Source organism: Blastococcus sp. SYSU DS0828 (genome assembly GCF_054050975.1).
Map to the genome: position 1 here is coordinate 113088 of NZ_JBJHAK010000001.1, position 56386 is coordinate 169473.

53 protein-coding genes and 1 pseudogene (1 of these 54 running past the window's edge) are annotated in these 56386 nt (G+C 74.4%); 28 read left to right on the forward strand and 26 right to left on the reverse strand.

Features of this window, described 5'->3' with window-relative positions; genetic code table 11:
* Positions 1-74: 74 nt before the first annotated feature.
* Positions 75-1199, reverse strand: coding sequence for a sensor histidine kinase (locus tag ACI79Q_RS00550; RefSeq protein WP_456599282.1), 1125 nt, complete (start codon positions 1197-1199; stop codon positions 75-77).
* Entirely contained in the window at positions 1192-1887 is a 696-nt protein-coding gene (locus ACI79Q_RS00555; RefSeq protein ID WP_456587931.1) for a response regulator transcription factor, read from the reverse strand. The genes ACI79Q_RS00550 and ACI79Q_RS00555 overlap by 8 nt, the downstream gene beginning before the upstream one ends.
* A gap of 88 nt (positions 1888-1975) precedes the next feature.
* Between ACI79Q_RS00555 and ACI79Q_RS00560 the strand changes: the two genes are divergently transcribed.
* Both ACI79Q_RS00560 and ACI79Q_RS00565 read left to right on the forward strand, forming a co-directional pair.
* Positions 1976-2692, forward strand: coding sequence for a M15 family metallopeptidase (locus ACI79Q_RS00560; RefSeq protein ID WP_456599281.1), 717 nt, complete (start codon positions 1976-1978; stop codon positions 2690-2692).
* A gap of 144 nt (positions 2693-2836) precedes the next feature.
* A complete protein-coding gene (locus ACI79Q_RS00565) occupies positions 2837-3292 on the forward strand; it encodes a hypothetical protein (RefSeq protein WP_456599280.1) in 456 nt (151 codons plus the stop codon).
* A gap of 63 nt (positions 3293-3355) precedes the next feature.
* On the opposite strand, the gene ptsP is transcribed toward ACI79Q_RS00565, so the two are convergent.
* From ptsP to dhaK, 3 genes are read right to left on the reverse strand one after another with little or no spacing between them, the layout of a single operon-like run.
* Positions 3356-5878 (reverse strand): phosphoenolpyruvate--protein phosphotransferase, encoded by a 2523-nt coding sequence (gene ptsP / locus ACI79Q_RS00570; RefSeq protein WP_456613922.1) that lies wholly within the window; start codon positions 5876-5878, stop codon positions 3356-3358.
* Entirely contained in the window at positions 5875-6561 is a 687-nt protein-coding gene (gene dhaL / locus ACI79Q_RS00575; RefSeq protein WP_456613923.1) for a dihydroxyacetone kinase subunit DhaL, read from the reverse strand. Before dhaL ends, ptsP begins: the two co-directional genes overlap by 4 nt.
* 3 nt (positions 6562-6564) lie before the next feature.
* On the reverse strand, positions 6565-7566 hold the full coding sequence (dhaK, locus tag ACI79Q_RS00580; protein WP_456587936.1) for a dihydroxyacetone kinase subunit DhaK: 1002 nt from the start codon (positions 7564-7566) through the stop codon (positions 6565-6567).
* Between the two features lie 371 nt (positions 7567-7937).
* On the opposite strand from dhaK, the gene ACI79Q_RS00585 reads away from it, so the two are divergent.
* Positions 7938-8693: an IclR family transcriptional regulator gene (locus ACI79Q_RS00585; protein ID WP_456587937.1), complete on the forward strand. Its 756-nt coding sequence runs from the start codon at positions 7938-7940 to the stop codon at positions 8691-8693.
* Between the two features lie 24 nt (positions 8694-8717).
* On the opposite strand, the gene ACI79Q_RS00590 is transcribed toward ACI79Q_RS00585, so the two are convergent.
* Positions 8718-9626: an NAD-dependent epimerase/dehydratase family protein gene (locus tag ACI79Q_RS00590; RefSeq protein ID WP_456612127.1), complete on the reverse strand. Its 909-nt coding sequence runs from the start codon at positions 9624-9626 to the stop codon at positions 8718-8720.
* A gap of 87 nt (positions 9627-9713) precedes the next feature.
* On the opposite strand from ACI79Q_RS00590, the gene glsA reads away from it, so the two are divergent.
* Positions 9714-10667, forward strand: a complete 954-nt coding sequence (gene glsA, locus ACI79Q_RS00595; protein WP_456599278.1) for a glutaminase A — start codon at positions 9714-9716, stop codon at positions 10665-10667.
* Positions 10668-10898: 231 nt separating this feature from the next.
* Here the strand turns inward: glsA and ACI79Q_RS00600 are convergent, their stop codons facing one another.
* Positions 10899-11711 (reverse strand): SRPBCC family protein, encoded by an 813-nt coding sequence (locus ACI79Q_RS00600; protein ID WP_456587941.1) that lies wholly within the window; start codon positions 11709-11711, stop codon positions 10899-10901.
* 207 nt (positions 11712-11918) lie between these two features.
* Here ACI79Q_RS00600 and ACI79Q_RS00605 point away from each other — a divergent pair, with 207 nt between their 5' ends.
* Both ACI79Q_RS00605 and ACI79Q_RS00610 read left to right on the forward strand, forming a co-directional pair.
* The gene (locus ACI79Q_RS00605) at positions 11919-12641 is read left to right on the forward strand and encodes a hypothetical protein (protein WP_456587942.1); all 723 of its coding nucleotides are present in this window, start codon (positions 11919-11921) and stop codon (positions 12639-12641) included.
* A gap of 148 nt (positions 12642-12789) precedes the next feature.
* The gene (locus ACI79Q_RS00610) at positions 12790-13245 is read left to right on the forward strand and encodes a hypothetical protein (RefSeq protein WP_456587943.1); all 456 of its coding nucleotides are present in this window, start codon (positions 12790-12792) and stop codon (positions 13243-13245) included.
* A 400-nt stretch (positions 13246-13645) separates the two neighbouring features.
* On the opposite strand, the gene ACI79Q_RS00615 is transcribed toward ACI79Q_RS00610, so the two are convergent.
* Complete coding sequence (locus ACI79Q_RS00615; protein ID WP_456587944.1) at positions 13646-14578, reverse strand: sugar phosphate isomerase/epimerase family protein; 933 nt, start codon at positions 14576-14578, stop codon at positions 13646-13648.
* A 328-nt stretch (positions 14579-14906) separates the two neighbouring features.
* Here ACI79Q_RS00615 and ACI79Q_RS00620 point away from each other — a divergent pair, with 328 nt between their 5' ends.
* The gene (locus ACI79Q_RS00620) at positions 14907-15629 is read left to right on the forward strand and encodes a spermidine synthase (protein ID WP_456595562.1); all 723 of its coding nucleotides are present in this window, start codon (positions 14907-14909) and stop codon (positions 15627-15629) included.
* Positions 15630-15780: 151 nt separating this feature from the next.
* On the opposite strand, the gene ACI79Q_RS00625 is transcribed toward ACI79Q_RS00620, so the two are convergent.
* The 4 genes from ACI79Q_RS00625 to ACI79Q_RS00640 all read right to left on the reverse strand — a co-directional run bounded on the left by ACI79Q_RS00625 (position 15781) and on the right by ACI79Q_RS00640 (position 19444).
* Entirely contained in the window at positions 15781-16809 is a 1029-nt protein-coding gene (locus tag ACI79Q_RS00625; RefSeq protein ID WP_456588022.1) for a zinc-dependent alcohol dehydrogenase family protein, read from the reverse strand.
* Positions 16810-16908: 99 nt separating this feature from the next.
* Positions 16909-17997, reverse strand: a complete 1089-nt coding sequence (locus tag ACI79Q_RS00630) for a 1-acyl-sn-glycerol-3-phosphate acyltransferase (protein ID WP_456613924.1) — start codon at positions 17995-17997, stop codon at positions 16909-16911.
* A gap of 1 nt (position 17998) precedes the next feature.
* Positions 17999-18877 carry a patatin-like phospholipase family protein gene (locus ACI79Q_RS00635; RefSeq protein ID WP_456613925.1) on the reverse strand — a complete coding sequence of 293 codons (879 nt, stop codon included), beginning with the start codon at positions 18875-18877 and terminating at the stop codon, positions 17999-18001.
* A gap of 105 nt (positions 18878-18982) precedes the next feature.
* Positions 18983-19444: a DUF1905 domain-containing protein gene (locus ACI79Q_RS00640; protein ID WP_456587958.1), complete on the reverse strand. Its 462-nt coding sequence runs from the start codon at positions 19442-19444 to the stop codon at positions 18983-18985.
* 210 nt (positions 19445-19654) lie between these two features.
* Between ACI79Q_RS00640 and ACI79Q_RS00645 the strand changes: the two genes are divergently transcribed.
* Both ACI79Q_RS00645 and ACI79Q_RS00650 read left to right on the forward strand, forming a co-directional pair.
* Positions 19655-20623, forward strand: a complete 969-nt coding sequence (locus ACI79Q_RS00645; protein WP_456613926.1) for an asparaginase — start codon at positions 19655-19657, stop codon at positions 20621-20623.
* 47 nt (positions 20624-20670) lie between these two features.
* A complete protein-coding gene (locus tag ACI79Q_RS00650) occupies positions 20671-21561 on the forward strand; it encodes a polysaccharide deacetylase family protein (RefSeq protein ID WP_456595556.1) in 891 nt (296 codons plus the stop codon).
* A gap of 71 nt (positions 21562-21632) precedes the next feature.
* On the opposite strand, the gene fdhA is transcribed toward ACI79Q_RS00650, so the two are convergent.
* The 4 genes from fdhA to ACI79Q_RS00670 form a co-directional block, all read right to left on the reverse strand.
* Positions 21633-22856 (reverse strand): formaldehyde dehydrogenase, glutathione-independent, encoded by a 1224-nt coding sequence (fdhA, locus tag ACI79Q_RS00655; RefSeq protein WP_456587961.1) that lies wholly within the window; start codon positions 22854-22856, stop codon positions 21633-21635.
* A gap of 401 nt (positions 22857-23257) precedes the next feature.
* A complete protein-coding gene (locus ACI79Q_RS00660) occupies positions 23258-24424 on the reverse strand; it encodes an MFS transporter (protein ID WP_456587962.1) in 1167 nt (388 codons plus the stop codon).
* 56 nt (positions 24425-24480) lie between these two features.
* Positions 24481-24786: a muconolactone Delta-isomerase family protein gene (locus tag ACI79Q_RS00665; RefSeq protein WP_456587963.1), complete on the reverse strand. Its 306-nt coding sequence runs from the start codon at positions 24784-24786 to the stop codon at positions 24481-24483.
* A gap of 213 nt (positions 24787-24999) precedes the next feature.
* On the reverse strand, positions 25000-25314 hold the full coding sequence (locus ACI79Q_RS00670; protein ID WP_456587964.1) for a hypothetical protein: 315 nt from the start codon (positions 25312-25314) through the stop codon (positions 25000-25002).
* Between the two features lie 250 nt (positions 25315-25564).
* Between ACI79Q_RS00670 and ACI79Q_RS00675 the strand changes: the two genes are divergently transcribed.
* Positions 25565-27016, forward strand: a complete 1452-nt coding sequence (locus ACI79Q_RS00675; RefSeq protein WP_456587965.1) for an NAD-dependent succinate-semialdehyde dehydrogenase — start codon at positions 25565-25567, stop codon at positions 27014-27016.
* A gap of 76 nt (positions 27017-27092) precedes the next feature.
* On the opposite strand, the gene ACI79Q_RS00680 is transcribed toward ACI79Q_RS00675, so the two are convergent.
* Complete coding sequence (locus tag ACI79Q_RS00680) at positions 27093-28916, reverse strand: flavin-containing monooxygenase (protein WP_456613927.1); 1824 nt, start codon at positions 28914-28916, stop codon at positions 27093-27095.
* A 116-nt stretch (positions 28917-29032) separates the two neighbouring features.
* Between ACI79Q_RS00680 and ACI79Q_RS00685 the strand changes: the two genes are divergently transcribed.
* From ACI79Q_RS00685 to ACI79Q_RS00695, 3 genes are all read left to right on the forward strand, one after another.
* Positions 29033-30229 carry a GAF domain-containing protein gene (locus ACI79Q_RS00685; RefSeq protein ID WP_456587967.1) on the forward strand — a complete coding sequence of 399 codons (1197 nt, stop codon included), beginning with the start codon at positions 29033-29035 and terminating at the stop codon, positions 30227-30229.
* Between the two features lie 77 nt (positions 30230-30306).
* Entirely contained in the window at positions 30307-31305 is a 999-nt protein-coding gene (locus ACI79Q_RS00690; protein ID WP_456599269.1) for a YihY/virulence factor BrkB family protein, read from the forward strand.
* A gap of 173 nt (positions 31306-31478) precedes the next feature.
* Positions 31479-31829, forward strand: a complete 351-nt coding sequence (locus ACI79Q_RS00695) for a nuclear transport factor 2 family protein (RefSeq protein ID WP_456613928.1) — start codon at positions 31479-31481, stop codon at positions 31827-31829.
* 16 nt (positions 31830-31845) lie between these two features.
* On the opposite strand, the gene ACI79Q_RS00700 is transcribed toward ACI79Q_RS00695, so the two are convergent.
* Both ACI79Q_RS00700 and ACI79Q_RS00705 read right to left on the reverse strand, forming a co-directional pair.
* Positions 31846-32547, reverse strand: a complete 702-nt coding sequence (locus ACI79Q_RS00700; RefSeq protein WP_456613929.1) for a DUF4383 domain-containing protein — start codon at positions 32545-32547, stop codon at positions 31846-31848.
* Between the two features lie 140 nt (positions 32548-32687).
* Positions 32688-34253, reverse strand: coding sequence for a phospholipase D-like domain-containing protein (locus ACI79Q_RS00705; RefSeq protein WP_456613930.1), 1566 nt, complete (start codon positions 34251-34253; stop codon positions 32688-32690).
* A gap of 212 nt (positions 34254-34465) precedes the next feature.
* On the opposite strand from ACI79Q_RS00705, the gene ACI79Q_RS00710 reads away from it, so the two are divergent.
* The 7 genes and pseudogenes from ACI79Q_RS00710 (at position 34466) to ACI79Q_RS00740 (ending at position 39095) form a co-directional block, all read left to right on the forward strand.
* Complete coding sequence (locus ACI79Q_RS00710; protein WP_456613931.1) at positions 34466-34807, forward strand: hypothetical protein; 342 nt, start codon at positions 34466-34468, stop codon at positions 34805-34807.
* The gene (locus ACI79Q_RS00715) at positions 34804-35370 is read left to right on the forward strand and encodes an RNA polymerase sigma factor (RefSeq protein WP_456613932.1); all 567 of its coding nucleotides are present in this window, start codon (positions 34804-34806) and stop codon (positions 35368-35370) included. Before ACI79Q_RS00710 ends, ACI79Q_RS00715 begins: the two co-directional genes overlap by 4 nt.
* Positions 35357-35965, forward strand: coding sequence for a methylated-DNA--[protein]-cysteine S-methyltransferase (locus ACI79Q_RS00720; protein WP_456613933.1), 609 nt, complete (start codon positions 35357-35359; stop codon positions 35963-35965). Before ACI79Q_RS00715 ends, ACI79Q_RS00720 begins: the two co-directional genes overlap by 14 nt.
* A gap of 18 nt (positions 35966-35983) precedes the next feature.
* Positions 35984-36376: pseudogene (locus ACI79Q_RS00725) on the forward strand (SDR family NAD(P)-dependent oxidoreductase); the annotation flags it as partial.
* A complete protein-coding gene (locus tag ACI79Q_RS00730; protein ID WP_456614020.1) occupies positions 36280-36831 on the forward strand; it encodes an SDR family NAD(P)-dependent oxidoreductase in 552 nt (183 codons plus the stop codon). The pseudogene ACI79Q_RS00725 and the gene ACI79Q_RS00730, both read left to right, overlap by 97 nt.
* Positions 36832-36997: 166 nt before the next feature.
* Entirely contained in the window at positions 36998-37882 is an 885-nt protein-coding gene (locus ACI79Q_RS00735; RefSeq protein WP_456613934.1) for an NmrA family NAD(P)-binding protein, read from the forward strand.
* Positions 37883-38000: 118 nt separating this feature from the next.
* The gene (locus tag ACI79Q_RS00740) at positions 38001-39095 is read left to right on the forward strand and encodes an MsnO8 family LLM class oxidoreductase (protein ID WP_456613935.1); all 1095 of its coding nucleotides are present in this window, start codon (positions 38001-38003) and stop codon (positions 39093-39095) included.
* On the opposite strand, the gene ACI79Q_RS00745 is transcribed toward ACI79Q_RS00740, so the two are convergent.
* The 6 genes from ACI79Q_RS00745 to ACI79Q_RS00770 form a co-directional block, all read right to left on the reverse strand.
* Positions 39065-39886, reverse strand: a complete 822-nt coding sequence (locus ACI79Q_RS00745; RefSeq protein ID WP_456613936.1) for a MetQ/NlpA family ABC transporter substrate-binding protein — start codon at positions 39884-39886, stop codon at positions 39065-39067. The genes ACI79Q_RS00740 and ACI79Q_RS00745 overlap by 31 nt on opposite strands.
* Positions 39887-39927: 41 nt before the next feature.
* A complete protein-coding gene (locus ACI79Q_RS00750; RefSeq protein WP_456612108.1) occupies positions 39928-40587 on the reverse strand; it encodes a methionine ABC transporter permease in 660 nt (219 codons plus the stop codon).
* Positions 40584-41675 carry a methionine ABC transporter ATP-binding protein gene (locus ACI79Q_RS00755; RefSeq protein ID WP_456587978.1) on the reverse strand — a complete coding sequence of 364 codons (1092 nt, stop codon included), beginning with the start codon at positions 41673-41675 and terminating at the stop codon, positions 40584-40586. The genes ACI79Q_RS00750 and ACI79Q_RS00755 overlap by 4 nt, the downstream gene beginning before the upstream one ends.
* A 270-nt stretch (positions 41676-41945) precedes the next feature.
* Positions 41946-42254: a hypothetical protein gene (locus ACI79Q_RS00760; RefSeq protein ID WP_456587979.1), complete on the reverse strand. Its 309-nt coding sequence runs from the start codon at positions 42252-42254 to the stop codon at positions 41946-41948.
* A gap of 98 nt (positions 42255-42352) precedes the next feature.
* Entirely contained in the window at positions 42353-43939 is a 1587-nt protein-coding gene (locus ACI79Q_RS00765; protein ID WP_456587980.1) for a sodium:solute symporter family transporter, read from the reverse strand.
* 268 nt (positions 43940-44207) lie between these two features.
* Positions 44208-45230: an LLM class F420-dependent oxidoreductase gene (locus tag ACI79Q_RS00770; RefSeq protein WP_456599262.1), complete on the reverse strand. Its 1023-nt coding sequence runs from the start codon at positions 45228-45230 to the stop codon at positions 44208-44210.
* 178 nt (positions 45231-45408) lie between these two features.
* Here ACI79Q_RS00770 and ACI79Q_RS00775 point away from each other — a divergent pair, with 178 nt between their 5' ends.
* From ACI79Q_RS00775 to ACI79Q_RS00805, 7 genes are read left to right on the forward strand one after another with little or no spacing between them, the layout of a single operon-like run.
* Positions 45409-46554, forward strand: coding sequence for an acyl-CoA dehydrogenase family protein (locus ACI79Q_RS00775; protein WP_456612105.1), 1146 nt, complete (start codon positions 45409-45411; stop codon positions 46552-46554).
* Positions 46551-47357 (forward strand): TIGR03084 family metal-binding protein, encoded by an 807-nt coding sequence (locus ACI79Q_RS00780; RefSeq protein ID WP_456599260.1) that lies wholly within the window; start codon positions 46551-46553, stop codon positions 47355-47357. Before ACI79Q_RS00775 ends, ACI79Q_RS00780 begins: the two co-directional genes overlap by 4 nt.
* A complete protein-coding gene (locus ACI79Q_RS00785; protein ID WP_456613937.1) occupies positions 47354-49129 on the forward strand; it encodes an acyclic terpene utilization AtuA family protein in 1776 nt (591 codons plus the stop codon). Before ACI79Q_RS00780 ends, ACI79Q_RS00785 begins: the two co-directional genes overlap by 4 nt.
* Positions 49126-50706, forward strand: a complete 1581-nt coding sequence (locus tag ACI79Q_RS00790) for an acyl-CoA carboxylase subunit beta (RefSeq protein WP_456613938.1) — start codon at positions 49126-49128, stop codon at positions 50704-50706. Before ACI79Q_RS00785 ends, ACI79Q_RS00790 begins: the two co-directional genes overlap by 4 nt.
* Positions 50703-52751 carry an ATP-binding protein gene (locus tag ACI79Q_RS00795; RefSeq protein WP_456613939.1) on the forward strand — a complete coding sequence of 683 codons (2049 nt, stop codon included), beginning with the start codon at positions 50703-50705 and terminating at the stop codon, positions 52749-52751. Before ACI79Q_RS00790 ends, ACI79Q_RS00795 begins: the two co-directional genes overlap by 4 nt.
* Positions 52741-54342 (forward strand): class I adenylate-forming enzyme family protein, encoded by a 1602-nt coding sequence (locus tag ACI79Q_RS00800; protein ID WP_456587987.1) that lies wholly within the window; start codon positions 52741-52743, stop codon positions 54340-54342. Before ACI79Q_RS00795 ends, ACI79Q_RS00800 begins: the two co-directional genes overlap by 11 nt.
* On the forward strand, positions 54335-55105 hold the full coding sequence (locus tag ACI79Q_RS00805; protein ID WP_456587988.1) for an enoyl-CoA hydratase-related protein: 771 nt from the start codon (positions 54335-54337) through the stop codon (positions 55103-55105). Before ACI79Q_RS00800 ends, ACI79Q_RS00805 begins: the two co-directional genes overlap by 8 nt.
* A 2-nt stretch (positions 55106-55107) precedes the next feature.
* On the opposite strand, the gene ACI79Q_RS00810 is transcribed toward ACI79Q_RS00805, so the two are convergent.
* Positions 55108-55764 (reverse strand): TetR/AcrR family transcriptional regulator, encoded by a 657-nt coding sequence (locus ACI79Q_RS00810; RefSeq protein WP_456587989.1) that lies wholly within the window; start codon positions 55762-55764, stop codon positions 55108-55110.
* Between the two features lie 200 nt (positions 55765-55964).
* Here ACI79Q_RS00810 and ACI79Q_RS00815 point away from each other — a divergent pair, with 200 nt between their 5' ends.
* On the forward strand, positions 55965-56386 hold the 5' portion of the coding sequence (locus ACI79Q_RS00815; protein ID WP_456588024.1) for a D-arabinono-1,4-lactone oxidase. The gene runs 877 nt beyond the window's last position; the window shows 422 of its 1299 coding nt (coding positions 1-422); it begins with the start codon at positions 55965-55967; its stop codon lies beyond the right edge, outside the window.

The following is a 56386-nucleotide window of genomic DNA, read 5'->3' on the forward strand; positions in this document are numbered from 1 at the left end:
GCCGCGGCCACGACCGGCGCCGTGACGTGGGCAGTCGGTCACGAGGCGGTTCGGCCACCGCGCGACCCATGCCCTCAGGGTGGTGGGACGTCTCCCTGTTCGCGGGCCGCAGGCAGCTCCGCCGCGACGCGGAGACCGCCGGCCGGGCGCGCGACGATGGTCAGCGTTCCGCCGTGCGCGCGCACGATGCCCTGGACGATCGCCAGGCCGAGACCCACGCCCGCGTGGTCGGAGCGGATGCGCTCGGTGCCGCGCCGGAACGGCTCGGAGAGCGTCGAGACCAGCTCCGGATCGATCTCCTCGCCGGTGTTCTCCACGGTGAGCACCGCCGTCCCGGAGCGGGCGCCGGTGGTGATCCGCACCGTGCCCCGCTCGGGGAGGTTGTGGACCACGGCGTTGTGCAGGAGGTTCGTCGCCATCTGCAGCAGGAGCGACGGTGATCCGACCGTGGGGGCGGCATCCGCGGAGGTCTCGATCGTGACGCCGTGCTTGTCCGCGAGCGGCAGGAGCGTCTCGGTGGCTTCCTCGGCCACGAGCGAGAGGTCGACGCGTTCCCGGGGGAAGGATCCCCCCTCGGTGCGGCTGAGCAGCAGGAGTGCGTCCGTGAGGTCGATCGCCCGGGCGTTGACGTCGTGGAGGCGGTCGACGAGCTCGGCCGGGTCGCGGTCCGGGTCCTTGCGGGCGACCTCCAGCAGGGTCTGCGTGATGGCCAGCGGGGTGCGCAGCTCGTGAGAGGCGTTGGCCGCGAACCTCTGCTGTTCGGCGACGTGCGCCTCGAGCCGCGCGAGCATCCCGTCGAAGGCGTCGGCGAGCTCCCGGAACTCGTCCTGACGGCCCGGCAGCCGGATGCGGTGGGAAAGCGACCCGGTCGCCGCCATGCGGGTGGCCTCCGTGATGCGGCGCAGCGGGGCGAGCATCCGGCCGGCGAGGAACCACCCTCCCGCGAGACCCAGCACGAGCAGGAACGCCAGCGCAGCGGCCGCGCGCGGGACGAAAGCGCGCACGAGGTCCGACCGGTTCGGGACGAAGAGCCCCGGTTGGCGTCCCGGCCGGCCGGAGGTGACGAGCACGCCGTCGGGCACGTAGCGCAGCAGGAACACCCACACGACCGCCAGGAGCAGCGCCCCCGCGAGCACGAGGAAGCCGGCATAGCTGAGAGTGAGCTTGAGGCGGGCACTCGGACCGGGGGCCCTAGCCATGGTCCCCTCCCCCGGGTGCCGTGCCCGGTGCTGTGTCGATCCGGTACCCGACGCCCGGAACGGTGGCGATGAGCCACGGTTCGCCGAGGCGCTTGCGCAACGCCGAGACGGTGATCCGGACAGCGTTGGTGAAGGGGTCCGCGTTCTCGTCCCACGCGCGCTCCAGCAGCTCCTCGGCGCTGACGACGCCCCCTTCGGCGGCGACGAGGACCTCGAGCACGGCGAACTGCTTCCTGGTCAGCGCGACGTACCGGCCGTCCCGGTAGACCTCGCGCCGGAACGGGTCCAGCCGCAGACCCGCGATCTCCCGCACGGGCGGCCGGTTGTGCGCTCGCCGGCGGTCGAGCGCTCGGAGCCGCAGGACCAGCTCCTTGAGCTGGAACGGCTTGGTGAGGTAGTCGTCGGCGCCGAGCTCGAACCCGGACGCCTTGTCGTCGAGCCGGTCGGCAGCGGTGAGCATCAGGATCGGCATGCCGCTGCCCGACGCGACGATGTGCGCGGCGATCTCGTCACCGGACGGCCCGGGGATGTCGCGGTCGAGGACCGCGATGTCGTAGGCGTTCACGCCCAGCAGTTCGAGCGCGGTCTCGCCGTCCCCGGCGACGTCGGACGCGATCGCTTCCAGACGCAGCCCATCGCGGATGGCTCCTGCCAGCAACGGTTCGTCCTCGACGATCAGCACGCGCACGCTGCCGAGGCTAGAGAACGAGCACGTATCGCCGGCATATCGAGAAACGCGTACGTGGTGGCAACGGAACCCTGCCTTGACTGCAGGCATGTCCCACAGCGACCACGCACGAACGAGAGCCGGCCGGGCCCGATCGACCATCGCAGTCGTCCTGGTACTGCCCATCGCCGCGATCGTCGGAGGGATCCTCGGGTACCAGGGGGTGGCAGCCCCGTCCTCGTCGGCAGCACCCGTCGTCCGGACGGACGGGGAGGAGCGAGCAGTCCCCGACGACGACGTCCGGAGCGGTTCGCCGTCCCCCGACCTGCGTCACAACCCGGATGCGCCCGACCGTCCCCGGCCGCTCGGCGTGACGGTCGACGACGGCGTCGTGCCCGACGGTGTGACGGTCTTCGACGGCGAGTTCCCGGCCGTGGCCAACCTCGATGCCGATCTCCTCGGCGCCCTCCGCAGGGCAGCGGCGGCTGCCGCGGGTGACGGGGTCGGGTTCACCGTCACCAGCGGCTGGCGTTCCCCTGCGTACCAGGAGCAGCTGCTCCGCGAGGCCGTCACCGAGTACGGCTCGGAGGAGGAGGCTGCCCGATGGGTGGCCACGGCGGAGACCTCCGCCCACGTGTCCGGGGACGCGGTCGACGTCGGCCCCTCCGAGGCACGGGCGTGGCTGGCCGAGCACGGGGCGCGGTACGGGCTGTGCCAGACCTACCGTAACGAGCCCTGGCACTACGAGCTGCGCCCCCGGGCCGTCGACGACGGCTGCCCCAGGCCGTACGCCGACCCCACCCACGATCCGCGGATGCAGCAGTGACCGGGGCTCCGCCCGGCTCGGTGACGAGCGCCGACGTCGAGCCGCGGTCGCCGCGCCGGCGGGAAGTCGTCCCTGCCGCTGGTGCTGTCGGCAGCTGCGCCCAACTGCGTTGTTGCGGCCGCTCGCGCGCGAGAGGATGGCCGGGTGAACACGCGGTCCACCTCATCCCGAGCCCTTGCCGCCCTGGTCGGCGGGGCGGCAACCGCCCTGTACTACGCCACGCCGGACTTCATCCCCTCGCGCACGACCCGCGGCTGGGCGAAGGCCGGGCTCACGGCCGTCGCCTTCGCGGCGTCGGTCCCCGACCTGCGGGCGACGCGGCGCACCGCCCCCGCTGGGCAGGAGCCCGACGGCGCGGTCGCCCCGGCGCAGGCACTCCGTTCGCTGCCCGCCCGCAGCAAGGCCGTCATCGCCGGGTCCGTGGCGGCCGCACTCGCCGCGGGGGTCGGCGCGCAGCTGACCGCGGAGCGGTGGATCTTCCGCCGCGGCGAGGCACGGGCGGCGGCCGGGAAGCGACTGCCGCACACCGGCCCGGCCGTGGTGTACGGGGCGCTGTCGAGCGTGCTCTGGTTGTTCCCGTCGCCACCGGACACGCCCTGACGGACGAGCCGTAGTCGACGGGACGACCCCGCGAGCGACGCGCTGCCGGCCCGGGATCCACCCTCACGTGGAACGGACGTACGGCGCCACCGCTCCGGCCGGTCGCAGGGCCTGCGCGCGGTCGGCGAGCAGCTGACGGACCTCCTCGACGGTCCCCACCTCGAGGCACTCCTTCGCCAGCTCGTCGCACGCGCGCAGGGCCAGTGCCCGCACCGCCGCCTTCACGCGCGGCACGGCGGCGCCCGCGACGCTGAGTTCCGTCACACCCAGGCCGAGCAGCAGGGGGACGGCCAGCGGATCAGCTGCCATCTCGCCGCACACAGCGACGGGAGCCCGACCGGCCGCCCGGCTGCCCACCTCGCCGATGAGGCGCAGAACGGCCGGGTGGAGCGGATCGGCCAGCGGCGCCACGGCCGGGTTCCCGCGTTCGACGGCGAGCGCGTACTGCGTGAGGTCGTTCGTCCCGATGCTGACGAAGTCCAGGTACGGCAGGAACGCCTCGACGGTCAGCGCCGCCGCCGGCACCTCCACCATGATCCCGATCCGCAGGGAGCTCGGCAGCCCCTCCGGGCCGGCCGCCCGGTCGAGCAGCTGCCGTGCCGCTATCAGCTCGTCGACGGCCGTCACCATGGGGAACAGGACGTTGACCGGCGCATGGCGCGCGACCTCGCAGATCGCGGTCAACTGCTCGACGAACAGCTCCGGCCGCGCGAGCGAGAGGCGCAGGCCCCGCAGGCCGAGATAGGGGTTCGCCTCGGAGGGCTGCCGGAGGTAGCGCAGCGGCTTGTCGCCGCCGACGTCGAGGGTCCGGATCGTGATGGGATGGCCGTCGAACGCCTCCGCCATCGCGCGGTACTCCCGCTCCTGCTCCGCCACGGACGGCGGGCGGTCCCGATCGACGAAGACCAGCTCGGTCCGGACCAGGCCGGCGCCGTCGGCTCCGGTCGCCGCCGCGGCACGGGCGTCGGCGACGGACGCGAGGTTGGCCGCCACCTCCACCCGGACCCCGTCCGCGGTGATCGCCGGACGGGTCGCCTCGGCCGCCGAACGCTCCGCCTGCTCGGCGAGATGGGCCGCCTCGCGCCGGTACTCCTCGAGGGCCTCGGGGGCCGGATCCACGACCACCCGCCCGGCCGCACCGTCGACGACGACCACCGTGCCCTCGGCCACGTCGAGGACCGCCCGCCCGGCGGCGACGACCGCGGGGATGCCCAACGAGCGCAGCAGGATGCTCGTGTGCGAGGTGGCGCTCCCACCGGCGAGGACGACGCCGCGCACGGTGCGCGGGTCGAGCGCCGCCGCCTGCGCCGGGGTCAGGTCCCGGTCGAGCAGGACGCCGTCCGCCGCGACCGGCACCGCCGCGGTGGCACCGCCCAGCGTGCGCAGCACCTGCTCCCCCACCGCCCGGACGTCCGCTGCGCGACCACGCAGGTAGGGGTCGGGCAGCGCGAGCCAGCTCCGCTCCACCGTCTCGACCGCCGCCTCCCAGGCGGCCGGCGCGGAGGTGCCGGCGTCGATCCGCGACCGCGCCTCCCCCAGCAGCTCCGCGTCGTCGAGCAGCAGCAGGTGGGCCTCGAAGATCCCGGCCGCCGCCGCTCCGGCGCCCTGCAGCGCGCCGTCGCGGAGCCGCTCGACCTCCCGGCGGACGTCGGCCACGGCCTCGGTCAGCCGTCGCCACTCGGCGGCGGGGGGACCGGCTGGTCGGTCGGTGGGCGGCGGCGACCACGTGGGCAGCCGGCGGGCGGGGCCGATCCCGATCCCCGGGCCCGCGGGCAACGGTGTTCCCGGCGCGGGCGGCGCGTCACCGGACGGGGCGGCCTCGCCTGCGTCGTCCACCTCGTCGAAGCGGCGTGCGGCCAGCGCCAGCAGGCGGTCCACCGCGGCGCGCGCCTGCCGTCCGGTCGCCGCCACCTCGACGACGTGCCCCTGGAGCGCGCCCAGCGTCGCCACCCGGCTGAGGCTGGCCGCCGGGACCACCGCTCCGCCCGCCGTGAGGTTGCGCAGCGTCACCGCGGCGTCCAGCCGGCGCACCTCCGCGACCAGCCGGGCCGCGGGCCGGGCGTGGAGCCCGTGAAGGTTCTCGACGGTGAAGGTGGCGGTGACACCGGTCCCGTCCTCCCCGCGGGCCGGGCCTCCGGGTTCGTCGTCGGCACCCAGGTGCCCGGTCTTCGCCAGGAGCGCCGCCCGGGCCTCGGCGGCGACCTCCTGCCGGGATGCGCCACCGGCAGCCGCGACCGCCGCGACCACGAGCCCCTCGACCAGCGGTGCCGGGCAGAGCGTCACGCGGTCCCGGACGACGTCGTCGTCCAGCAGCTCCAGCGCCATCTCCGCGCTGAGCACCGCGCTGCCGAGGTCCATGAGGACCACCACGCCGGCGTCGCCGTCGACGCGCTGGATGGCTGCGGCGATCTGGACGGCGTCCGTGCCGAAGGTCGTGTCGCCGAGCCCGGCCGCGACCGCGATGCGGGGCTCGGCGCCGTGCACCATCTCCGTCGCCAGCGCGACGGCGGCCGTGGCCAGGGCCCGGCTGTGCGAGACGACCACGATCCCGACGCCCTGCGCTCCGCCACCGCCGGACGCCGTCATCCGGAGGGCGTCCCGTCGGCCGGCCCGGCCGCCACCGGATTCTGGACGCCACCCAGGGCCGTCGCCGCCGCGGCGACGAGCAGCGCCGCACTGGTCGCGCCGGGGTCCTGGTGCCCGGCGCTCCGCTCGCCGAGATAGCTGGCCCGGCCCTTGCGGGCCGGCATCGGGATCGTCGCGTCCCGCCCCGCGGCCGCAGCCGCCGACGCCCGCTGCAACGCGGTGCCCCACGGCTGGCCGTCGGCCAGCGCCGCCTCCAGTGCGTCGACCGCCGGGGCCAGGGCGTCGAACATGGTCTTGTCCTGCGCCTCCGCCTTGCCACGGGCCACCACCCCCTCGAGCCCCGCGCGCAGCCCGGCGGCGAAACCGTCGGGGTCCACCGGTTCGGCGTCGCCGACGGCTCCGCCGAACCGGAGGAAGAAGGTTCCGTACAGCGGGCCGCTCGCCCCGCCGACGGTCGACACCAACGTCATGCCGACCTTCTTGAACAAGGCGCCCGGCGTGGTGGCCGCGCCCTCGTCGAGCGCAGTCACCACCGCGGTCATCCCGCGGTGCATGTTGGCGCCGTGGTCGGCGTCGCCGATCGCCGCGTCGAGCTCCGTGAGCAGGTCCTTGTTCTCGTCGACGAGCCGAGCGAAGGCCCGGACCCAGTCCGCCAGGTCGCCCGTCGTCATGCCGTCAGCCATCGGTCAGACCCCCCACCGCAGCGCCGGCGTCCGCACGGGCGCGTCCCACAGCGAGAGCAGGTCGTCGTCGACGCGCAGCAACGTGACCGACGTGCCGGCCATGTCGAGGGAGGTGATGAAGTTGCCGACCAGCGAGCGGGCGATCTGCACGCCGCGCCCGGAGAGGATCCGGTTCACCTCGTTGACCATGACGTAGAGCTCGATCAGCGGCGTCCCACCGAGGCCGTTGACGAAGCAGAGGACGCCGTCGCCGGAGCGGAACGGCAGGTCGTCGAGGACCGGCTCGACCAGCATGGCGGCGATCTCCCGTGCCGACGCCAGCGGGATGCGCTCGCGGCCCGGCTCGCCGTGGATGCCCACGCCGAGCTCCATCTCGTCGGGCCCCAGGTCGAACGACGGGTGCCCGACCGCCGGCAACGTGCAGCTGGTGAGCGCGAGGCCCATGCTGCGGCCGTTGGCGTTCACCGTCCGGGCCACGTCGGCGACCTCGTCCAGCGAGCGGCCCTGCTCGGCGGCGGCACCCGCGATCTTCTCCAGCAGGACGGTGACGCCGACCCCCCGCCGCCCCGCCGTCCACGTGCTGTCCTGGACGGCGACGTCGTCGTCGGTGACCACCGGGACCACCCGCGCCCCGGTCTCGGCCTCGGCCAGCTCCGCGGCCATCTCGAAGTTCATGACGTCGCCGGTGTAGTTCTTGACGACGTGCAGGACTCCTGCGCCGCCGTCGACCAGCTTCGTGGCCGCGAGCACCTGGTCGGGCACCGGAGACGTGAAGATCTCGCCGGCGCAGGCGGCGTCGAGCATGCCCAGCCCCACGAATCCGCCGTGCAGCGGCTCGTGGCCGGAGCCGCCGCCGGAGACGATGCCGACCTTGCCCGGCTTCGGCAGGTCGCCGCGGTGGATCACCTTGTTCGCGTGGTCGACCCGCAGGTCGGGGTGTGCGGCCTCGAAGCCCCGCAGGGCTTCCGAGACGACGTCCGCTGGGTCGTTGACGAGCTTCTTCATGACCTCGGTTCTCCTGGTGGCGTAGGGATCAGGAGGCCGTCGCGGGTGCGCGGGCCTCGTCGGGGGCGCCCACGTCGACGCCGGGCACGGCGGCGCGCCACGGCGGGCGTCCGCGCGATGACGGTGCAGGCGAGTGCGGGGCCCACCACGCCGTCGACCGTCGCCGCCGTGCGGTGGTCCACACGGACCACGGTGGCCTCGCCGGAGAACCCGACGACCGGACGCCGGGGCAGGGCCGTCTCGTCGAGCACGGGGCCTCCGCTTCACCGAAGACCATTCGACATCGTCGAATGTGTGACGTAGATTACTAGAGCGCGCCGGTGCTCGACAAGGCACGGCCGCGCACCGGGACGAGCGGGAGGGGCGGGCCGGTGATTCAGTCCGTCGACCGGGCGGTCCGGGTGCTGACGGCCCTGCAGGGCTCCCGCCGGATGGCCCTGTCCGAGCTGGCCGCCAGGCTCGAGCTGCCCCCGTCGACCGTGCACGGGCTGGTGCGCACCCTCGTCTCCCACGGGCTGGTGGTGCAGGAACGCGGGTCGGGCCGCTACCAGCTGGGCCCCGCCGTCCTGCGCCTGGGCAACGTCTACCTCGACACCATCGAGCTGCGCTCCCGCGCGATCCCGTGGGCCGAGGAGGTGGCCCGCCGGACCGGGTTCGCGGTGCGGACCGCCGTCCTGCTGCTCGACGACGTCGTGATCATCCACCACGAGCCGCGCCCCGACGGCAGCCGGCAGATGCCGGAGGTGGGGATCGTCATCCCCGCCCACGCCTGCGCCCTGGGCAAGGCGATCCTCGCCTTCTCCGGAGCGGCCGGACGGGGTGTGCTCCAGGAGCCGCTGAAGAGCATGACGGGCGAGACCCTCACCTCCGTGACGGAGCTCCGGGCCGAGCTGGAGGAGGCGCGCTCCACCGCTGTCGCCCTGGAGCAGGAGGAGGCTCTCCTCGGCGAGTGCGGGCTCGCCGCGCCGGTCTTCGATGCGCACGCCGATGTCGCCGGCGCCATCGGCGTCGTCGTCCCGTCGGCCGCCTGGCCGGTGGACGACTCCGTCCTAGGGGCGGTCCGGGAGGCGGCGCGGGCCGTCTCCCGGGAACTCGGCGCGCCGGGGTGGCCCGTGCACGGCGTCTAGCTCCTCACCGGTCCACCGGGCGCCTCACGAACGTGAGGTCAGGCCCTGCCGCAGCTCGCCCAGCGCCTGCGCGAGGCTGACGCGGGGCTGCCAGCCCCACCCGCGCGCGCGGTCGGTGCGCAGCCGGCCGGTCCAGACCGGCTCGTCGGTCCACTCGGGCTCGACGCCCAGCGCATCGGTCACCGTGCCGAGGTAATCCCGCCAGGTCGCGGGCTCGCCCGCGACGATGACCGGGGTCGTACCGCCGGCGACCGGGCCCCGTTCCGCGTCGTCGGCAGTCGCGACGGCGCCCGTGGCGACGTCCGCGATCAGGGCCGCCAGGTCCTCGACGTGCACCCAGGCCCAGGTCTGCGCCGGGTTCGCCCGGCGGCTCCCGTCGCGGATCGCCCGCGGCCGCAGCGTGTTCCACACCGACGTCTCGCCGGCCCCCAGGATGGCCGGCGGGCGGACCAGCACGGTGGTGAGCCCGCTGATCTGCGCAAGCGCGGCGTCGGCGGCGTTCTTGGTGTCGGGGTAGTCGCCGCTCCCCTCGGGCAGGAGGGCGCCGTCCTCGGCCACGTCCCCGACGCCGGCCGAGCGGTCGTAGACCCCGGCCGTGGACACGTGGACGAGCCGGGCGACGCCGGCATCGCGGGCGGCCCGGGCGAAGGCCGACGTGCCCTCGACGCCCACCCGGTGCTGCACCTCCCGGGGCGAACCCATCGGGTGGACGGTCGTGACGACCGCGTCGACGCCCCGGGTCACCGTGCCGGCGAAGCCCTCGTCGGCGAAGTCACCGACGTGCTCGACGACCCCGTCGAGCGCGGGCGCACTGCCGGCGCGCCGGACGACGGCGCGCACCTGCGCCGAGCGCTCGACCAGCGCGCGGCACACCGCGGTGCCCACCAACCCGTTCGCACCGGTCACCACGACGGCGGGAGAGGTATCGGCCATGCCGTCCACCCTGCCAGCGACCCGACTTCGGCGCCTGCCGCGCGGGGCGGGGGGTGTCGGCAGCCGGCCGACGGGTAACGGGGGTCGATGCCCCCCTCCCCCTCGTCGCCCTCCGCTGCCGACGGGACCAGCGACCTGGCGGCGGTGCTCGCCGAGGTCGCGGACCGGTCCCAGCATCGCGCCGAGGAGGGCGAGGTCAAGGAGCAGCCCGAGGAGCTGACCTCGGCCGAGCCCGCCCGCTTCGCCCTGGCGCTCGCCGAGCTCGACGGGACCGAGCACGTCACCGGGGACGCCGACGTCGGCTTCGCGGTCCAGAGCGTCGTGAAGGTCTTCGCGCTCACGGCTGCCCTGCAGCGGGTGGGTGAGGAGCTGTTCGAGCGGCTGGGCCGCGAGCCGTCCGGGGACCCGTTCAACTCGCTGATCCAGCTCGAGCACGAGAAGGGCGTGCCGCGGAACCCGTTCATCAACGCCGGGGCCCTCGTGGTGAGCGACGTGCTGATCGACGTGGCGGACGATCCCGTCGGCTCGGTGGCCGGCCTCCTGGGCGAGCTGGTCGGCGACGAGCTGGTGGTCGACGAGACCGCACTCGACGCCGAGCGGGAGGGCAGCCACCTCAACCGCGCCATCGCCCACCTCATGCGGTCGTTCGGGAACCTGCACCACGAGGTCGACGAGGTCATCGAGCTCTACGCCCGCCTGTGCTCCCTCACGGTCACCACGCGGACGCTGGCCCGAGCCGCTCGTTTCCTGGCCAACGACGGCGTCGAGCCACGCACGGGAGCCACGGTGCTCTCCGAGCCCCTCGCGCGCCGGGTCAACGCGCTGATGCTGACGTGCGGCACGTACGACGCGGCCGGCCAGTTCGCCTACGACCTGGGATTCCCGTGCAAGAGCGGCGTCGCCGGCGCGGTCATGGGCGACGTGCCGGGCCGGTTCGGTGTGTGCGCGTGGTCGCCGCCGCTGGACGAGAAGGGCAACTCACGAGCGGGACGGGCCGCCCTGCACCTGCTGTCGGAACGGCTCGACCTGTCCCTGTTGTGACCTGCCCCGGCCGCACCGGTACGGGGTGGGCGACCCTCCGCTCCGGCCAGGCGGACCCGGCCGTCCGGACGAGGTCCCGGCGCGATGGGCCGGCACCCGCATCCGGCCACGGCGCTCCGGCTCGGGGTCGCGGTGCCCGGAAGGGCTCCACCGACGGAGTGGCGGCGGCCCCGGGCCGCCGCGTGGCGGTCGGGTCCGAGGGAGCTGTCCCGGACCCGACCGCCGTGCGGGTCAGCGGCTGCCGCCCCCGATCATGGGGTCGTCGTCGGAATCCCTGGTTCCCCGCTCCACGCCCTCGGTGGAGGTGCCAGCGGTGAAGCCGGCGGGGTCGGACTCGTCCACGACGACCTCGTCGCGCACCGCCTCCCTCGGCGGCTGCGGAACGACCGCGACGTCCTCCTGCGGGGGCTGTGCCTTCTCCTGGCCGCCGCCCTGACTGCTCCCGGACGCGGCGGCGGCAGCACCCGCGGCCGCCACGCCGGCCACCGCGGCCGCCCCCGCGGCGACGGCCTTGCCGGACACCCCCGCCTTCCCGCTGTCGCCGCGGGAGGTGAAGGCCGCGTTCACCCCGGGGGTGCCGACGTCCTCTCCGGGGTTGATCGTGCCGCGCCATCCGCCGGTGGCGTAGCCCTCGCTCTCCACGAGGGACTTGAAGCGCTGGAGGTCGGACTCCACCTGCCGCTCCACGACGCCGAGCTTGTCGCCGACCTTCTCCACGAGCCCTTCGGGCTCGTACTCCAGCGACAGGTGGACGAGGGTGGACCCTGCGCCGACCGGCTCGAACCGCACGGCGCCGGCGTTCGTCGCGCCCTCCTGCGCGGCCCAGGCGATCTTCTGGTCCGGCACCTGCTCGATGATGACTGCTTCCCACTCGCGCCGGACGCCCGCGATCTCCGCCACCCAGTGCAGGCGCTTGTCGCCGTGCTGGTGCACCTCCTTGACCCCGCCCATGAAGTACGGGAAGTCCTCGAACTGGGTCCACTGGTTGTAGGCCGTGGACACCGGTACGTCGACCTGGATCGACTTCTCGGCCTTGGTGGTCATCGCTGACTCCTTGTCACTGGTCGTCCGCTGTCGTAACTGCGCCACTCGGCTACCCCCGCCACGGACGGTCGATGCAGCGCCTCGCGGTCCGCGTCGACGTGCCATGGGTGCCTCGCGCCGGACCGGGCGGCCGAGCCGGCCCGGGAACCACCGGCCGGGTGGAGGACGTTGTCCCTGGCGCCCCCACCGCCTGAGACGAGGAGCCCGATGACCACCCCGCTGCCGACCGGCACCGCCGGCGCCCTGGACGTGCGGGCCGACGAGGAGCTGTCCTTCCTGCTCTCGCTGGACCCCGCGGTGGTCGCCGTCCTCGGTGGCGTGCTCCTCGTGCTCCTGCTGGTCGCCGCTCTCGCCGGATGGCTGGTGCTCAGGCGCTTCCGGCGCAGCCCGCTCGCGGCCCGTGGCCGGGAGCTCGCCGCCCGCGGCCGGGTGCTCGGTGTGCAGGGGGCCACCGCCGTCGCCGCGCGCCGTCTGCCGCCGGGCCAGCGGCGCTCGGCCGCGGAGCTCCAGCTCGACGTCGCCCGAGCCCGGGACGGGCTGCGCCGCCAGGTCGTCGCGGCCCAGGCCGCCGGTGCGCATCTCGGCGACGTCCCCGAGCTGCTGCCGTCGCTGGAGGCCGAGGGCAGCCGCCTCGAGCAGCGCCTGCGGCAACGGGCGCTGTTCCCGAACCCGACGGAGCAGGCCGACCCGGAGCCGGAGGCCCGGGCGTACCTCGAGATGGTCGCCGACGTCTGCGACGCGGTGCGGCAGGCGGAGGACGTCGCGTCGGCGGCCGGGAGGCCGGCCACCGACGTCGCCGACGCGGTCGCGGCGCTCCGCGCGCACACCACCGCCTACCAGGAGCTCACCGCCCAGCCGGTGGCGCCGCCGCTGCCCCGGGTCCCGTCCCCGTCGCCGGAACCCCCGGTCCGGGAGCCCACGCAGCGGTAAACGGATGGGCCCGGGGTACGTGCCCGGCGGCAGCGCGGCCTGGACGGATCAGGGCACCGGGATGCCGCGACGCCACCGGGTGGACCATCGCCATGACGCGCGTCACACTCCTGTCGTCGAGGCGTCCACCGAACAGGAGCACCGGGCCATGCGCCGCTGCTTGATCGTCGCCAACCAGACCCTCTCCGCCGACGCGCTCCGGCGGGCCGTCCAGGACCGGATCACCGCCGAACCGCACGCGTTCCACCTCGTCGCGCCCGCCACCCCGGCAGAGGACGAGGTGGAAGGCCCCAGCGCCTACGCCGGCCTGGGGCCCTCCGTGACCGACCGCGCGTACGCGCTCGCCCGCCAGCGCCTCGACCGGGCGCTGGAGGACCTCCGCGCCCTGGGCGCCCAGGTCGACGGCGAGGTCGGCGACCCCGACGCGCTCCAGGCCGTGCGGGCCACCCTCGGCCACTTCCCGGCGGACGAGATCGTCGTCTCCACGCTGCCGCACACGCTCTCCCACTGGCTCCGCCGTGATCTACCGGCGCGGCTGCGCAAGAGCTGCGGCGTCCCGGTCACCCACCTCAGCGCCGACGCCGCCACGAGTACGAGCGCGTGAGGGCGCACGGCAGGCGGGTCGCAGTCGTCGCCTGAGCCGCCCGATCGAGGCGGAGGTGAAGGCGACACCCCCAAGGCCACCGGACGGCCGCTCCAGATCGAGGAGCTGACCGCGCAGCAGATCATCGACTCCGCCGCTCCGGAGGAGCGCCCGATCCTGGAGGCGTCCCTGGCGCACTGGGCCACGCTGGTCGGCGATCCCGAGAACTCCACCGACGACGTCCTCGCGGTCACCGGTCGCCCGGCCCTGAGTTTCGCGCAGTGGGCCGAGGAGCACGCCGCGCAGTTCGGCCTGGTCAGGGCGTAGCTCCGGCGTCACCCCTCGGGACCGCCCTCGCACAGGAGGAGGCGGCCCCGGACGTCCGGGACCGCCTCCTCGGGAGGGCGCGCTGCGCCCTCGGTCAGCGGGTCGAGCAGGTGAGGTAGGCGAAGCCCTCCCGCGCCGCCTCGAAGGGGTCGAACGTGGGGTCGCCGAAGCGCGGGTCGTGCTCGACGACGAAGTACCGGGTGCTGCCGCCGGCCACCCGGAAGATCGGCGCGAAGTCGATGTCCCCGCGTCCGACGATCTCGATCCGCCGGTCGAGCTCCTCGTTCAGGTCCTTGACGTGGAACAGCCGGACCCGGTTGCCGTACTCCTCGATGATCTCGATCGGATCGGCGCCGGCGAAGACCGCCCAGTACAGGTCGAGCTGCGACACGACGTGCCGCCGCTCGGTGTGCTCCATGAGGATGTCGAAGGCGCTGCGGTCGCCGAAGGTGGTCTCGAACTCCCAGTTGTGGTTGTGGACCATGAGCCACTGCCCGGCCTGGCGGGCCTGCGCACCGACCGCGTCCAGGTACTCGGCGTAGGCGATCCACTCGGCCTCGGTCGTGAGCTGCGGGGTGCCACCGGAGCCGAAGTAGCGGACGCCCAGGACCCGGTTCTCCTCGAGGATCTGCGCGATGTCCGCCGGCTCGGCGTGCGTGCCGACGCCGACGTGCCGCCCGGAGGCCTTGAGCCGGTACTCCCGGAGCAGGTCGGCGTACTGCTCCGCGGTCATCCCGCTCAGGGTGAACGGCTCGACGTTGCGGTAGCCCATCTCGCTGAGCCGGCGGAGGACCTCCTCGTGACGGGCCTGCGTGGCGGCGTCGGTGCCGAAGCCGATGTACTCGGCGAACGTCCACAGCTGGACGGAGACCTTGCTCGCCGGCACGGGCCGCTCGGCGCAGTCGGAGGTCCCGGACGCCCCGGGCGCGGGCGGTGCCGCACTCGCCGTGCCGACGAGTCCCAGGAACAGCAGTGCGGACAGCGCAGCGAACAGCGCGGCCCGCAGCGTGTGGCGCAGTCTCTTCATCACCTTCACGGATTCCCCTCGAGTGGCTGTGACGGCGCGCGTCACCGAGCGCAGGGAGCGCCCGTTCGGCGTGCCGTTCGTGACGAGATCTCAGGGGGGCCACGCCGGACGACGACCCCTGAGGCCCCGGGTGTGTGCTGCGTCACGAAGCTAGCAAGGCTTCTGCTCTGCCGGTAGCAGAAGTTCGTCAACGACGGGCGCATGTGCTCGCCCGGGCATCTACGGGGAGATGGCGTCGGGTCCGCCCGACGTTCCCCGCCCGCGCGAGCCGGGAACAGTGGCCCCGACCGGGACGACTGCGGCCCGGTGCAGCAGCGAGGGGGGACGCGTGTCGGTGGGCAAGCGCTTCGAGGAGCTCGCCTGGAGCCCCACGCCGATCGGCGAGCTCAGCCTCCGCCGGCGCCGGGACCCGGTGACGGGGGCCGACGTGTTCGAGGTCAAGCTGGGCGACGAATTCCTGATGTCCTCCCTGTTCACGGTCGCCGAGGTGGAGGTCGCCCGGCTGGCCCTGGCGCGATTGGACGGCGACCGGCTGGACGTGGCGGTCGGGGGCCTGGGGCTCGGCTACACCGCCCAGGCGGTGCTCGCCGACCCCCGGGTCGCCGAGCTCGTGGTGGTCGATCTGCTGGAGCCGGTCATCGAGTGGCACGAGCAGGGGCTGCTGCCGCTCGGGCGCGCCGTCGCCGCGGACCCGCGGTGCCGACTGGTGCACGGCGACTTCTTCGCGATGGTCGCGGGAGACGGGTTGGACCCGGCGGCCCCCGGCCGGGTCTTCGACGCCGTCGTCGTGGACATCGACCACTCCCCCGGGCACCTGCTGGACGAGGGCAACGCACCCTTCTACCGCCCCTCGGGCATGCGACGGCTGGCCGCCCTCCTCCGGCCCGGCGGCGTCTTCTCGCTGTGGTCGAACGAGCCACCCGACGAGGAGTACCTGGCCGCGCTGTCGGCGGTCTTCGTCGACGTCGACGCGCAGGTGGTGAACTTTCCCAACCCGCTGCAGGACCGCCCCGCCGCCAACACGGTCTACCTGGCCACCGCCCGGGGGTGAGCGCGGCCTTCGCCGCCGAGACGTCGGGCGGCGCCGCCGGAACGTCCCGCCTGCCCGACGGGGTCCACCGGAGTGGCTCTCCGCGCGAGACCGCGCCACGATGGGCCCCCGCCGAACCTGGAGCCCGGTCTCCCGACCGGCAGACGGCCGGTCAGCGAGAAGGATCGACCATGGTCATGCCCGCCACCGTCGCACGGTCGAACCCGGGGAGCAGCGCAGCCGCCTCGTCCAGTCCGATCGTGCGTTCCACCAGCCGCTCGGGGTCGAGCGCACCCTGCTCGATGAGGGCCAGCATCCCCGGGTAGTCGGCAGCCGCCATCCCGTGGCTCCCGAGCAGATCGAGTTCCCAGCCGATCACCCGCTCCATCGGGACCCGGGGGTGCCCGCCGACGGGTGGCAGCAGCCCGACCTGGACGTGCCGGCCCCGACGGCGCAGGGCGAGGATGGCGTCGGCACAGGTCTGCTCGCTGCCCACGGCGTCGACTGCGACGTGGCTGCCGCCACCGGTCAGGTCGCCGACCACGGCGGGGACGTCGATGCCGTCCGCCCGCAGGGTGTGCTCCGCGCCCAGCGCGGCGGCGACGTCGAGCGCCTCGGGATTGCGGTCCACCGCGACGACCCGGCCGCCCAGCGCGCGGGCGATCATGACCGCGCTGAGCCCCAGACCGCCGGCGCCGAGCACGGTCACCCACTCCCCCTCTCGGACCCGCGCACGGCCCACCAGGGCGCGGTACGCCGTGGCGAACCGGCAGCCGAGGCCCGCCGCGGCCGCGAACCCGACGTGGTCGGGGATGCCCACGAGGTTGGTGTCCGCGGCGTGCAGGGCCACGTACTCGGCGAACGATCCCCAGTGGGTGAAGCCGGGCTGCTGCTGATCGGGGCAGACCTGGGCCTCCCCGGCCCGGCACCACGCGCACCGGCCGCAGCCGCAGACGAACGGCACGGTGACGCGGTCACCGATCCGCCAGCGACGGACACCGGCACCTCGCTCCACCACCACACCGGCGAGCTCGTGCCCCGGTACGTGCGGGAAGGCGATGTCGTCGTGGCCTGCCCAGGCGTGCCAATCACTGCGGCACATCCCGGTGGCCATCACCCGCACGACCACCCCGTTCGCCGGCGCGGCGGGCACCGCCACCTCCCGCACGAGCGGCTGTGCCCGGACAGCGTCGACGACCATGGCGCGCACCCCGCCATGCTGCCAGCCCGCGGGAACCGGCCGGGAACGCCTCGCCCCAGAGCGGCGGCGTGGCCGGCCGCTGCTGCACGGGTGCGACGGTCAGGCGCCTCCGGTGGTGCGCCTCGTCACCGCACCGGACCGCCCGCGGGGCGTCGGCTCGTGCGCCGCTTCCCGGCGGCGGGTCTCGTCGATCCACGCGTCGATGCCCTCCCACCAGTGGTATAGCCAGTCGACCTGCTCGGTCGCCTCGCGCGGCACGTCGGCCGCCGGGACGAACCACCAGCGCAGGTGCAGCGTCTTGTCCATGGGCAGGCCCCGCCACAGGTCCCGCACGGTGTTGAGGTGCTCCAGCCCGGTGTGCGCGACGAAGACGACGTCCGCGTGCGGGGCCGCCTGGAGCGCCGCGGCGACGCCGGCCGGCCGCGGTGGCAGCACGTGCTGCATCGCCTCGGCCCGGCGGACCGCGGCGAGCAGCCCCCGGGAGCGCAGCCGCTCGATGGCCCGGAAGCGACGCTGCGGGGTGAAGTTCGCCCCCTCGGGGAAGACCAGGAGGGCGTCCTCCTCGCCGAGCTCTCGGGCCAGGTCGGCGATCGCCCGTACGGAGGCCTCGGAAGCCCCCGGCCCGGCCGCGACGAAGTGGTTGGGCAGCCGGTTGAGGTAGAGGTCGATCAAGGGGTCGAGCTGGAGGAAGTCCTTGAGCACGATCCGCGGCCGGCGGAGGTGGTCGCGGTTCATCAGGGTGTGCACGAGCAGGAGCGAGTCCCCCGGCCCCGCATGGCGGGAGAGCACGATCATGGCGTTCGTCGAGCCGGGCTGGCCGTCGTCGAGCGGTGACCAGGACGCGCCGTCGGTGACCAGCCGCAGGGCGAAGATCCGCTGCGCCACCCGCATGAGCACGTCGAGGAGCACGCGCAGGACGGTGTAGTGCGCCCCACGGTAGGCCGACCGGGTCAGCAGGCCCGCCCGCCGCAGCGTCCACAGCACCGCGCCGGCCGCCTGGCCGGCGACCTGCATCGCCACGTAGACCAGCACGAAGAGCAGCAGGCGCAGCGCCCGCCAGCGGCCGGGGAGCCACACCGAGACGATCGCGGCCACCAGCACCAGCACGGGCAGCAGCACGATCCCGGCCATGAGGGCACCCAGCAGGAGGGGGGCGGCGAGGCGGCGCACGGGGCGCGGTGGGAGCACGTCAGACAGTCCTGTCCTCGGACGGATGGGTCCGCGCCAGGTGGTCACGGGCGGCGTCCCGGGCCCGGTCGATCCGGCTCCGCACACCGGAGAAGTCGCGGTAGCGCAGGTTCCGCAGGTCACCGGCCGAGGGCTCGGCCTGCTCCCCCGAGGGCAGGACGTGCAGCGCCACCCCCGAGGGCAGCGCCGCGAGGTCGGCGGCGAACCGGTGCCGCCGGGCGATCTCGAACGCCACCGTCGCGACCTCCCAGGGCCGGGTCGGTGGGCGCAGCGGCCGGTCGATCCGCCCGACGTGGAGCACGTAGATGGTGTCGGCGCCCAGCGCCACCGCCCGCCCCACCGGGATGCTGTGCACCAGCCCGCCGTCCAGGTAGTGCTCGCCGTCGAGCTCGACCGGCGGGAGCAGGCCGGGCACCGCGCAGGACGCGAGCACCGCGGGGACGAGCGGCCCGTCGGAGAACCAGTGCTCGGCGGCCCGCTCGATGCTGGCGGCGACGCACTGGAACGGGACCTGCAGCTCGCCGAAGGTCTCCACCGGCAGGTGCCGGGCGAGCAGGTCGCGCAGCGGCTCCCGCGGGTGCAGGTGGGTGCGGGTCCGCACCAGCGTCCCGACACGCGCCAGCACGGAGCCGGCCAGGACCCCCTCGGATGCCAGCTCCTCCCAGACGGCGCGCATCCGGTCCACCGCGGCCGGCGTGGGGTCGGCCGCGACGAGCGCGCCGTTGATGGCGCCCACCGACGTGCCCACGATCAGGTCCGGGCGGATTCCGTGCTCGAAGAGGGCCTCGAGCATCCCGACCTCGGCCGCTCCGAGCACTCCCCCGCCGCCGAGGACGAAGGCCGTGCCTCCTCCACCGGCCGGCACCTGCGTCGAAGCCATGGCCGCATCCTGCCAACTCCCCGCCCGGCCGGCCGGACGTGCGGGACCCGGCACCGCTCCGGTACCGACGACGCGGCGGGGAACCCCGCCGTCCAGCGGATCGGGTCACGTGAGCGCGGCGAGCACCTTCGTGACGCGGCGGGCGCTCGTCTCCGGAGTGCGGGCACCGGCCACCGACTCCGCGTGCGCCCGCTGCTTGCTGTACGAGAGGACCGCCCAGGCGTCGGCCGCGGCGGGGTGGGCGGCGAAGGCCTCGGCGAGCGCGGGCGGGAGGTCCACCGTGCGCGGCGCGTCGTCGACCTCGAGCCGCACCTCGACCTCGTCCCCCGCCCCACGGCCGGTGGCCGCGCGGGTCGCGGCGTTGAAGGTCACGAGGAACCGGCCGCCCATCGAGGCGGTGGTCGTGCGGTAGGTGTGGCCGCCGTCGACGGTGACGACCACGGGCACCCGCGCACCGCGGCCGAAGCTCCGCAGCACGTCGTCGGGAACGACGATGCCGACGTTGTTCCCGCCGCTCGCCCAGAGGGTGGTGCGAAAGGTGGCCGAGGTGGTGGGGGTGCTGGTCATGAGGGCTCCTGCCGTTCCGCGTCGCTGACGAGCGGTAGACCCCCGCCGCCACCCGTTCTCATCGGTCCGGTCGGCCGACCGCGAGCGGGCGGGATCGACGCACGCCCCCTCGTGCGCGGCGCGGTGCGTCTCCGGTCGCCGACCTGCGACGGAGGGAGGAACGTAGGGCAGGTCGTCGCCGCATGGAGTTCCAGCCCGGACGGAGGTCGCGTGGCACGTGTCCACCTGCTCGCCACAGGCGGCACCATCGCCAGCCGGCAGGGGCCCGAGGGGCTCGCGGCCGTCACCCCCGCAGCCGAACTGCTCGAGGCGGCCGGTCCCCTGGCTGGCCTGAGCGTGACGACGAGCGACCTCGGCACCGTCGGCAGCTTCGCGCTCACGACGTCCGACCTGCGGGAGCTGGTGGCCGAGGCGCGACGCTGCCTGGCCGGCGGGGTGGACGGCGTCGTCGTCACCCAGGGCACCGACACCATGGAGGAATCCGCGTACCTCGCCGACCTCGTCCACGACGACCCGCGCCCGATCGTCTTCACCGGGGCGCAACGCCCGTTCGACAGCCCGGCTCCCGACGGTCCCGCCAACCTCGCCGATGCGCTGCGGGTCGCCGCCTCCCCCGCCGCGCGGGACCTCGGCGCCCTGCTCTGCTTCGACGGCCTGGCCTTCGCCGCCCGCGGGGTGCGCAAGGTCGACACCCTGCGCAGCGGTGCGTTCGGCGCTCCCGGGCGTGGGCCGGTGATCCGGCTGGCCGGCGAGTCGGTGCTGCCGCTGGCCACGCCCGCGCGCCGCCCATCCCTCCCGCTCGACCTGCGGTCGGAGCTGCCCCGCGTCGACGTCGTGGCCTGCTACCTGGGCGCGGACGCGTCGCTGCTGCACGCGGCGGTGGCCGCCGGCGCCGCGGGCGTCGTCGTGCAGGCCTTCGGCGCCGGCAACGTCCCCCCGGCGATCGCCGAGGCCGCCGAGGAGCTCGTGGCCCGCGGGATCCCCGTCCTGGTGTGCTCCCGGGTGGCATCGGGCCCCGTGGCACCGCTCTACGCCGCCGGCGGAGCCCGCCTGGCGCGCGGCGGGGCCGTGTTCGCCGGTGATCTGAGCCCGTGGCAGGGGCGGCTGCTGCTGGCGGCGGCGCTCGCCCTCGCCCCCGACAATCCGCAGCGGGTCCTGGCCCAGCACCTCACCGGCTGAACCCCCGCCCCGGCCCGGGGCGGCCTACGCGAAGGAGCGCGACGACGATGAGCAAGGAGATCTTCGTGGCCTTCGGTGTCGACATCGACGCCGTGGGCGGCTGGCTTGGCTCGTACGGCGGGGAGGACTCCCCGGACGACATCTCGCGGGGTGTGTTCGCCGGCGAGGTCGGCGTCCCGCGCATCCTCGAGCTCTTCCGGCGCAACGAGCTCACCCAGACGTTCTTCTGGCCGGGGCACTCGATCGAGACGTTCCCGGAGCAGTTCGACGCCTGTGTCGCGGCCGGGCACGAGATCGGCGTCCACGGCTACAGCCACGAGAACCCGATCGCGATGAGCCGGGAACAGGAGCAGGCGGTGCTCGACCGCTGCATCGGGCTGATCGAGCAGAGGGCCGGGCGCCGCCCGACGGGGTACGTCGCGCCGTGGTGGGAGTTCAGCGGCGTCACGAACGAGCTGCTGCTCGAGCGCGGGATCACGTACGACCACTCGTTGATGCACCGCGACTTCGAGCCCTACTACGTCCGGGTCGGCGACTCGTGGACGAAGATCGACTACTCGGCGCCCGCGGAGAGCTGGATGGAGCCGCTCGTCCGCGGGGAGGAGACCGATCTGGTCGAGATCCCCGCCAACTGGTACCTCGACGACCTGCCGCCGATGATGTTCATCAAGTCCAGCCCCAACAGCCACGGCTTCGTCAACCCGCGGGACATCGAGCAGATGTGGCGCGACCAGTTCGACTGGGTGCACCGGGAGATGGACTACGCGGCCTTCACCATGACCATCCACCCGGACGTCGCCGGACGACCGCAGGTGCTGCTCATGCTGGAACGCCTGATCGAGCACATCAACGGGCACGACGGCGTCCGCTGGGCGACGTTCGACCAGATCGCCGACGACTTCCTGCGCCGCTCCCCGCGCACGGCTGGCCGGTCCTAGGTCCGGGCGCGGCCGGGCGTCCCCGCACCGCCGGCCAGGGCGGTGCGGGGACGCCGGGGAACCGGCCCCGATCAGGCGGCCGTGCCCACCATGCCGTGCGGATCGAGCACGTACTTGCGGGGCGCGCCCTGGTCGAACTCGGTGTAGCCGCGCGGTGCGTCCTCCAGCGGGATGACCGTGGCGTTGACCGCCTTCGCGATCTGCACCTTGTCGTGCAGGATCGCCATCATCAGCTGGCGGTTGTACCGCATGACCGGGCACTGGCCGGTGGTGAAGACGTGCGACTTCGCCCAGCCCAACCCCAGCCGGATGGAGAGCGACCCGGTCTTCGCCGCCTCGTCGGCCGCGCCCGGGTCCCCGGTGACGTAGAGCCCGGGGATGCCGAGGGCACCGCCGGCCCGGGTGATCTCCATCAGCGAGTTCAGCACGGTCGCGGGCGCCTCCTGCTGGGCCCCCTCGCCGTGCCCCCGGGCCTCGAAGCCCACGGCGTCCACGCCGCAGTCGACCTCGGGCTCGCCCAGAATCTGGGCGATCTGGTCCTTCGGGTCGCCCTTGGAGACGTCGATCGTCTCGCAGCCGAAGCTGCGGGCCTGGGCCAGCCGGTCCTCGATCAGGTCGCCCACGATCACGACCGCGGCCCCGAGCAGGTGCGCCGACACGGCCGCTGCCAGTCCCACGGGACCGGCGCCGGCGATGTACACCGTCGACCCGGTGGTCACCCCGGCCGTGTAGCAGCCGTGGTAGCCGGTCGGGAAGATGTCGGACAGCATCGTGAGGTCCTGGATCTTCTCCAGCGCCTGGTCGCGGTCGGGGAAGCGCAGGCAGTTGAAGTCCGCGTACGGAACCATGACGTACTCGGCCTGACCTCCGGTCCATCCGCCCATGTCGACGTACCCGTACGCCGAGCCCGGACGGTCCGGGTTCACCGTGAGGCAGAGGCCGGTTCGCCCCTCCTTGCAGTTGCGGCAGCGGCCGCAGGCGATGTTGAACGGCACGCTGACGATGTCGCCGACGTCCAGGAACTCGACGTCGGGCCCCTTCTCCACGACCTCCCCGGTGATCTCGTGCCCGAGGACCAACCCCTCGGGAGCGGTCGTGCGCCCGCGCACCATGTGCTGGTCGCTGCCGCAGATGTTGCTGGTGACCGTCTTGAGGATGACCCCGTGCGGCGTCTTGCGGCCGACGTTGGACGGGTGCACCCCCGGGCCGCTCGACAGCTCCAGCTTGGGGTAGTCCAGGTCCGCGACCTCCACCTTGCCCGGTCCCATGTACCGGACGGCCTTGTTCCCTGCCACCGCGCTCCTCCTCTGGTCCTGGACGGCCCGCGTCGTGCGCGTCCCCTCCGTGGTCCCCCGCGCCGATCGGCGCGGACGTCTCTGCCGTCCGGTCGGGCGGCGCCGCGTCACCCACCGCTCCGGTCGCGGGGCGCGGTCTGGCGTGGCGGGGCGAGCCGTGCTGAGGGTCGGCGGCGAGGGCGCCCCACCAGGCTGACCGGCATCGGGACCTCCGCAGCGGTGCGACCAACGCGTGATCCAGCTCACATGCCGGTCCCTCCCGTCCGCAATCGGGCACGGCACCGGTCCGCGCGGCGGCTACCCGATCCGCGGCTACCTACGACGCGGTGTGAGGGCGTCGACCCCGAGACGTCACCTCGCTCGTCGGGTGCAGGAGCGGCGCCCCCGACCCCGCACCGCGGTCAGGTGCGACCGACGCTGAGCACGGTCAGGTAGGCGGCCAGCCCCAGGGCGAGGCAGCCGGCGATCACCGGGGCGTAGGACCCGGAGGCATCGACGGTCGCACCGGCGAGCGGCGCTCCCACGGCCGAGCCGAGGCCGGCGCTGGTGTACAGCACCCCCAGCAGGCCGCCCAGGCGGGTGGTGCCGAAGCGCTCGGCGACGACCGCGGGACCGATCGCGACGAACCCTCCGTAGCCCACCCCGAGCACCACGGCGAAGGCGGCCAGCACGCCGTACCCGCCACCGACCCCCCACAGCGCGAAGCTCACGGCCATCGTCAGGAAGCACCCCTGGAAGGCGCGCAACGTCCCGGTCCGCGCGGCAACCAGTCCGAGCAGCAGCCGGCCGGCGGTGCTCGCCGCGCCGATCACCCCGACCAGCGCGGCCGCCGCGACCCGGTCGATCCCGGCCTGCTCGGCGTACCCGGGCAGGTGCACGAAGGGCACGAACAGCGCGACGGCCATGAGGCCCGACGCCAGGTACAGCCGCCGGTAGTCCCGGTTCCGGACGGCCTCACGCAGCGTCAGCGCCGCCGGGCCGGTCTGCACCGGCGGGCGCTGCACGACCGCGGCGCACACCAGCAGGACGACCGCGCCGGCCAGTCCGAGCACGAGGTGCGTGTTCCGCCAGCCCAGCTCGCCGATCAGGGCAGCCGCCAGGGGCGCGACGGTGAGCGTGCCCAGGCCGATCCCCGTCACCGCCACCCCGACGGCGATGGTCCGCCGTCCCTCGAACCACCCGCTGACGACGGCGACCATCGGGACGTACGCGCAGGCCACCCCGATGCCCACCCCCAGGCCGTAGGTGAGCAGCCCGATCCACAGCTCGCCGGCCTGCGAGGTCGCGGTCAGCCCGGCCCCGAGCGCGACGCCGCCGACCAGCAGCACCCGCCGGGGGCCGTAGCGGTCCACCGCGACGCCGCTGAGCGCGCCGAGGCCGAAGTAGGTGAGCGAGGTCAGCGCGAAGAAGGCCGACGTGGCACCCCGGCCGGAGCCGAACTCCGCCGCCATGGGCTCGAGGAACGCGCCGAAGGAGTAGGCGATCCCGAACGAGACGAACATGCCCGCGAACGCCGCGGCGACCATGACCCAGCCACGGCCCGTGTCGACGGCTGCCGAGGGGCGCATGGCGGAGGACGATACGAGATCGCCGCGGGTGAGCCCGGGAGGCCGGGCGTCCGGGGTCAGGGCTGCCAGCGTCCGCGGACGTCCTCGGCGAAGGCCGCGTACTCCCGGATCGGGAGCACCTCCTCCAGGGTCAGGTGGTGACTCATCGGTAGGGCGCCCATCACGACCTGGTCGAGCTGGTCGTGCGACTCAACGTCGACGACCCCGATGACCCGGCGTTGCCCGGCGACCTTGTACAGGTTCTTGACGAGCCCCGCCTCCATCGCGCCGAGCGCCGCCTCCGTCTCCCGCTCCCACTCGTCCCAGAAGGCGTCCCGGTCCAGCCGGGTGTGGTCGACGCGGAGGCTGACGTAGAACAGCATCGGGGCGCTCCTGGGATCCGCACGGCGTCCGGCCGGCGCCGGTTCTGTCGGGACGGCCGCAGTGTGTCCGCCCCCGCCCCCTCGGGACAAGAGGCCGGGCCCCGCGCCCGGGCACGGAGGGTCCGACGGCGCTCCGGGCGGGGGTGGCCAGGGTGGGACGTCGACGCGCGAGCGCCCGGGCGTCTCAGGCGCCTCGGGCCCGCTCCCCGCGCCTCAGCCGCGGTCGACCGGGCGGCGGAACAGCTCCCCGACCCGCGAGGGCGGTTGCTCCGCGGGCGGCCGGGGGCGCTGCCGCGCGCCCACGGCGTGCGCGCCGGCCGGCCGGGGCCGGGCGGCCTCGGTGAGCCGCTCGTGGGCGAGGTAGTGCTGCACGACGTCCGGGGCCGCTCGGTGACCGCGGGCGGCGACGTCGTGCCGCGCCTCCCACTCGCAGACCCGCTTCTCGAACTCCGTCATCTGCAGCGGATCCGGCGCCCGGCGCCCGCGCCCGGCCCCCGGTCCCCCCTGTGCGTTCTCCCTGGTGGTCATCCCGCCTCCTCGAGGCCGCTGGTGAGGACCACGGTGCTCCTCCCGGCGCCGCGGGGGCAGGGCGGAAGGTCCCTGCCCGCTCCGCGCGGCCGTCCCACGCACGCGTGCCGGAACGGGCCACTCCGCCGAGCGCACCGTGGCGCGTGTCACCATCGCCCAGGCAGCAGGACCGCTCGCAGTACCGGCCCCGACGCTCCGAGCAGGCGGGCCCGGGCTCCGGACGCGCAGGACACCCAGTGGAGGGCGTGTGATGACGCAGGACCAGGGCCGCACGATCTACGTCGACGGGCAGTGGTGCCCGGCCGACGGAGGTGCCTCCTTCGACGTCACGGACCCGGCCACGGGGCAGGTCATCGGGCAAGCCGCGGACGGTGGCCGGGCGGAGACCGAAGCGGCGATCGCCGCCGCGGAGCGCGCGCTGCCGGCGTGGTCCGGGGCGACGGCCTACCAGCGCGCGGCCGTGCTGGCGAAGGCCGACGGCCTGATGCGCGAGCGCCGCAGGGAGCTGGCCGCGCTGATGACCCGGGAGCAGGGCAAGCCGCTCAAGGCCGCCATGAACGAGGTGGCGTACGCCGCGGACTTCCTGGCCTGGTTCGCCGAGGAGGCCAAGCGCATCGGCGGCGTGACGATCCCCTCGGCGCGGGCCGACCAGCGGTTCCTGACCATGCGCCAGGCGGTCGGTGTGGTCGCGGCCATCACCCCGTGGAACTACCCGATCTCGATGCTCACCCGCAAGCTCGCGCCGGCCATCGCGGCCGGGTGCACCTCGGTGCTCAAGCCGGCGGACCAGACGCCGCTCTGCGCGGTCGCGACGGTGCAGCTGCTCGCCGACGCCGGCGTTCCCGCCGGCGTGGTCAACATGGTCACGACCACCCGGGCGGCGGAGGTCGGCGACACGCTGCTGGCGTCACCGGTGGTCCGGAAGCTCACCTTCACCGGCTCCACTGCGGTGGGGAAGATGCTCGCCGCGAAGGCCGCGGCCACGCTGAAGCGGGTGTCGGTGGAGCTGGGCGGGCACGCACCGTTCCTCGTGTTCCCCGACGCCGACCCCGTCCGCGCGGCCAAGGGCGCGGCGCTGGTGAAGTTCCTCAACACCGGGCAGGCGTGCATCAGCCCGAACCGCATCTACGTGCACCGCTCCCTCTACGACACCTTCCTCACGACGCTCGAGCAGCGGATCGCGGCGCTCCGCATCGGCCAGGGCGACCAGGACGGGGTCACCATCGGCCCGCTCGTGGACGAGCGCGCCGTGGCGAAGATGGAGGCCCAGGTGCTCGACGCGCGCACCCGGGGCGCCCGGGTCGTCGTCGGTGGCGAGCGGGTCCAGGTCGACGGGCTCGACGGGACGACCTTTTTCGCCCCCACGCTGCTGGCCGACGTGACGCCGGACATGCTCGTCTCCCGCGAGGAGACCTTCGGCCCGATCGCCGCGGTCACCCCGTTCGACGACGAGGACGAGGTCATCGCCCGGGCGAACGACACCGAGTACGGCCTCGCCGCGTACGTCTACACCAACGACCTGTCGACGGCGATCCGGGTGACCGAGCAGCTGCGTTTCGGGATGGTCGGGATCAACGACATCAATCCCACGTCCGCCGCGGCGCCCTTCGGCGGGGTGAAGGCGAGCGGCCTCGGCCGCGAGGGCGGGTACGAGGGCATCGACGAGTACCTCGACACCAAGCTCGTCGGCATCTCCGTCTGACGCCCCGCCGCCCGGGTGGCGGGGCGCGGCGGGGCCTGCGGCCCCCGCTCCGCCGGGAGCGGGTGCCGGGCGGCGGTCACCTGAGGTGGTGCACCTCCTGGAGGCGGTGGACGGGGGTCGGGATCCGCTCGTAGCGCGCCTTCAGCTGCAGCGCGAGGTACAGCGAGTAGTGCCGCGACTGGTGCAGGTTCCCGCCGTGGAACCACAGCGCCTCCTGCTGGGTGGGCTTCCACATGTTGCGCTGCTCGCCCTCCCAGGGCCCGGGGTCCTTGGTGGTGTCCGAGCCGAGGCCCCACACCTTGCCGACCCTGTCGGCCACCTCCTGGCTGATCAGGTCGGCCGCCCAGCCGTTCATCGACCCGTACCCGGTGGCGTAGACGACGAGGTCGGCCGGCAGCTCGGTGCCGTCCTCCAGGACGACGGCGTCCTCGGTGAGGTGGTCGACGATCCCGTGGGCCAGCTTCACCTCGCCGTTCGCGACCAGCTCGGCAGCCCCCACGTCGATGTAGTAGCCGGAGCCGCGGCGCAGGTACTTCATGAACAGGCCGGAGCCGTCCTCGCCGAAGTCGAGCCAGAACCCGGCCTTCTCGAGCCGGTCGTAGAAGTCGGCGTCGCGCTCCTTCATCTGGTCGTACAGCGGGATCTGGAACTCGTGCATGATCCGGTACGGCAGCGAGGCGAAGATCAGGTCCGCCTTCTCCGTCGTGACGCCGGCGGCCAGCGCCTGCTCGGAGTAGAGCGCGCCGAGCCCGATCTCCATGAGGGTGTCGCTCTTGACGATGTGCGTCGAGGAACGCTGCACCATGGTGACGTCGGCGTCGTTCTCCCAGAGGGCCCCGCAGATGTCGAAGGCGGAGTTGTTGCTGCCGATGACGACCGCCTTCTTCCCGGCGTAGGCGTCGGGGCCCGGGTGCGCCGACGAGTGGTGCTGGTCGCCGCGGAAGACGTCCTGGCCGGGGATGACCGGGACGTTCGGCTTGCCGGACATCCCGGTGGCCAGCACGACGTGCGCCGGGCGCAGGGTGAGTGGCTTGCCGTGCCGCTCGACCTGGACGGTCCACTCCCCCTTCTCGGGCGAGTAGGCGGCCGTCGTGGCCACCGTGCTGCCCCAGTACGGGACCTCCATGACCGTGACGTAGGACTCGAGCCAGTCGCCGATCTTGTCCTTGGGTGAGAACACCGGCCAGTTGTCCGGGAACTTAAGGTACGGCAGGTGGTCGTACCAGACCGGATCGTGCAGGCACAGCGACTTGTACCGGCCGCGCCACTGGTCCCCCGGCCGGTCGTGCTTGTCGACGACGAGAGCCGGCACGCCGAGCTGCCGCAGCCGGGCGCCCAGAGCGATGCCGCCCTGGCCGCCGCCGACGACGAGCACGTAGGGCTGGACACTGACCCCCAGCTCGGCCTCCTCCTTCTCCCGCCGCTCCAGCCAGGTGAGGCGGTGCTTGTTCGCCCCGTGCTCGGCGCCCATCGGCCGAGCGGCGCCACGTGGCTCCTCGTGGCCCTTGAGCTCGTGCATCGTGGTGAGGAACGTCCACGCCTTCGGCGCACCGTCCTCCTCGACCAGGCGCACCAGCCCGGTGCCGCGGCCCACGGCTGTCTCGAAGGTGAACCACGCGGTGGTGACGCCGTCGGCCTCCTCGGGCGGCTCCGCCACGGTGAACGACGACGGGTCGGTGCGCTCCAGCGTCTGGGTCAGCAGGTCGCTCACGCCGGCCGGGTTCTCGACGGTGGTGATGTTCCAGCTGAAGGCGATCAGGTCGCGCCAGAAGCTGGTGGCGGCGAACATGCCGGCCGCACGCGCGACGTCGCGGGCGCGCAGCGCGTCGGCGAAGTCGGCGAGCCAGCGCTCGCCCCGCTGCGCCGGGGCCTGCGTGGTCGTGTCGAGGGTCTGCGTCATGGCTACCTCCCGCGGGCACGGGTCGACGTGGTGTGATGTGCAGCACAGCGCCCGGGGGTCGGCGGCGGAAGCGTTGCAGCGTGTTGCACGCGGCCGGGGCGAGGTGGAGGTGCGGCGTGACCGGCTACTCGGCGATCGCTCCCGGTACCGACCTGTCGCAGCACGCCCGCGTGCTGGTGCGCGTGCACGACGCGGTGATCGGGGGCAGCCGGCCGCCCGTCCGCCCCCGCGGGGTCGTCGCGCGCTCGTGGTCACGGGTCCTGGGCCTCGGGCTCGACCCGTCGCGCACCAACGCCCGCGAACCGCTGTGCCCCGCCGAGGTCGAGCGCCGACGCCGGTGCTCGCCCCTGCTGCCGGTGATCGGTGAGCTGCGGCAGGTCCTCGGCAGCGTGGCGGACGCGTCGGCCTTCCTCATGGTCGTCACCGACGCCGACGGCGTCCTCCTCTGGCGGGAGGGATCGGCCCGGGTGCGGCTGCGCGCCGACGCCCTGGGCTTCACCGAGGGCGCCCGGTGGACCGAGCAGACCGTCGGCACCAACGCCATCGGGACGGCGTTGGCCGAGGCGGCGCCGGTGCAGTTGTTCTCCGCCGAGCACTTCGAGCAGGCCCAGCACCCCTGGTACTGCACGGCCGCGCCGATCCACCACCCCGTCAGCGGTGAGCTGCTCGGCGTCGTCGATGTCAGCGGGCCCGCGCTGACCCTGCACCCGGTCATCGCGGCGCTCGTCGAGACCGCCGTCCGGCTGGCAGAAGCCCAGCTGTGGCGGCACCACGAGCAGCGCCTGGAGCGGTTGCGCCGCTCGGCCCGCGGCGTGCTGGCCACCGTCTCCGGCCCGCTGCTGCTGGTCGACGAGCACGGCTGGGTCGCGCACCGGTCGGGTATCGCCGCGCGCGACCGGGTCGCGGTGCCGCGCGATGGCACGGTGCTCGCCGTCCCGGGCCTCGGGCTGTGCACGCCCGAACGCGTCGGTGAGGGCTGGCTGGTCCGGCCGCACGACCCCGGGGACGCCGTCGCCGCCGAACTGGACCTCACCGGCCCACCCGTGCTCCGCCTCCGGTCCCGCCGTGACCCGTGGGTCACCCCGCTGACCCGCCGGCACGCCGACCTCCTGCTCCTGCTGCACCAGGCCGGCCGGGCGGGGCTGGGCGCCGACCGGTTGAGCACCGCGCTCTTCGGCGACGCGGCGCACTGCGTCACCGTCCGGGCGGAGATGTCCCGGCTGCGGAAGGTGGTCGGCGGCCTGGTGACCACCAACCCCTACCGCCTGGCCGCCGGGGTCACGCTGACGGTGCTCCGCCCCGAGGAGGGCTGACGCGCACCGGCGACGGCGAGGCGCGCGGTCGGCCCCGTCGCCGTTGCGACCACCCGCCTCCGGGGGTGGGATGAGTCATGGCTGTGGCCCGGCACGGGCGTCCCCCGACCGGCACCGAGGACCGGGAGGACGGGACCGAGCGGTACGACGCGGACTCGCCGCACCGCATCTCCGCCGCGGGTTGGCGGGCTCTGCTGGCGCGAGCCGTCCGGCAGCTGCTCACCGATCGGCTGATGGTCCAGAGCGCCGGGGTGGCGTTCTTCGCCGTCCTGTCGGTCGCCCCGGTGCTGGTGACCGCCGTGTCGATCTACGGCGTCGTGAACACCCCCGGAACGGCGCTCGAGCAGCTGTCCGAGGTGGCGGACGTGCTGCCCGACGACCTCGAGTCGATCGTCGCCGACCAGCTCACGACGATCACCGCCGCGTCGGCCCAGGTGCTCACCTTCCGGGGGCTCACCGGCCTCCTCGTGGCCCTCTGGACGGCGACGACCGCGATGACGTACCTCATCGACGGCGTCTGCATCGCCTACCACCAGACGGAGACGCGCGGTCTGCTGCGCCGCAGTGGCCTGGCCCTGCTCTTCGTGCTCGCCGGCGCCGTGGGGCTCGCCGGCCTGATCGCCGCGGCGGGGGTCGTCGGCGCCCGGCTCGCTGGCGCCCCCGGTCCGGTCCGCGCCGCCGCGTCGGTGCTGTCCTGGATTGCGCTGGCCGTGCTCATGGTGGCGGCCCTCACGGTCCTCTACCGGTTGGCCCCGGACCGCCGGGACGCGCGGTGGCGGTGGCTCACGGCCGGATCGGTGCTGACGACGCTGGTCTGGCTCGGCACCACCCTGGCCTTCTTCTCCTACGTGCAGAGCCTGGGCAGCTACCAGTCGACCTACGGCTCCCTCGCGGGCGTGGCGATCAGCATGTTCTGGCTGTGGACGACGGTCGCCCTCATCTTCCTCGGTGCCGCGGTGAACGCCGAGACCGAGCGGCAGACCGTGCGCGACTCGACGGTCGGGCCGGAGCAGCCGCTCGGCCGACGAGGTGCCGTCGTGGCCGACAGCGCGCCGCCGTACCCGGGCGAGGACTGAACCGGTACGCGCCGGCCCCTCCGGCATCCCGGTCACCCGCCCACCGCGCTCCCGGGACCGTGCGCCGACGGGCGCCGCAGCAGCGCCCACGAGGTCCCCGGCCGCGCTACCGTCCGCGTCCTGGCCCGCTGCTGCAGCCCTTCCTACGACGTCGTCCCGGAGGTGGACCGGAGGTGACCGCCGACCGCGAGGCCCTGCTGCGCTCGCTGTACGACGCGTTCGACGCGCGCGACATCGAGACGGTGGTGGCGGCGATGACGCCGGATGTGGACTGGCCCAACGGCCGGCAGGGCGGCCGGCTCGTCGGGCGTGACGCCGTCCGCCAGTACTGGGAGCGCCAGTGGGCCGAGATCCGGCCGAACCTGCGGCCGACCGCCGTCTCCGAACGCGGGGACGGCTCGGTCGAGGTCGACGTCCGGCAGGTGTTCCGCGACCCCGGCGGTCTCGTCCTGGAGCGCTCCGACGTCCGCCACGTCTACACCTTCGACGGTCACCTCGTGCGGCGCATGGACGTCGAGCGGTAGCGGCCGACGAGGCCGGTCAGCGGGCTCCGGAGTCGAACTCCATCCACGTTCTCCGCCGGTCCTTCCGGGAGCGCGCCTGCGTCATGGCCTCCACCCGGCGACGCTGCTCGTCGGTCGCGTTCCCCTGGGCGACGGCCCGCTCGGCCTCGTGCATCGCCTCCTCGGCCGCGGACTCCGCCGGCGTCTGCGGGGTCTCCTCCACCGGACTGGACTCGTCCCCCGGCTGCTCCGGTGACCGGTAGGGGCTCTCGGCCGGGAGGTTGCCGCTGATCCGGCCGTAAGCGCCGAGCAGCAGCAGGACCAGGCCGACGACGGCCGAGAAGACCACGTTGCTGAAGTCGAAGGCGAAGACGTTGAAGTCGGTGCGCAGCACCGCCAGGTTGCCCAGTGCCGACACGAGGAACAGCACCCCGACGGCGATCATGACCGTCGAGGCGACCCGCGCTCCCGCCAGCGCGCCGCCGATCAGCACGAGCCCGACGATCACGGAGACGGTGGACAGCAGACCGTTCGTCGACATGCCCACCACCGATTCGCCGGTGGTCGAGAAGAACGGCAGCCCGCGGGCGAAGCCGAGTACCGCGAACACCAGCAGGACGACACCCACGACGCCCGCTCCCACGCGGTGCACCATGAGCACCCGGTTCCGCACGGCCCGCCGGTCCGCCGGCGACGGCGATGTCGTGGTCGATCGCTGCGGGTCACTCCTGCGGGTCATCGGAAGGGTCCCTCCCTCGGATACCGAGGCGATTGGCGCCTACGCCTCCTGACGTCCGTACCGGCCTGTCTCCGATGAACGAGCCGGGCGCCGGCGGAGTGCCCGCCCGAGCACCGGTCCGGGGCGATCGGCGCGGGAAGTCAGGCGCGGACCCGGTTCCCCGGCCGACGGCGGCGGGCGAAGAAGCGCTCGACCCGGCGCCACCGGTTCGGTGTCTTCTCGGGATCCATGACCTCCGACTCCGCCAGCGCCCGGTCGGCCGGGCCGAGCTGCGGCGGCTCGAACGGCACCAGCGAGCGGCCGGTCGGGCGGCGCAGTCGCTCGATGCCCCGCACCAGGGAGCCGGTGCCGGCGATCGCGGCGGTGACCTCCTCCGGCGCGCAGCCCAGGTGCTCGGCGATCAGCCGGTCCCGGAAGGCGACGATCGTGTCGGCCAGCCCGTCGGCCCCGGGCCGTCCCTCGACCGCCTCGATCGCCAGATCGCACTCGGTGTCCAGGCCCATCGAGCGGTTGTTCACGTTGCTGGAGCCGATGCGGAGCAGCCGGTCGTCGACGACGGTGATCTTGGCGTGCACGTAGATGTGCGCGCGCCGCTCGGTCACCGGGGTGTAGATCCGGAACCGGTCGTGCACGTCGGCCTCGCGGACGATCTTCAGCGCCCGGGCACGCGCGGTGCCCATCGCCTTCTCCGAGAGCCAGCCGTCGGCCGTCCAGGGGTTGACCACGACCACGTCGGGGCCGTCGGGCTCGCGCAGCCGTTCGGCGATGGCCTCGGCGATCCGCCGGCTGGCGAAGTACTGGCTCTCCACGTAGAGCGCCCGGCGGGCACCGGCGATCAGGGCCAGCCACAGCAGCTCGACCTCGTGCACCAGCGGTGTGCCACCGTGCTCGGGCCGGGTGCGGGAGATCGCCACGTCCACGTCGGTGAGCAGGGGCTCGACACCCTCGGGCCAGTGGTCCCGTTCCTCGGGCAGGGGCTCGAGCCGCTCACCGGTGCCGCTCTCCCACCGTTCGCGGGCCAGCTCGGCGAGAGCCCGTGCGGCAGGGCCGGTCATGATGCTGGTCGCGTCGTGCCACGGTCCGGTGAGCCGACCCGGTGCGGGCCCGGTCGCCGGCCGGCAGCGGTGCGGGTTGTCATCGGCGTGGTCGGAGGTGTCCCAGCGGTCCGCGGTGACGTCGATGCCGCCGGCGAACGCCAGGGAGTCGTCGATCACCACGATCTTCTGGTGGTGCGCGCCGCCGACCGGGTGGTGGGTGTCGACGGCGAGGGTGAGCCGTTCGGGGGCGCGCCGGTCCAGGAGCACGATCGGCTTCAGCCCCCGGCCGAGCGCGCGCAGCATCCCCAGGTCCCACTGCAGGACGCCGACGTGCAGGTCCGGGTTCTGCTCCACCGCCCGCTCGAGCACGTCGCCCAGCCGGTCGTTCTCGGGCCGGCCGCCGTCCAGCGGGTCGAGCCGGATGCGGGGATCGAAGTCCCAGCCGATGAACAGCACCCGGCGCCGGGCACCCAGCACGGCGCGCTTGAGGGTGGCGAAGTACCCGGCCGCGTCGACGAAGACCGCGAACCGGGTGGCCTGCTCGATCCGCCAGCAGGTCTCGCCGGGGACCAGCAGCCGTGCGCCCTGCTCGGGCGCACCGACGTCCCCACCCGGCGGGGCGGAGAGCCTGAGCCCGGGATCGGTCCTCGCCTCGCCGCCGCCCGTCACACCGGCAGTCTGCCCGGCGCCGAGGGCGGGGACCAACGCCCACCCCCCGGGACGCCCCGATCGGGTCCTCGGCCGCGGGTGGCCGGGCTCGCCGCCGCGAGCGCGCTCGGGAGCCCGGCGCGCGGCTCCGGACCTCACACCGGAGCACCGGCCGGCGTCTGCCCTCCGAGCCCGAGCGGCGGGCAGCACCGGAACCTGCAGGAGGTCGATCGATGAGCGGCTGGTCGGTGATCGCCGGAGCCGTGTCCACGGGCGTGTTCGCCCTCGCGTCCCTGCCCATGGTGGTCAAGGCGGCACGCACCAGGGACCTCGCGTCCTACAGCGGAGGCAACCTCGCCCTGGCCAATGCCGGGAACGTCATCCACTGGCTGTACCTGGTGCACCTGCCGGTCGGCCCGGTATGGGCGCTGCACGCCTTCAACTCCACCGTGGCCGCGCTCATGTTCAGCTGGTGGCTGCGCGGGCGCCGGCGTCGGGCCACCCTCGGCCCGGACGTCGCCGCGCGTGCCGAGGTGGCCATGTCCGGCCGCGAGACCGTCCGCCGACTTCGATGAGCGACACTGCGACACCGCAGACCTCACCGATCGACCCGCCGAGGCGTCTACCTGCCGTGCTGCCCTTCGAAGAGATCGTCGCCCGCCACGGCGCTACGGTCCTGCGCGTGTGCCGGGCCGGGGTCGGCTCGGTCGACGCCGAGGACGCGTGGTCGGAGACCTTCCTCGCCGCCCTCCGCGCCTACCCCGGGCTCCCGGAGGACACGAACTGGGAGGCCTGGCTGGTGACCGTCGCCCACCGCAAGGCCGTCGACCTGCACCGCGCCGCACGACGCCGGGCCGTGCCCGTCGAGCCGGTCCCCGAACCCGCCGGGGGCGCCGACGGGGCGGACGAGGAGGTCGACCGGCACGGCGACCTGTACGACGCGCTGCGCCGGCTGCCGGACAAGCAACGCCAGGCGGTCGCGTACCACCACCTCGCCGGTCTGCCGCACCGCGAGGTCGCCGCCGTGCTGGGCGGCACCGAAGCGGCCGCCCGTCGAGCCTCGGCCGACGGGATCAGGGCGCTGCGCGCCCGCTACCACGATGTCGGACTGGAGGAGACCGTCGATGGACGACCGTGATCCCGGGCTGTTCGCCCGGCTCGACGACGACCTCGCCCCGGCGTTGGAGCGCCTGCACGCCCGGCTGGTGGCCGAGGCCGAGCACGAGGGACTGCTCGACGTCGCCTACCGCGTCATGGACACACCGGTGGGGCCGCTGCTCCTCGCGGCCACCGAACACGGGCTGGTGCGCGTCGCCTACGCCCGTGAGGACCACGCTGCGGTGCTGGCCACGCTGGCCACCAGGATCGGCCCGCGGGTCCTGCGCGCCCCCGCTCGGCTGGAGGTCGCGGCCCGGCAGGTCGAGGAGTACTTCGCCGGTAGCCGCACGCAGTTCGACATCCCGCTGGATCTCCGGCTGGCCTCAGGGTTCCGGCGCAGCGTGCTCGAGACCCTGCGCACCGTCGACTACGGCACCACCCGCAGCTACGCCGGTGTGGCCGCCGCAGTCGGGAGTCCACGGGCCGTGCGGGCCGTCGGGACCGCCTGCGCGACCAATCCGCTGCCGGTCGTCGTCCCGTGCCACCGCGTCGTCCGCACCGACGGCACGATCGGCGCCTACATCGGTGGCGCCGAGGCCAAGCAGCGCCTGCTCTCCCTCGAAGGCGCCGCCTGACGGTCCGGCAGCGCGGCGGTGCCGGACGACCTCACATCCGACCCCGCCCGAACGTCTGCTCGGTACCGGCACCAGCGCCGGGGACCACGGCGACGCCCCATCGGCGCCCGAGCAGAGAGGACCCACCCCCATGTCCCGGATCGCACTCGTCACCGGATCCACCCGCGGCCTCGGCCGCGCCACCGCCGCAGAGCTCGCCCGTCGCGGCCACACGGTCGTCGTGGCGGGCCGGAACGCCGTCGCTGCCCGGGAGTCGCCGACCGGCTGCGGGACGAGGGGCACGACGCCGCGTACGTCGCCCTCGACGTCACGTCATCGGAGAGCGTCTCTGCAGCCGCCAAGGAGCTCGACTCCCGGTACGGCCGTCTCGACGTGCTGGTCAACAACGCCGGGATCCTTGCGGAGGCGACCGCGCCGGCAACGCAGGAGTTCACCGATCTCGAGGCTTTCGGCCGCACCTGGAGACGAACGTCGCCGGCGCGGTGACCGTCATCGAGCACTTCCTGCCCCTGCTGCGCCGCAGCGAGGCAGCCCGGGTCGTGAACGTCTCCTCGACCGTGGGCTCGCTGACCGACCAGTCCGACCCGGACTCGCCGTACTACGGCATGGTGGTGCCCGGGTACCAGGCGTCGAAGGCCGCGCTGAACAGCATCCCCATCGGCCTGGCGAAGCACCTGGCCGGGAGCTCCGCCAAGGTCACCTCGGTCTGCCCCGGCTGGGTGCAGACCGATCTGGCCCCCGGCAACCGCGAGCAGGCGCCGCTCACACCCGCCCAGGCGGCCGGGGTCGTGGTGCACGCGGCGACGCTGCCGGCCGAGGCGCCGTCGGGCACCTTCCTGGACGCCGACGGCATCGTGCCGTGGTGACCTCCGCCGGCGCGTCGTCCTCGCCGCCGGGCTCCCGGCGCCGGCACGGGCGACCACGCCGTGCGCCGTTCTTGTCGGTACCCCGCACCAGCATGTCTTGGCGGCACCGGTGGGGAACGAGCCGCGGGTGCAGTCCATGGCGGTTCCCGCACGCAGAGGAGGACCAGTGAAGATCGTCGTCACCACGCCCACCGGTTCCGTCGGCTCGCGCGTCGTGCGCCTGCTGCTGCAGGCCGGGCAGCGGCCGACGCTGCTGCTCCGGGACGCCGGCCGGCTCGACCCGGCCACCCGCGCCCTGGTCGACACGGTCGAGGGCGACCAGCGCGACCTCGACGTGGTGCTGCGCGCGACGGAGGGCGCCGACGCCCTGTACTGGGTCAACCCGCCCACCGACGACGACGACCCGATCGAGGCCCAGCGCCGGCTGGGCCGGATCGCCGCCCGCGCCGTGGTCGACAACGGCATCACGCGCACGGTGTTCCAGAGCAGCGTCGGTGCGGAGAAGCGCACGGGTGTCGGGGACATCGACGGCCTGGCCGCCACCGAGGTGGCGCTCGACGGCACCGGCGCCTCGGTCACCCATCTGCGCTGCGGCATGTTCTTCACCAACCTGCTGCTCGACCCGGGCCTCGACGAGGGCGTCTTCCGCGTCGCCCTGCCGGTGGACATGCCCCTGCCGTGGGTCGACCCGCGGGACGTCGGGGACGTCGCCGCCGTGCGCCTACTGTCCACCACCTGGTCCGGGCGGCACGTCCAAGCCGTCCACGGGCCCGAGGACCTCAGCTGGGCCCAGGTCGCGGACGTCGTGGCCGCGGCGACCGGACGCTCCGTTCGCGTCGAGCGCGTGCCCGACGACGCCATCCGTGCCGGGCTGCGGGCCGCGGGCCTCACCGATCCCCAGGTCGAGGCGATCCTCGGCATGAGCACCGGTCTCCGCGACGGGTTCGTCCCGGAGGACGGCCGGAGCCTGGTGACCACGACGCCCGGCACGCTTGCCGCCTGGGCGTACGAGCACGTGAACCGGCAGGTGGCCCCGGCGCTCGCGGGGTGAGCACCGGAGCGGCGTGACGGCGGCCGAGGTGCCGAGGGGCGCGCCGCCGGTCCCTGCCGACCGCGCGGCCCCTGGCGGCCACTGGAACACCTCACGGCCGAGGAGCGCTGGCGCCGACGTGACCGACACGTCCCCGGGGCTGTCCCTGCTCGACCGTTCCCGCACCCGGATCGGCGAGCCCGACGCCGCGGCGCTCCAGGGCAGCGTCGCGCGCGCCGTCCACGCCGAGCAGCTCGGGTTCGAGCGGTTCTGGGTCGCCGAGCACCACGGGGTGCCGGGGATCGCCGGCGCCGCACCGGCAGTGGTGCTGGCCGCCGTCGCCGGCCGGACGACGACGATCCGGCTCGGCTCGGCCGGCGTGATGCTGCCGCACCACCAGCCGCTCGTCGTCGCCGAGCAGTTCGCCACCCTGTCGGCCTTCGCGCCGGGCCGGGTCGACCTGGGGCTGGGCCGCTCCCCCGGGTTCACCGCGCCGGTGCGCCGCGCCCTGCGGGAGGCCGACCGGGACTTCCCGGCCGATCTCGCCGAGCTGCGCGCCTACCTCACCGGCGCGGCGGAGATCACCCTGCACCCGCAGCCCGTCGGCCCGGTGCCGCTGCACGTGCTGGCGACCGGGCGCGGGCTGCAGGTCGCGGCGGAGCTGGGGCTCCCCGTCATCGTCGGCGGCCCGCTGCTGGGCCTGGCCGGCGACCCCGAGCCCGGGCTGGCCGCGCTGGCCGAGTACCGGCGCACCTTCCGGCCCTCCGGGCAGCAGCCGGTGCCGCGCGTCGCGATCAGCCTCGACGTGCTGGTCGCCGACACCCCGGCGGAGGCCGCGGACCTGCTGCTGCCCGAGGCGTGGGCGATGGCCCGGGCCCGCACCACCGGCACCTTCCCAGCGCTGGAGCCGGTGGCCGCCGTCCGCGCCGCGCACCGCACCCCGCGCCAGCAGCAGTACCTCGAGGAGACGGCTGCGGCGGCGGTCGCCGGCACGCCCGCCCAGGTGGAGAGCCGGCTGGCGGAACTGCTCGACCGCACCGGGGCGGCCGAGCTGGTGGCCGCGGGCAGCACCTTCGACCGGGCGGCCCTGGCCGCCTCCGACGCCTCCCTCGCGGCCCTGTTCGGCCGGACGGCCGGTGCCGGCGTCCCCGCCGGCACCGGCTCAGGAGGTGGCAGCGCCCGGTCGGGGCGCCCCGGGCCGGCTCAGAACGCCGGCAGGACGGCGCCCGAGTAGTTCTCCTCGATGAACTGCCGCACCTCGGCGGAGTGCAGCAGCTCCTCCAGCGCGACGATTCGCTCGGCGTCCTCGTCGCCGCTGCGGACCACGAGCAGGTTCGCGTTCGGGTTGCCCTCGGCCTCCTCCAGCGCGAGGGCGTCCTCGGCCGGGGAGAGGTCGGCGTCGATCGCGTAGTTGCCGTTGATCACCGCGGCGTCGACGTCGGCCAGCGAGCGCGGCAGCTGTGCGGCCTCGACCTGCTCGATCTCCAGGCCCTTCGGGTTGCCCTCGATGTCCAGGGCCGTCGGCGCCGAGTCGCCGGTGTCGGCCAGGGTGAGGAGGTCGTTGGCCTCGAGCAGCCGCAGGGCGCGGGCGGCGTTGGTCGGGTCGTTCGGGATCGCGACCGTACCGCCGTCGGGGAGGTCGGCCAGGGTGGTCAGCGAGGCGGAGTAGATGCCCAGCGGCTCGATGTGCACCGGCTCCAGCGCGGTGAAGTCGTAACCGGCGCTGGCCTCCTGCTCCTCCAGGTAGGGCACCGTCTGGAAGTAGTTGGCGTCCAGCGAGCCGTCGTCGAGGGCGACGTTGGGCTGCACGTAGTCGGTGAACTCGATGATCTCCAGGTCCAGGCCGGCGTCGTCGGCGAGCTCCTCGTCGACGAACCGCAGGATCTCCGCGTGCGGCACCGGGGAGGCGCCGACGCGCAGGGGCTCGTCCGCCGCCGACAGCTCGGCCTCCCCACCTCCGCAGGCGGTCAGGCCGAGCAGCGTGGCGGTGGCGACGGCGAGGGTGGTCCGGGTGGGGCGGAGCATGTGCGGGGTTCTCCTAGCGAGAGGTCGGGTGGTGCGGAGGATCAGGCGTGCGCGAGCCGTCGGGCCCAGCGGTCGCCGGCCCACTGGAGCAGCTGGACCAGCACGAGCAGCAGGACGACGGTGACCACGGTGATGTCGGTGCGGAACTGCTGGTAGCCGTAGCGGATGGCGAAGTCGCCCAGGCCGCCGCCGCCGATGGCGCCGGCCATCGCCGAGTAGCTGATGAGGGCGACGACGGTGACCGTGATGCCCGAGACCAGCGACGGCAGCGCCTCGGGCAGCAGCACCGTGCGGACGACGTCGCGCCGGCGGGCGCCCATCGCCAGGGTCGCCTCGACCTTGCCGTGCCCGACCTCCCGCAGGCTGGTCTCCACCAGCCGGGCGAGGAACGGGACGGCGCCGATGGTCAGGGGCACGATCGTCGCCGTCGACCCGATCGTGGTCCCCACGATGCCCCGGGTGACCGGGGCGACGAGCACCAGCAGGATGATGAACGGCAGCGACCGGCCCAGGTTGACCACCAGGCCGAGGACGCGGTGCAGCGCCGGGCTCGGGGAGAGCGCGCCCGGTGCGGTGACGGTGAGCAGCACGCCGAGCGGGACGCCGAGCAGCACGGTGAGCAGCGTGCTCACGCCCACCATGTACAGCGTCTCCCACGTGGCATCGGCCAGCTGCGGGGCGATCCGGTCCCAGTTGCTCACCGCTGCACCTCCGGGGCGTCGAGGAATCGGGGCTCGTCGGGTCCGTCCGGCGGCCCGGCTGCCGGCTGCTCCTGCTCCCGCCACGCCGCCGGCTCGTCGCCGGGGTGGGCGCGCTCGACCAGGGACCCGCCGTCCCGGAGGCGCTGGAGCGCGGGGTCCAGCCGCCCGTCGTCGCCGGTGACCGAGAGCAGCAGCCGACCGAAGCGGCGGCCGGCGACGGTCTCCACCGACCCGCCCACCACCTCGACGTCGAGCCCCAGCTCGCCGGCGAGGGTGCGCAGCACCCGGCCCTCCGGTGCGGCGTCGGTGACGGTGACCCGGACCAGGTCGCCGGCCCGGCCGGCGACGGGTGGGGCCGGGAGCAGCTGGGCGGCCAGCGGTGACCGGGGGCGGGTCAGCACCTCGGTCAGCGGGCCGCCGTCGACGACCCGGCCGCGGTCCATGAGCACCGCGCTGTCGCACACCGCCCGGACCACCGCCATCTCGTGGGTGATGAGCAGAACGGTCAGGCCCAGGTCGGTGCGCACCTGCCGCAGCAGGTCGAGCACACCGGTGGTGCTCGCGGGATCGAGGGCGCTGGTCGCCTCGTCGCAGAGCAGCACCTTCGGCCGGGCGGCCAGCGCGCGGGCGATCGCGACGCGCTGCTTCTGGCCACCCGAGAGCTGCGCCGGCCGGGCGGCGTGCCGGTCGCCCAGTCCCACCAGGTCCAGCAGCTCCGCCACCCGGCGGCGGCGGTCGGCCCGGCCGACGCCGGCGAGCTCCAGGGGGTGCTCGACGTTCCCGGCGGCGGTGCGGGAGTCGAGCAGGTTGAAGTGCTGGAACACCATGCCGACGGTGCGTCGGGCACGCCGCACGCCGTCGGCGTCGAGGTCGGTGAGCGGCTGACCGTCGACGACCACCCGCCCCGACGTCGGCCGCTCCAGCAGGTTGACCAGCCGGGCGAGGGTGCTCTTGCCGGAGCCGCTGGGGCCCACGACGCCGGCGAACTCGCCGTCGGCGACCGACAGGCTCACGCCGTCGACGGCGACGACCTCGGGTGCCCCCCGGCGCGCGGGGAAGACCTTGCGGACGTCGGACAGCTCGATCACGGGGGCCTCTGGATGGCTCGGCGGGGCAGGGCGCGGACGGGGCCCGGACCGGCGCGGTGGCGCGCGCCGACGACGGGCGGCGCGCGGTGTCTCCGCGAAGGGTGGGCGGCGCGGCGCGCTAGAGCAGGCTCGCCGTGCGCAGGAGGTCGACGGCGCGACGACGCGTCAACGCAACACTCCTCGGCACCCGTCGAGCATGCCGCGCCGCTCGGCCGGCTGCCAGCGGGGCGGGCAAATGTGAGAGAACGCTCAACCAGATGGTCGTGCGGTTCAGTGATCGACCAGCGGAGACGTCGCCTCGGCGCTCGCCGCCGCCCGCCGCGGAACCCCCGGCCGGAGCGCGTCGATCAACCGGTCGTCGAGGGCCGCCGCTCCCCCGGTGACCACCACGGTCGCCGTCCACTCGGTCAGCTCCGTGTTCTGGCCCTGAACGGGTCGGGCCGGCCCCTGCACCCGGAGCGTCGACCAGTCCGGGTCCGCTCCCGCAGCGGCGGCCATCACCCGCAGCTGCCCGCGGAGCCCGGCGGTCACCCGGTCCCGGTCGGAGAACGGCACAGCAGCGGCAGCGCGGTACATCATCGCCCCAGGGTCTGCCCATTTCGGCTGCCCACTACACATATTCAGCGCCCTCGTCACCCCGCGGCACCCCGCCGGTAACCGCGCGTCGGCGGAACGGCTCAGATGAACGGCACCACGACCGCGACGGTGAGCACCGCCAGGCCGAGCGAGAGGTGGCGGTAGTTCTTGTACCAGGGCTTGCCGCGGAGCTCCCCGGACTCCTCGCGCCACGTCTGCCGGTCGAACACCACCTCGGCGATCTTCTCGCGGTCCGGCGCCTCGGTGGACAGCGTGATGGCCACCAGGGTGACCACGCTCAGGAGGAGCATGATCCCGGTCGCGTACAGGAACTGGACGCCGTACAGCTCGAAGATCTCCCCGGTGACGAAGCCGATCACCCCGATGGGGACCACGACGACCAGCGTCCAGAAGGCGGCCGGCGCGGTGGCGCGCTTCCAGAAGATGCCGCCGAGCAGGACAACGACGATCGGCATCGTCACGTAGCCGAGGAACGACTGGAAGTACTGGACGATCGTGTCGAACTGCAGGATGACCGGCGCCCAGGCCACCGCGATGAGCATGAAGATGCCGACGAGCACCCGGCTCATCAGCAGCAGCCGCTTCTCGCTGTACTCCTTGTCACGGGTCTTGACGAAGTCGTTGATCACCAGGCTCGCGGCCCCGTTCAGCACCGAGTCCAGGGTGGACATCAGGGCGGCGAGCAGCGCGGCGACGATCAGCCCGCGCAGGCCGACGGGGATGAACTCGAAGATCAGCGAGGGCCAGGCGAGGTCCGGGTTCTCCAGGTCGGGGAAGACGTCGCGGGCGAGGATCCCGGGGAAGATCAGCAGCACGAGCAGCGGCAGCTGCATCAGGCCGGCGAACAGCGCCCCCCACCTGCCGTGGTCCAGGTTCTTCGCCGCCAGCACCCGCTGGACGACGACGTGGTTGGCGACCCAGACGTAGAAGCCGAGCCAGATCGCCCCGGTGAAGATGCCCGGCCACGGCAGGAAGTCGTCGTCGGGTGGAGGCGCGATGGTGAAGCCGTCCTCCGGCGCGAGCTCGGGGAACACCGACCACTGGAAGTCGAACTCCCGGAACACGATGACGAAGATGATGCCGGCCGCCAGGAACAGCAGCACGCCCTGGATCGTGTCGGTGATCATCACCGCCCGCAGCCCGCCGAGGATGACGTACACGCCCGCCAGCACGGCGATCGCCACGATGTGCACGATCATCGGGACGTCGGGGAACAGCAGGTTCAGTACCAGCGCGCCGGCGATCATGCCCCCGGCGGAGTCGATGAGCATGCCCGTGAGCACCGTGAACCCGGAGAACGCGTACCGGGAGCGCCGGTCGTACCGCCGTTCGAGGAACTCCGGGACGGTGCTGATCTTCGACTGCAGGTAGATCGGCAGGATGAGCACCGCGAAGACCAGCAGGACGAGCGTGGCCATCCACTCGAAGTTCCACACCGCGATCCCGGTGTCGTAGCCGGCTCCGGCCAGCCCCAGGAACTGCGTGCCCGAGAAGTTGGTGACGATGAGCGAGAAGCCCACGAGCGGCCACGCCATGCCGCGGCCGGCGAGGAAGTAGTCGTCGGAGTCCGAGGTCCGCCGGGACACCCAGTAACCGATCCCGATGATCATGACCACGTAGGCGCCGATGACCACGAGGTCAACGGTCGCGAGGTCGAATTCCGGCATGGCACCGCCCTCCCCCTGCGCCTCGTCGCGCACCGTCCAAGTTGGCGGAAGAGCGGGCCTCCCGCGACTCGGAACCGGGTCGCCTCGGCGCCGCCGCCCGGCCGGTCAGCCGGGAGCGAGCAGCGCCACCACCTGGCAGCGGATCTCGAGGTCCTCGCGGGCGGTCACCACCACCGTCCGCGCCGGCGCGCCGTCGCGTTGTCCGCTGCACGCCGACGGCTCCAGCGGTCGGGGGCGAGGGTGTCCAGGTGAACTCCCGGCGCCGTCGTCAGCCGGTGAGCTCGGCCATCATGCGCAGGGTCTCCGGAGAGCCACCGACCAGCATCGTGGTGACGAGCGACTCCTCCCAGGCCGCGAGGTCGTCGGCGATCTTGGCCCGTGACCCCACGAGCGCCACCTTCTCCACCATCGCCAGCGGGACGGCCGCCGCCGCCTCGTCCCTCCGGCCGGCCAGGTACAGCTCCTGGATGCGAGCGCACTCGGCCTCGAAGCCCATGCGCGCGAAGACCTCGTAGTGGAAGTTCACACCCCGGGCACCCATCCCGCCGACGTAGAGGGCGAGCATCGGCCGCACGCGGTCGGCCGCGGCGTCGACGTCGTCGGCCACCTCCACCTGGACCATGCAGGCGACCTCGAAGCCGTCGGCGCCCCGGCGGGCCCCCGGGCGGGCGAAGCCCTCGGCGAGCGACTCCCGGTAGTGCCCGTCGTCGTGCGGTGAGTAGAACAGCGGGATCCAGCCGTCGGCGATCTCCGCGGCCAGCGCCACGTTCTTCGGCCCCTCGGCCGCCAGCAGGACCGGGATGTCGGTGCGGAGCGGGTGCACGGTCGGCCGCAGCGACTTCCCCAGCCCGGTGCCGCCCGGGAAAGGGATGCGGTAGTGCTCGCCGTCGTGGCGCACGGGCTGCCGCGCGAACACCTGCCGCAGCACCTCGACGTACTCCCGGGTGCGGGCGAGCGGCCTGGGATAGGGCTGGCCGTACCAGCCCTCCACCACCTGCGGCCCGGAGACCCCGAGGCCCAGGACGAACCGCCCGCCGGAGAGGTGGTCCATCGTCAGCGCCGCCATGGCGGTGGCCGTCGGCGTCCGGGCGGACATCTGCACCACCGAGGTGCCGAGCCGCAACCGGGTGGTCGCGCTGCCCAGCCAGGCCAACGGGGTGAGGGCGTCGGACCCGTACGCCTCCGCGGTCCACACCGACTCGAAGCCCAGGCGCTCGGCCTCGGCGACCAGCTCGGCCTGACCCGGCGGCGGCCCGGCCCCCCAGTACCCCAGCGACAGCCCCAGCCTCATCGAGCCCCCTCCTGTCCGGCGTGCCGTGCGACGGCGGTCGACCGGCGTGGGCGCCGGCGACGAGGCGCGACGTTAGCGCAGCGGGTTGTTGTGCGGGTCACACCCGGCTGATAGACCTGACGGCGTCGTCAAGTTCGGCCGGTGGCGCTGCCGTCGGCCATTCCCACCGGGAGTTCCGATGCGCTTCACCGACGAGCACCACGCCTTCCGGAAGCTGGTGCGCGACGTCGTCGACCGGGAGATCGCCCCCCACGTCGACGAGTGGGAGGCGGCGGGCACCTTCCCGGCCCACGAGCTGTTCCCGAAGCTCGGCGAGCTCGGCCTGCTGGGGCTTGAGTACGACCCCGAGTACGGCGGGCAGGGCGCCGATCACCTGTTCAGCGTGATCCTGTGCGAGGAGCTGCACCGTTCCGGGTGCGCCGGCGTGCCGATGGCGATCGGCGTGCAGACCATGATGGCGACGCCGTCCCTGCACGAGTTCGGCAGCGACGAGCTCAAGCACCGCTACCTGGAGCCCGCGATCCGGGGCACCGCCGTCTGCTCCATCGCGGTGACCGAGCCCGGCGCCGGCTCCGACGTCGCCGGGCTGCGCACCCGCGCGGTGCAGGACGGCGACGAGTGGGTCATCAACGGCAGCAAGCTGTACATCACCAACGGCACCCAGGCCGACTGGCTGTGCCTGCTGGCCCGCACCTCCGACGAGGGCGGGCACCGCGGGATGAGCCAGATCATCGTGCCCACCGACGTCCCCGGCTTCGCCGTCTCCCGGAAGCTCGACAAGCTGGGCAACCGCTCGTCCGACACCGCCGAGCTGTACTTCGAGGACGTGCGGGTGCCGGTGTCGAACACCATCGGCACGGTCGGCCGCGGCTTCCAGCAGCAGATGTCGCAGTTCGTGGTGGAGCGCATGTTCGCCGCCTACGGCGCGGTGGGCAGCTGCCGGATGGCGCTGGAGCGCACCCGGGACCACCTCCAGCAGCGCCAGGCCTTCGGCGGGCCGCTGCTGGCCAGCCAGTACATCGCCTTCCGGCTGGCGGAACTCGCCGCGCAGGTCGACCTGCTGCAGTCGCACAACTACGCGTGCGCGGAGGCCTACCTGAACGGCGAGGACACCACCCGCCAGGCCACGGTGGCCAAGCTGACCGCCGGCCGGCTGCTGCGCGAAGTGGCCGACACGTGCCTGCAGTTCCACGGCGGCATGGGCTACATGGAGGAGACCTGGACCGCCCGGTTCTTCCGGGACAGCCGGCTCGCCTCGATCGGCGGCGGCGCCGACGAGGTGATGCTGCAGGTGCTCGCCCGGATGCAGGGGTTCTCCGCGTGAGCGACCGCAGCGCCCTGCTGGCCGCCCTGGTCGACGACCTCACGGCCGAGTCCGCCGACCTCGACGCCCGGGTGGCGCCGCTCGACGACGCCGGGTGGCGCACGCCCACCCCCGCGGCCGGCTGGGACGTCCGCGACACGATCAACCACCTGCGGTTCTTCGACCGGGACGCCCTCCTGGCCGTGACCGACCCCGCCGGGTTCGCCGCCCTGGTCGAGGGGCTCGGCGACGCAGCCGGCGACTACGTCGAGCGGCGCACCGCCGAGGGCCGGGACACGCCCCCCGCGGAGGTCCTCGCCGACTGGCGGGCCGGCCGGGAGGCGCTGGCAGCCGCCCTCCGCGCGACCGACCCCGGCGTGCGGGTGCCGTGGTTCGGCCCGCCGATGAGCCCGGCGTCGTTCGTGACCGCCCGGCTGATGGAGACGTGGGCGCACGGTCAGGACGTCGTCGACGCCCTCGGGCAGGACCGCCCGGGCACACCGCGGCTGCGCTCGGTCGCCGAGATCGGCGTGCGCGCGCGGCCCTTCTCCTACGCCGTCCGCGGGCTGCCGGTGCCCGACCGCGCGGTCCGCGTGGAGCTGACCGGGCCCGGTGGCGAGCGGTGGACGTGGGGGCCCGCGGACGCCGCCGACACCGTCCGCGGCCCGGCGCTGGACTTCTGCCTGCTGGTGACCCAGCGCCGGCACCGCGACGACCTCGCCCTGGAGGTCACCGGGCCGGCCGCGCAGGAGTGGATGTCGATCGCGCAGGCCTTCGCCGGTCCCCCCGGCGCGGGTCGGCAGCCGCTGGGCGGTGCCCGGTGACCGCACCCCTCCGCATCGCCAACGTCTCCGGTTTCTACGGCGACCGGCACAGCGCCATGCGCGAGATGCTGGACGGCGGCGAGGTCGACGTCCTCACCGGCGACTACCTCGCCGAGCTGACCATGCTCATCCTCGGCCGGCAGAAGGCCGAGGACCCGGCCGCCGGGTACGCCCGCACCTTCCTCTCCCAGCTGGAGGAGTGCCTGGGCACGGCGCTGGAGCGCGGCGTCCGGATCGTCAGCAACGCGGGCGGGCTCAACCCGCAGGGGCTCGCGGCGGCGGTCACCGAGCTCGGCCGGCGCCTCGGGACGCCGGTGCGGGTGGCCACGGTCGGTGGCGACGACCTGCTGCCCCGCCTCGCGGACCTGCGCGACCGCGGCCTGCTCCGCGCCGGTGACACCCCACCCGGGGACGGCGAGGTTCCCGACGCCCTCACCGCCAACGCCTACCTCGGGTGCCGGGGGATCGTCCGGGCCCTGCAGGGCGGCGCGGACGTCGTCGTCACCGGCCGGGTCACCGACGCCAGCCTCGTCGTCGGCCCGGCGGCCTGGCACCACGGCTGGGGGCCCGACGACCTGGACGCGCTCGCCGGGGCCACCGTCGCCGGGCACGTCCTGGAGTGCGGCGCCCAGGCGACGGGCGGGAACTTCAGCTTCTTCGCCGAGCTGCTCGACGCCGACCCCGCGGCGCTGGACTCCATCGGCTTCCCGCTGGCCGAGATCGCCGCCGACGGCACCTCGGTGATCACCAAGCACCCGGGCACGGGCGGGGCGGTCACCGTGGAGACGGTCACCGAGCAGCTGCTCTACGAGCTCACCGGCAGCGCCTACGGCGGCCCCGACGTCGTCACCCGCTTCGACGGCCTGCGGCTGCGGCAGGCCGGCCCCGACCGGGTCGAGATCACGGGCGCCCGCGGGCTGCCCGCCGGGGAGTGGCTCAAGGTGGCCGTCAACCGCCTCGGCGGCTTCCGGAACTCCATGACCCTGCCGCTGACCGGTCTGGACGTCGAGCGCAAGGCGGAGCTGCTGCGCCGCCAGCTCGCCCCCGCGCTCGAGGCGATCGAGGACGTCACGGTGGCGCTCGCCCGCACCGACTCGCCGGATGCGGCGGTGCAGGAGGAGGCCGCGGCCCTGCTGCACGTCACGGTCAAGGACTGCGACCGCCGGAAGGTGGGCAAGGGCTTCACCGTCCCGGTGATCGAGCTCGGCCTGGCCAGCATCCCGGGCTTCCACGCCACCGCCGCGCCGCCCAGCCCCTCGCCGTACGGGGTGTACTCGGCGGCCTGGGTGCCGGCCGGGGAGGTGCCGCAGGTCGTCGGCCTGCCCGACGGGACGACGGAGACGCTGTCCCCGGCCCCCGCGGCGGCTCCCGGCGCGCCGCCGCCCGACCCTGTCGCCGCGCCGACGTGGGCGGGCGACGCCACCACCGCGGCCGTCCCGCTCGGCCGGGTCGCCGGTGCCCGCAGCGGCGACAAGGGCGGGGCGGCGACCCTGGGCGTCTACGCGCGCTCCGACGACGGCTACGCCTGGCTCGCCGCGTTCCTCACCCCCGACCGGCTGCGGGCGCTGCTCCCCGAGGCCGCCGCCCTCCCGGTCACCCGCGAGCTGCTGCCCGGCCTGCGGGCGCTGCTGTTCCAGCTACCCGGTCTCCTCGGCGACGGCGTCGCCGCGGGCACCCGGTTCGACCCCCAGGCCAAGGCCGTGGGCGAGTGGCTGCGCTCCCGCGTGGTCGACGTCCCGGCCCGGCTGCTGCCCCCGGAGGTGGGCTCATGACGATGCTGGACGAACGGGCCGCGAGCAACCGCGCGGCCCTGCTGGAACGACTGGCCGAGCTGGAGGTGGAGCGCGGCCGCGCCAACGCCGGCGGCGGCGAGAGCGCCGTGGCCCGGCACCGCGACCGGGGCAAGCTCACCGTGCGGGAACGGATCGAGCTGCTGCTCGACCGCGACAGCCCCTTCCTGGAGCTCTCCCCCTACGCCGCCTGGGGCACCGACTTCCCCGTCGGCGCGAGCACCGTCACCGGCATCGGCGTCGTCGAGGGCGTGGAGGTGATGATCTCCGCCAACGACCCGACGGTCCGCGGCGGCACCTCCAACCCGTACACGCTGCGCAAGTCGCAGCGCGCGCACGACATCGCCGAGACCAACCGGCTGCCGTTCGTCAGCCTGGTCGAGTCCGGCGGTGCGGACCTGCCCACCCAGTCGGAGATCTTCATCCCCGGCGGCCGCGGCTTCCGCAACCTCACCCGGCTCTCCGCCCAGGGCATCCCCACCGTCGCGCTGGTCTTCGGCAACAGCACCGCGGGGGGCGCCTACGTCCCCGGGATGAGCGACCACGTGGTGATGATCGACGGGCGCAGCAAGGTGTTCCTGGCCGGACCGCCGCTGGTGAAGATGGCCACCGGCGAGGAGGCCGACGAGGAGTCCCTCGGCGGGGCGTCGATGCACGCCCGCGTCTCCGGCAGCGCCGACCACCTCGCCGTCGACGAGGTCGACGCCATCCGGCTGGGCCGGCAGATCGTGCGCAACCTCAACTGGCGCAAGCGGGGCCCGGGCCCCTCACGCCCGGCCGACCCCCCGCTGCACGACCCCGAGGAGCTGCTCGACCTGGCGCCCGCCGACCTGCGGCAGCCGCTGGACCCGCGCGACGTGCTCGCCCGCATCGTCGACGGCAGCCGCTTCGACGAGCACAAGCCGCTGTACGGCACCTCCCTGGTCACCGGGTGGGCGAGCATCCACGGCTACCCGATCGGCGTGCTGGCCAACGCCCGCGGCGTGCTGTTCCGGCAGGACGCCGAGAAGGCCGCGCAGTTCATCCAGCTGGCCAACCAGACCGACACCCCGCTGCTGTTCCTGCAGAACACCACCGGCTACATGGTCGGCACCGAGTACGAGCAGGACGGGATCATCAAGGCCGGGTCGCAGATGATCAACGCGGTCTCGAACAGCGCGGTCCCGCACATCACCGTCAACATCGGCGCCTCCTACGGCGCCGGCAACTACGGCATGTGCGGCCGCGCCTACGACCCCCGCTTCCTCTTCACCTGGCCCAACGCCAAGAGCGCGGTCATGGGCGCCGCCCAGCTCGCCGGCGTGCTCGACATCGTCGGCCGGGCCAGCGCCCGGGCCCGCGGCCGCGACTACGACGAGGAGGCCGCGGCCGCCATGCGCGCCGCGGTGGAGCAGCAGATCGAGGCGGAGTCACTGGCGCTGTTCCTCTCCGGCCGGCTCTACGACGACGGCATCATCGACCCCCGCGACACCCGCACCGTCCTCGGGCTGGCGCTCTCGGCGATCTCCAACGCACCGGTCCGAGGGCTCCACGACGGATGGGGGGTGTTCCGGCTGTGAGCCGCACCCTGAGCTGCGTCCTGGTCGCGAACCGGGGCGAGATCGCGCGGCGGGTCTTCACCACCGCCCGCGCCATGGGCCTGCGCACGGTGGCGGTGCACTCCGACGCCGACGCCGACGCGCCGTTCGTCCGCGAGGCCGACGTCGCCGTCCGGCTGCCCGGCAGCACGCCCGCCGAGACCTACCTGCGCGCCGACCTCGTGGTGGCCGCCGCGCTGCGGGCCGGCGCCGACTGCGTCCACCCCGGCTACGGCTTCCTCTCCGAGAACGCCGACTTCGCCCGTGCGGTCGCAGCGGCGGGGCTGGTGTTCGTCGGCCCCGACCCCGAGGCCGTCGAGGCCATGGGCAGCAAGCTCGCCGCGAAGGAGCTGATGAGCCGCGCCGGGGTGCCGACCCTGCCGAGCGTGGACGCCACGGGGCTGTCCGGCGACACCCTGGAGAAGGCCGCCGGTGAGGTGGGCTACCCACTGCTGGTCAAGGCCTCCTTCGGCGGGGGTGGCCGCGGCATGCGGGCCGTGCGCGGGCCGGACGAGCTGGCCGACGCGGTGGCCGGCGCCGGCCGGGAGGCGGCCTCGGCCTTCGGCGACGGCACCGTCTTCCTCGAACGCCTGGTCGAGCGGCCGCGGCACGTCGAGGTGCAGGTGTTCGGCGACCGGCACGGCACCACGGTGGCGCTGTTCGAGCGGGAGTGCTCCATCCAGCGCCGGCACCAGAAGGTCGTCGAGGAGGCCCCCTCCCCCGCCGTCGGCCCCGAGCTCCGGGCCCGGCTGCAGGAGGCCGCGGTGGCCGCCGCGCGGGCGATCGGCTACGTCGGCGCCGGCACGGTGGAGTTCCTGCTCGACGAGTCGGGCGAGTTCTTCTTCCTCGAGATGAACACCCGGCTGCAGGTCGAGCACCCGGTCACCGAGGCGGTCACCGGGCTGGACCTGGTCCGCCTGCAGTTCGACGTCGCCGCCGGCCGTCCGCTGCCGGCGGCGGCCGTGTCGGCCACGTCGTCCGGCTCGGCGATCGAGGTGCGGCTCTACGCCGAGGACCCGGCGCGCGGCTGGCTGCCGCAGTCGGGGCGGCTCGCCGACTTCGCGATCCCGGCCGACACCGCCTTCCGCACCACCGCCGGGCCCGGCATCCGGGTCGACAGCGGGGTGGAGGCCGGCGGCGAGGTCGGCGTGCACTACGACCCGATGCTGGCCAAGGTCATCGCCTGGGCGCCCGACCGGTCGTCGGCGGCGCTGGCGCTGGCCGGGGCGCTGGCCCGGGCGCGGTTGCACGGGCTGACCACCAACCGCGACCTGCTGGTGCGCGTGCTGCGCAGCGAGGCCTTCCTCGCCGGGGAGACCGACACGGGGTTCCTCGACCGGCACGGGCTGGCGCAGCTGGCCGCCCCGCTGGTCGACGAGGCCGCCCGGCGCCGGCACGCCGTCGTGGCCGCGCTGGCCGGGGCGGCGCTGCGGCGGGCCGGCGCGCCGGTGCTGGGCGGGCTGCCGTCGGGCTGGCGCAACAACCCCACGGCCCCGCAGGTCACGGTCTTCGACACCGGCACGGTGCGCTACCGGATCGGCTCGGCAGGCGTCACCGCCGACGTGGACGGCGAGCCCGTGCCGCTCACAGTCCTCGGTACGTCGGTCCCGGCCCCCGGCCGGGTGCGGCTGGACCTCGAGCTCGGCGGGCTGCGCAGCACCTACGACGTGCACGCCGACGGCGACCGCTGGCACGTCGACGGTCCCGAGGGCGGCAGCACGCTGGTCGAGCAGCCCCGGTTCCCGGAGCCGGGCGCCGCCGTGCAGCCCGGATCCCTCACCGCCGCCATGCCCGGAACCGTGGTCCGGGTGGCGGTGGCCGAGGGCGAGCAGGTCGCCGCGGGCCAGCTGGTGCTGGTCCTGGAGGCCATGAAGATGGAGCACCCCGTGGTCGCGCCGGCCGACGGGGTGGTCACCCACCTGCACGCCGACGTGGGCCGGCAGGTGGAGACGGGCGCGGTCCTCGCGGTCGTCGGCGAACCCCCCGCACCGCAGACCGAGACCGAAGGGAACAGCCATGCGTCCTGACCTGTCCGGGGTCGACCCCCTGGAGCTCAACCTCGCGACCCGCTTCTCGGTCGGCGACATGCTGACCCGCACCGCCCAGCTGTTCGCCCACCGCACCGCGATCGTCGACGGCGACGAGGAGATCGGCTACGCGCGGCTCGACGGGGCGGCCGAGGCGTTCGGTCGCGGCCTGCTCGACGCCGGCGTGGGCCGCCAGGAGCCCGTTGCCTTCCTGCTGGGCAACTCGTGGCGCTTCGCCGCCAGCTTCTTCGGCTGCGCGAAGGCGGGGCTGGTGGCGCTCCCGGTGAACCTGATGCTGGCACCGGAGGACATCGGCTGGATCCTCGCCGACTCCGGCACCCGCACCGTCGTCGCCGATCCGCCGTTCCTCCCGCTGCTGGAGGCGGTGCTGCCGCAGCTGCCGCAGATCACCACGGTGATCGTGACCGGCGACCAGGCCCCGGCGTCGGTCGCCGGCCGCGACGTGCGGCGCTGGGACGACGTCGCCACCGACCCCACCCCGGTCCAGGTGATCGTCGAGGACCGCGACACCCTGCACTGCCTCTACACCTCGGGTACCACGGCCCGGCCCAAGGGCGTGCTCACCAGCCACCTCTCGGTGCACGTGGGCGTGCTGAGCAACGCGCTGCAGACCGGCCACCGGCGGGGGGACGAGTTCTCCGTCCTGCCGATCGTGCTCCCCCTGTTCCACACGACCGCGCTGGACACCCTCCTGCTGCCGATCCTGCTCACCGGCGGCACCGCCGTGCTCCCCCGCGGGTTCGAGCCGGAGGGCTTCCTCGAGGTCGTGGAGCAACGGCGGGCGACGCACCTGATGCTGCTGCCGATGATGTACGGCGCGCTCCTGGCCTCCCCCGGGATCCGGACCCGCGACCTCTCCTCGGTGCGGCTGTGCATCTACGCCATGGCCCCCATGCCCCAGGAGCGGATCACCGCGATCGCCGCCGCCTTCCCCAACGCCCAGGTGCTGCTCGGCTCCGGGCAGACCGAGTGCGTACCCGCGACGGTGTTCCAGTGGCCGGCGCACCAGGAGACCAAGGCGGCGTCCTGGGGTCCGTCCACGGTCACCGTCGACACCCGGATCATGGACCCGGCCGGCGCCCTGCTGCCCGCGGGCGAGACCGGCGAGATCGTCTACCGCGGCCCGCACGTGATGAGCGGCTACTGGAACAACCCGGCCGCCAACACCGCCGCGTTCGCGCACGGCTGGTTCCACAGCGGCGACGTCGGCCACCTCGACGACGAGGGCGTCGTCTGGTTCACCGACCGGGTCAAGGACATGGTGAAGACCGGCGGCGAGAACGTCTCCTCGGTGGAGGTGGAGCGGGTGCTGCTGGCCTCCTCCGAGATCGCCGAGGCGGCGGTCATCGGGGTGCCGGACGACCGCTGGGGCGAGGCAGTGACCGCGGTGGTCGTGCCGGCCGACCCGGACACCGACCCGGTCGCGCTGGCCGAGCGGCTGCTCGCCCACTGCAGGCAGCACCTGGGCGGCTTCCAGGTGCCCAAGCGGATCGAGGTCCGCGCCGGGCTGCCGAAGACGGCGACCGGGAAGATCCAGAAGCACGAGCTGCGGGACGAGTTCCGTGCCTGACGACCGCCTGGTCCAGGTCGCCCGGCGGGGGCCGGCCGCCGTGCTGACGCTGGACTCCCCGCACAACCGCAACGCGCTCTCGCGTGCCCTGGTCGAGCAGCTCCACGCGGCGCTGGGTGCGGCACTGGCCGACGCCGCCGTCCGCGTGGTGGTGCTGACCGGGGCGGGCCCGGTGTTCTGCTCGGGCGCCGACCTGAAGGAGCAGCGGGCCGGCGGGGCTCCCGGCGCGGTCGGCCTGCCGGAGGTGCTGACCCTGCTCCTGACGGGGCCCAAGCCCGTGGTCGCCCGGGTGAACGGGCCGGCGCGGGCCGGTGGACTCGGCCTGATCGCGGCCTGCGACCTCGCGGTGGGCCCCGCGGCGGCGACCTTCGCGTTCAGCGAGGTCAGGATCGGTGTGGCGCCGGCGATCATCGCCGTCCCCGTCCTGCGGCGGATGGACCCGCGGGCGGCGCGGGAGCTGTTCCTCACCGGCGAGCCGTTCGACGGTGCCCGGGCCGGGGCGGCCGGTCTGCTCGACCGGGTCGTGCCCGACGACCGGCTCGACGCCGCCGTCGACGAGCTCGTGGAGCAGCTCGGCCGCGGCGCCCCGGAGGCGCTCGCGGTCACCAAGCGGCTGCTGCGCGAGCTGCCCGGCGCCGACCTCCAGGACGACTTCCGCCGCATGGCGGAGGTGTCCGCCGAGCGGTTCGCCTCGGCCGAGGCGCGGGAGGGCATCGCCGCGCTGCTGGAGAAGCGCCGACCGGCCTGGGGCCTCGACGCCTGAGCTCAGCCGGGGCGACCGGCCCCGCCGTCCGGCCAGGCGGCGGGCGGCAGGCCGATCGCCCCGGCCCAGAGCCGCGTCAGGACGTCCACGGCGGCGTCCTCGTCCAGGTCCTCCACGGGGTCCTGCCACAGGTGCGCGAACGACTCGACCATCGCGCCGAGGGCGCTGGCCGTGGCCCGCGGCGGAAGGGTGCGGTCGGCCAGCCCCAGCTCCTGCAGCCGAAGCAGACCCTCCATCCCGCGGCGCACGAAGGCCTCGCGGACGTCGACCCGCAGCCGCCGGAACTCCTCACGGGTGTCGGCCAGCGAGTCGAGCACCCGGAGGATGCGGGCGTGCCGGGTGACGGCGCCGAGGTAGAGCCGGTTGGCCGCCTCGATCCGCCCGTACGCGTCGTCCGGCGGCAGCCGCGAGCCGACGGTCGTCGCGGCGAACACGTCCTCGACGACGACGGCCACGATCGCCCGGAGCAGCGACTCCTTCGAGTCGAACCAGGTGTAGAAGGTGCCGTGCGAGACGCCGGCCCGCTCCGCCACCAGGTCGATCCGGACGTCGGCGAACCCGCGCTCCTCGAACAGCTCGCGTCCGGCCTGCAGCAGGGCGGCCCGCGTCCGCCGGCCCCGGTCGGTCACCGGCAGCTGCTCCTGCTCCGCGCCTGGCATGCCACCTCCGAGAGAACCGGGCCGGAGCAGCCTGCCACACCGCGTCCGCGAGCCGGCGCACGCCGCCGACCCCGCCGGGGCGCCCACTAGGCCGTGGCCGTCGTCCACGGGGCGGCCGGAGGGCGCGCGACCCGCGTCGCGCATCATCGACTCCTCCGGCGGGCGGCCGGTCGCCCTCCCCCAGCAGATCGCGAGTGAGCATGCACGAGATGTCGTCCGGTGCCCCGGCGGGTACCGCGGGGCCGGGGACCAACTGGGCCGGGAACGTCTCCTACCGCGCGGCGCGGCTGCACCGGCCGACCAGCCTCGCCGAGCTGCAGGCCGTCGTCGCCGCCGGCCACCGGGTCAAGGCGCTCGGCTCGCGGCACTGCTTCAACGACATCGCCGACACCACCGCCGAGCTGGTGGCCCTCGACGCGCTGCCCGGCGAGGTGACGGTCGAACGGGGCAGCGACGAGGCCGGCGGCGTCGCCTGGATCCCCGGTGGCGCGCGCTACAGCGAGGTGGTGCCCCGCCTGGCCGAGCAGGGTTTCGCGCTGCACAACCTCGCCTCGCTGCCGCACATCACCGTCGTGGGGGCCACGGCCACCGGAACGCACGGGTCGGGCAACCGGAGCGGCTC

Bases quoted from the DNA above. Each gene is read 5' to 3' on its own strand.
- ACI79Q_RS00745 (WP_456613936.1), bottom strand. From the start codon at position 39,886: ATGCTCCGCCCCACCCGGACCACCCTCGCCGTCGCCACCGCCACGCTG.
- ACI79Q_RS00700 (WP_456613929.1), bottom strand. From the start codon at position 32,547: ATGACCCGCAGGAGTGACCCGCAGCGATCGACCACGACATCGCCGTCG.
- ACI79Q_RS00770 (WP_456599262.1), bottom strand. From the start codon at position 45,230: ATGAGGCTGGGGCTGTCGCTGGGGTACTGGGGGGCCGGGCCGCCGCCG.
- ACI79Q_RS00760 (WP_456587979.1), bottom strand. From the start codon at position 42,254: ATGATGTACCGCGCTGCCGCTGCTGTGCCGTTCTCCGACCGGGACCGG.
- ACI79Q_RS00665 (WP_456587963.1), bottom strand. From the start codon at position 24,786: ATGCTGTTCTACGTCAGCCTCCGCGTCGACCACACCCGGCTGGACCGG.
- ACI79Q_RS00610 (WP_456587943.1), top strand. From the start codon at position 12,790: ATGCGCCGCTGCTTGATCGTCGCCAACCAGACCCTCTCCGCCGACGCG.
- ACI79Q_RS00715 (WP_456613932.1), top strand. From the start codon at position 34,804: ATGAGCGACACTGCGACACCGCAGACCTCACCGATCGACCCGCCGAGG.
- ACI79Q_RS00710 (WP_456613931.1), top strand. From the start codon at position 34,466: ATGAGCGGCTGGTCGGTGATCGCCGGAGCCGTGTCCACGGGCGTGTTC.
- ACI79Q_RS00800 (WP_456587987.1), top strand. From the start codon at position 52,741: ATGCGTCCTGACCTGTCCGGGGTCGACCCCCTGGAGCTCAACCTCGCG.
- glsA (WP_456599278.1), top strand. From the start codon at position 9,714: ATGCCCCCCTCCCCCTCGTCGCCCTCCGCTGCCGACGGGACCAGCGAC.
- ACI79Q_RS00680 (WP_456613927.1), bottom strand. From the start codon at position 28,916: ATGACGCAGACCCTCGACACGACCACGCAGGCCCCGGCGCAGCGGGGC.
- ACI79Q_RS00550 (WP_456599282.1), bottom strand. From the start codon at position 1,199: ATGGCTAGGGCCCCCGGTCCGAGTGCCCGCCTCAAGCTCACTCTCAGC.
- ACI79Q_RS00650 (WP_456595556.1), top strand. From the start codon at position 20,671: ATGAGCAAGGAGATCTTCGTGGCCTTCGGTGTCGACATCGACGCCGTG.
- ACI79Q_RS00615 (WP_456587944.1), bottom strand. From the start codon at position 14,578: ATGAAGAGACTGCGCCACACGCTGCGGGCCGCGCTGTTCGCTGCGCTG.
- dhaK (WP_456587936.1), bottom strand. From the start codon at position 7,566: ATGAAGAAGCTCGTCAACGACCCAGCGGACGTCGTCTCGGAAGCCCTG.
- ACI79Q_RS00765 (WP_456587980.1), bottom strand. From the start codon at position 43,939: ATGCCGGAATTCGACCTCGCGACCGTTGACCTCGTGGTCATCGGCGCC.
- ACI79Q_RS00640 (WP_456587958.1), bottom strand. From the start codon at position 19,444: ATGACCAGCACCCCCACCACCTCGGCCACCTTTCGCACCACCCTCTGG.
- ACI79Q_RS00690 (WP_456599269.1), top strand. From the start codon at position 30,307: ATGGCTGTGGCCCGGCACGGGCGTCCCCCGACCGGCACCGAGGACCGG.
- ACI79Q_RS00625 (WP_456588022.1), bottom strand. From the start codon at position 16,809: ATGGTCGTCGACGCTGTCCGGGCACAGCCGCTCGTGCGGGAGGTGGCG.
- ACI79Q_RS00605 (WP_456587942.1), top strand. From the start codon at position 11,919: ATGACCACCCCGCTGCCGACCGGCACCGCCGGCGCCCTGGACGTGCGG.
- ACI79Q_RS00600 (WP_456587941.1), bottom strand. From the start codon at position 11,711: ATGACCACCAAGGCCGAGAAGTCGATCCAGGTCGACGTACCGGTGTCC.
- dhaL (WP_456613923.1), bottom strand. From the start codon at position 6,561: ATGGCTGACGGCATGACGACGGGCGACCTGGCGGACTGGGTCCGGGCC.
- ACI79Q_RS00635 (WP_456613925.1), bottom strand. From the start codon at position 18,877: ATGGCTTCGACGCAGGTGCCGGCCGGTGGAGGAGGCACGGCCTTCGTC.
- ACI79Q_RS00810 (WP_456587989.1), bottom strand. From the start codon at position 55,764: ATGCCAGGCGCGGAGCAGGAGCAGCTGCCGGTGACCGACCGGGGCCGG.
- ACI79Q_RS00720 (WP_456613933.1), top strand. From the start codon at position 35,357: ATGGACGACCGTGATCCCGGGCTGTTCGCCCGGCTCGACGACGACCTC.
- ACI79Q_RS00660 (WP_456587962.1), bottom strand. From the start codon at position 24,424: ATGCGCCCCTCGGCAGCCGTCGACACGGGCCGTGGCTGGGTCATGGTC.
- ACI79Q_RS00775 (WP_456612105.1), top strand. From the start codon at position 45,409: ATGCGCTTCACCGACGAGCACCACGCCTTCCGGAAGCTGGTGCGCGAC.
- ptsP (WP_456613922.1), bottom strand. From the start codon at position 5,878: ATGACGGCGTCCGGCGGTGGCGGAGCGCAGGGCGTCGGGATCGTGGTC.
- ACI79Q_RS00790 (WP_456613938.1), top strand. From the start codon at position 49,126: ATGACGATGCTGGACGAACGGGCCGCGAGCAACCGCGCGGCCCTGCTG.
- ACI79Q_RS00560 (WP_456599281.1), top strand. From the start codon at position 1,976: ATGTCCCACAGCGACCACGCACGAACGAGAGCCGGCCGGGCCCGATCG.
- ACI79Q_RS00675 (WP_456587965.1), top strand. From the start codon at position 25,565: ATGACGCAGGACCAGGGCCGCACGATCTACGTCGACGGGCAGTGGTGC.
- ACI79Q_RS00590 (WP_456612127.1), bottom strand. From the start codon at position 9,626: ATGGCCGATACCTCTCCCGCCGTCGTGGTGACCGGTGCGAACGGGTTG.
- ACI79Q_RS00670 (WP_456587964.1), bottom strand. From the start codon at position 25,314: ATGACCACCAGGGAGAACGCACAGGGGGGACCGGGGGCCGGGCGCGGG.